At 40.9% G+C, this 57671-nt stretch carries 58 protein-coding genes, 5 pseudogenes and 1 riboswitch (1 of these 64 running past the window's edge); of the genes and pseudogenes, 22 read left to right on the top strand and 41 right to left on the bottom strand.

The features are described 5' to 3' along the window. Both prfA and IYQ92_RS00305 read right to left on the bottom strand, forming a co-directional pair. On the bottom strand, positions 1-360 hold the start of the coding sequence (gene prfA, locus IYQ92_RS00310) for a peptide chain release factor 1 (protein WP_195674782.1). The gene continues 720 nt to the left of window position 1, outside the view; the window shows 360 of its 1080 coding nt (coding positions 1-360); the start codon lies at positions 358-360; its stop codon lies off the left edge, out of view. Positions 361-396: 36 nt separating this feature from the next. After that, positions 397-966: a thymidine kinase gene (locus IYQ92_RS00305; protein WP_195674781.1), complete on the bottom strand. Its 570-nt coding sequence runs from the start codon at positions 964-966 to the stop codon at positions 397-399. 147 nt (positions 967-1113) lie between these two features. On the opposite strand from IYQ92_RS00305, the gene IYQ92_RS00300 reads away from it, so the two are divergent. The 5 genes from IYQ92_RS00300 to IYQ92_RS00280 all read left to right on the top strand — a co-directional run bounded on the left by IYQ92_RS00300 (position 1114) and on the right by IYQ92_RS00280 (position 5201). Continuing rightward, on the top strand, positions 1114-1299 hold the full coding sequence (locus tag IYQ92_RS00300) for a 4-oxalocrotonate tautomerase (protein WP_195674780.1): 186 nt from the start codon (positions 1114-1116) through the stop codon (positions 1297-1299). Positions 1300-1477: 178 nt separating this feature from the next. Continuing rightward, complete coding sequence (locus IYQ92_RS00295) at positions 1478-2416, top strand: FAD:protein FMN transferase (RefSeq protein WP_195674779.1); 939 nt, start codon at positions 1478-1480, stop codon at positions 2414-2416. Positions 2417-2433: 17 nt separating this feature from the next. Further along, positions 2434-3036: an NADPH-dependent FMN reductase gene (locus IYQ92_RS00290; protein WP_195674778.1), complete on the top strand. Its 603-nt coding sequence runs from the start codon at positions 2434-2436 to the stop codon at positions 3034-3036. 23 nt (positions 3037-3059) lie between these two features. Then, the gene (locus tag IYQ92_RS00285; protein WP_195674777.1) at positions 3060-4310 is read left to right on the top strand and encodes an NAD(P)H-dependent oxidoreductase; all 1251 of its coding nucleotides are present in this window, start codon (positions 3060-3062) and stop codon (positions 4308-4310) included. A gap of 99 nt (positions 4311-4409) precedes the next feature. Beyond that, on the top strand, positions 4410-5201 hold the full coding sequence (locus tag IYQ92_RS00280; RefSeq protein WP_195674776.1) for a formate/nitrite transporter family protein: 792 nt from the start codon (positions 4410-4412) through the stop codon (positions 5199-5201). A gap of 56 nt (positions 5202-5257) precedes the next feature. Here the strand turns inward: IYQ92_RS00280 and IYQ92_RS00275 are convergent, their stop codons facing one another. Both IYQ92_RS00275 and IYQ92_RS00270 read right to left on the bottom strand, forming a co-directional pair. Further along, complete coding sequence (locus IYQ92_RS00275; protein ID WP_195674775.1) at positions 5258-6535, bottom strand: nucleobase:cation symporter-2 family protein; 1278 nt, start codon at positions 6533-6535, stop codon at positions 5258-5260. Positions 6536-6537: 2 nt separating this feature from the next. After that, positions 6538-7119: a xanthine phosphoribosyltransferase gene (locus tag IYQ92_RS00270; RefSeq protein WP_195674774.1), complete on the bottom strand. Its 582-nt coding sequence runs from the start codon at positions 7117-7119 to the stop codon at positions 6538-6540. 100 nt (positions 7120-7219) lie between these two features. Beyond that, a riboswitch (purine riboswitch) is annotated at positions 7220-7315 on the bottom strand. Positions 7316-7459: 144 nt separating this feature from the next. Between IYQ92_RS00270 and IYQ92_RS00265 the strand changes: the two genes are divergently transcribed. Both IYQ92_RS00265 and IYQ92_RS00260 read left to right on the top strand, forming a co-directional pair. After that, positions 7460-8413, top strand: coding sequence for an iron-containing alcohol dehydrogenase (locus tag IYQ92_RS00265; RefSeq protein ID WP_195674773.1), 954 nt, complete (start codon positions 7460-7462; stop codon positions 8411-8413). Further along, on the top strand, positions 8352-8651 hold the full coding sequence (locus tag IYQ92_RS00260) for a hypothetical protein (RefSeq protein WP_195674772.1): 300 nt from the start codon (positions 8352-8354) through the stop codon (positions 8649-8651). The genes IYQ92_RS00265 and IYQ92_RS00260 overlap by 62 nt, the downstream gene beginning before the upstream one ends. A 45-nt stretch (positions 8652-8696) precedes the next feature. On the opposite strand, the pseudogene IYQ92_RS00255 reads toward IYQ92_RS00260, so the two are convergent. Beyond that, a pseudogene (locus tag IYQ92_RS00255) lies at positions 8697-9544 on the bottom strand (Cof-type HAD-IIB family hydrolase). A gap of 161 nt (positions 9545-9705) precedes the next feature. Between IYQ92_RS00255 and IYQ92_RS10125 the strand changes: the two are divergent. After that, positions 9706-10383 carry a hypothetical protein gene (locus tag IYQ92_RS10125; RefSeq protein ID WP_229311245.1) on the top strand — a complete coding sequence of 226 codons (678 nt, stop codon included), beginning with the start codon at positions 9706-9708 and terminating at the stop codon, positions 10381-10383. Between the two features lie 69 nt (positions 10384-10452). Then, the gene (locus IYQ92_RS00245) at positions 10453-11214 is read left to right on the top strand and encodes an AIM24 family protein (RefSeq protein ID WP_195674771.1); all 762 of its coding nucleotides are present in this window, start codon (positions 10453-10455) and stop codon (positions 11212-11214) included. A gap of 52 nt (positions 11215-11266) precedes the next feature. Here IYQ92_RS00245 and IYQ92_RS00240 read toward each other — a convergent pair whose 3' ends face one another. Genes IYQ92_RS00240 through IYQ92_RS00220 form a run of 5 tightly spaced genes read right to left on the bottom strand, consistent with a single transcriptional unit; the run spans position 11267 to position 15466 of the window. Then, positions 11267-12028 (bottom strand): SDR family oxidoreductase, encoded by a 762-nt coding sequence (locus tag IYQ92_RS00240; protein ID WP_195674770.1) that lies wholly within the window; start codon positions 12026-12028, stop codon positions 11267-11269. A 57-nt stretch (positions 12029-12085) separates the two neighbouring features. Further along, positions 12086-13078, bottom strand: coding sequence for a phosphate acetyltransferase (pta, locus tag IYQ92_RS00235; protein WP_195674769.1), 993 nt, complete (start codon positions 13076-13078; stop codon positions 12086-12088). A gap of 15 nt (positions 13079-13093) precedes the next feature. Further along, positions 13094-13987: an RluA family pseudouridine synthase gene (locus IYQ92_RS00230; protein WP_195674768.1), complete on the bottom strand. Its 894-nt coding sequence runs from the start codon at positions 13985-13987 to the stop codon at positions 13094-13096. After that, on the bottom strand, positions 13984-14820 hold the full coding sequence (locus IYQ92_RS00225; RefSeq protein WP_195674767.1) for an NAD kinase: 837 nt from the start codon (positions 14818-14820) through the stop codon (positions 13984-13986). Before IYQ92_RS00225 ends, IYQ92_RS00230 begins: the two co-directional genes overlap by 4 nt. Further along, positions 14795-15466 carry a GTP pyrophosphokinase gene (locus IYQ92_RS00220; protein ID WP_195674766.1) on the bottom strand — a complete coding sequence of 224 codons (672 nt, stop codon included), beginning with the start codon at positions 15464-15466 and terminating at the stop codon, positions 14795-14797. Before IYQ92_RS00220 ends, IYQ92_RS00225 begins: the two co-directional genes overlap by 26 nt. Positions 15467-15602: 136 nt before the next feature. Here IYQ92_RS00220 and IYQ92_RS00215 point away from each other — a divergent pair, with 136 nt between their 5' ends. Further along, positions 15603-16178: a CYTH domain-containing protein gene (locus IYQ92_RS00215; RefSeq protein ID WP_195674765.1), complete on the top strand. Its 576-nt coding sequence runs from the start codon at positions 15603-15605 to the stop codon at positions 16176-16178. 40 nt (positions 16179-16218) lie between these two features. On the opposite strand, the gene IYQ92_RS00210 is transcribed toward IYQ92_RS00215, so the two are convergent. Next, the gene (locus IYQ92_RS00210; protein WP_195675048.1) at positions 16219-18015 is read right to left on the bottom strand and encodes a heavy metal translocating P-type ATPase; all 1797 of its coding nucleotides are present in this window, start codon (positions 18013-18015) and stop codon (positions 16219-16221) included. A 158-nt stretch (positions 18016-18173) separates the two neighbouring features. On the opposite strand from IYQ92_RS00210, the gene IYQ92_RS00205 reads away from it, so the two are divergent. The 5 genes from IYQ92_RS00205 (at position 18174) to IYQ92_RS00185 (ending at position 22191) form a co-directional block, all read left to right on the top strand. Next, a complete protein-coding gene (locus IYQ92_RS00205; protein WP_195674764.1) occupies positions 18174-19148 on the top strand; it encodes a ribose-phosphate diphosphokinase in 975 nt (324 codons plus the stop codon). Positions 19149-19151: 3 nt separating this feature from the next. After that, the gene (locus IYQ92_RS00200; RefSeq protein ID WP_195674763.1) at positions 19152-20267 is read left to right on the top strand and encodes a cysteine desulfurase family protein; all 1116 of its coding nucleotides are present in this window, start codon (positions 19152-19154) and stop codon (positions 20265-20267) included. A gap of 1 nt (position 20268) precedes the next feature. Next, the gene (locus IYQ92_RS00195) at positions 20269-20616 is read left to right on the top strand and encodes a DUF1831 domain-containing protein (RefSeq protein ID WP_195674762.1); all 348 of its coding nucleotides are present in this window, start codon (positions 20269-20271) and stop codon (positions 20614-20616) included. A 237-nt stretch (positions 20617-20853) separates the two neighbouring features. Continuing rightward, positions 20854-21489 (top strand): redox-sensing transcriptional repressor Rex, encoded by a 636-nt coding sequence (locus IYQ92_RS00190; protein ID WP_195674761.1) that lies wholly within the window; start codon positions 20854-20856, stop codon positions 21487-21489. Between the two features lie 9 nt (positions 21490-21498). Beyond that, the gene (locus tag IYQ92_RS00185) at positions 21499-22191 is read left to right on the top strand and encodes a gamma-glutamyl-gamma-aminobutyrate hydrolase family protein (protein ID WP_195674760.1); all 693 of its coding nucleotides are present in this window, start codon (positions 21499-21501) and stop codon (positions 22189-22191) included. Here the strand turns inward: IYQ92_RS00185 and radC are convergent. Then, positions 22186-22866 carry a RadC family protein gene (radC, locus tag IYQ92_RS00180; protein ID WP_195674759.1) on the bottom strand — a complete coding sequence of 227 codons (681 nt, stop codon included), beginning with the start codon at positions 22864-22866 and terminating at the stop codon, positions 22186-22188. The genes IYQ92_RS00185 and radC overlap by 6 nt on opposite strands. A 171-nt stretch (positions 22867-23037) precedes the next feature. Here radC and IYQ92_RS00175 point away from each other — a divergent pair, with 171 nt between their 5' ends. Together IYQ92_RS00175 and IYQ92_RS00170 are read left to right on the top strand one after the other, a co-directional pair. After that, positions 23038-23739, top strand: a complete 702-nt coding sequence (locus IYQ92_RS00175) for a nicotinamide mononucleotide transporter family protein (RefSeq protein ID WP_195674758.1) — start codon at positions 23038-23040, stop codon at positions 23737-23739. A 196-nt stretch (positions 23740-23935) separates the two neighbouring features. Next, entirely contained in the window at positions 23936-25462 is a 1527-nt protein-coding gene (locus IYQ92_RS00170; RefSeq protein WP_195674757.1) for an IS1182 family transposase, read from the top strand. A gap of 78 nt (positions 25463-25540) precedes the next feature. Here IYQ92_RS00170 and IYQ92_RS00165 read toward each other — a convergent pair whose 3' ends face one another. The 11 genes and pseudogenes from IYQ92_RS00165 to IYQ92_RS00120 all read right to left on the bottom strand — a co-directional run bounded on the left by IYQ92_RS00165 (position 25541) and on the right by IYQ92_RS00120 (position 35602). Next, positions 25541-26362: a glycosyltransferase family 8 protein gene (locus tag IYQ92_RS00165; protein WP_195674756.1), complete on the bottom strand. Its 822-nt coding sequence runs from the start codon at positions 26360-26362 to the stop codon at positions 25541-25543. A gap of 54 nt (positions 26363-26416) precedes the next feature. Beyond that, positions 26417-27541, bottom strand: coding sequence for an AI-2E family transporter (locus IYQ92_RS00160; protein ID WP_195674755.1), 1125 nt, complete (start codon positions 27539-27541; stop codon positions 26417-26419). A 108-nt stretch (positions 27542-27649) separates the two neighbouring features. Further along, positions 27650-29086: a 6-phospho-beta-glucosidase gene (locus IYQ92_RS00155; protein ID WP_195674754.1), complete on the bottom strand. Its 1437-nt coding sequence runs from the start codon at positions 29084-29086 to the stop codon at positions 27650-27652. 103 nt (positions 29087-29189) lie between these two features. Next, the gene (locus IYQ92_RS00150) at positions 29190-30020 is read right to left on the bottom strand and encodes a Cof-type HAD-IIB family hydrolase (protein ID WP_195674753.1); all 831 of its coding nucleotides are present in this window, start codon (positions 30018-30020) and stop codon (positions 29190-29192) included. Between the two features lie 36 nt (positions 30021-30056). Next, positions 30057-30671: an SGNH/GDSL hydrolase family protein gene (locus IYQ92_RS00145; RefSeq protein WP_229311243.1), complete on the bottom strand. Its 615-nt coding sequence runs from the start codon at positions 30669-30671 to the stop codon at positions 30057-30059. 59 nt (positions 30672-30730) lie between these two features. After that, positions 30731-32215 carry a family 1 glycosylhydrolase gene (locus IYQ92_RS00140; protein ID WP_195674752.1) on the bottom strand — a complete coding sequence of 495 codons (1485 nt, stop codon included), beginning with the start codon at positions 32213-32215 and terminating at the stop codon, positions 30731-30733. Positions 32216-32318: 103 nt separating this feature from the next. Continuing rightward, positions 32319-32888, bottom strand: a complete 570-nt coding sequence (locus IYQ92_RS00135; RefSeq protein WP_195675046.1) for a sugar O-acetyltransferase — start codon at positions 32886-32888, stop codon at positions 32319-32321. Further along, on the bottom strand, positions 32884-33054 hold the full coding sequence (locus IYQ92_RS10120; RefSeq protein WP_229311241.1) for an HAD hydrolase family protein: 171 nt from the start codon (positions 33052-33054) through the stop codon (positions 32884-32886). Before IYQ92_RS10120 ends, IYQ92_RS00135 begins: the two co-directional genes overlap by 5 nt. Before the next feature lie 18 nt (positions 33055-33072). Then, positions 33073-33690, bottom strand: a pseudogene (locus IYQ92_RS00130) (HAD hydrolase family protein). A gap of 44 nt (positions 33691-33734) precedes the next feature. After that, positions 33735-35300 carry an ABC1 kinase family protein gene (locus IYQ92_RS00125; protein WP_195674751.1) on the bottom strand — a complete coding sequence of 522 codons (1566 nt, stop codon included), beginning with the start codon at positions 35298-35300 and terminating at the stop codon, positions 33735-33737. 8 nt (positions 35301-35308) lie between these two features. Then, positions 35309-35602: a phasin family protein gene (locus IYQ92_RS00120; RefSeq protein WP_195674750.1), complete on the bottom strand. Its 294-nt coding sequence runs from the start codon at positions 35600-35602 to the stop codon at positions 35309-35311. 330 nt (positions 35603-35932) lie between these two features. On the opposite strand from IYQ92_RS00120, the gene IYQ92_RS00115 reads away from it, so the two are divergent. Beyond that, positions 35933-36859, top strand: a complete 927-nt coding sequence (locus IYQ92_RS00115; RefSeq protein WP_195674749.1) for an AraC family transcriptional regulator — start codon at positions 35933-35935, stop codon at positions 36857-36859. Positions 36860-36881: 22 nt separating this feature from the next. On the opposite strand, the gene IYQ92_RS00110 is transcribed toward IYQ92_RS00115, so the two are convergent. Next, a complete protein-coding gene (locus IYQ92_RS00110) occupies positions 36882-38552 on the bottom strand; it encodes a carboxylesterase family protein (RefSeq protein WP_195674748.1) in 1671 nt (556 codons plus the stop codon). 13 nt (positions 38553-38565) lie between these two features. Further along, positions 38566-39375: pseudogene (locus IYQ92_RS00105) on the bottom strand (prolyl oligopeptidase family serine peptidase); the annotation flags it as partial. A gap of 124 nt (positions 39376-39499) precedes the next feature. On the opposite strand from IYQ92_RS00105, the pseudogene IYQ92_RS00100 reads away from it, so the two are divergent. Continuing rightward, positions 39500-40811: pseudogene (locus IYQ92_RS00100) on the top strand (transposase). A 40-nt stretch (positions 40812-40851) separates the two neighbouring features. Here the strand turns inward: IYQ92_RS00100 and IYQ92_RS00095 are convergent. From IYQ92_RS00095 to IYQ92_RS00030, 14 genes are all read right to left on the bottom strand, one after another. Then, positions 40852-42387, bottom strand: coding sequence for a ClC family H(+)/Cl(-) exchange transporter (locus tag IYQ92_RS00095; protein WP_195674746.1), 1536 nt, complete (start codon positions 42385-42387; stop codon positions 40852-40854). 96 nt (positions 42388-42483) lie between these two features. Beyond that, positions 42484-43557 (bottom strand): ABC transporter substrate-binding protein, encoded by a 1074-nt coding sequence (locus IYQ92_RS00090; RefSeq protein WP_195674745.1) that lies wholly within the window; start codon positions 43555-43557, stop codon positions 42484-42486. Next, positions 43550-44326, bottom strand: a complete 777-nt coding sequence (locus tag IYQ92_RS00085; RefSeq protein ID WP_195674744.1) for an ABC transporter permease — start codon at positions 44324-44326, stop codon at positions 43550-43552. Before IYQ92_RS00085 ends, IYQ92_RS00090 begins: the two co-directional genes overlap by 8 nt. Then, positions 44323-45117 (bottom strand): ABC transporter permease, encoded by a 795-nt coding sequence (locus IYQ92_RS00080; RefSeq protein WP_195674743.1) that lies wholly within the window; start codon positions 45115-45117, stop codon positions 44323-44325. The genes IYQ92_RS00085 and IYQ92_RS00080 overlap by 4 nt, the downstream gene beginning before the upstream one ends. Beyond that, positions 45101-46255: an ABC transporter ATP-binding protein gene (locus IYQ92_RS00075; RefSeq protein WP_195674742.1), complete on the bottom strand. Its 1155-nt coding sequence runs from the start codon at positions 46253-46255 to the stop codon at positions 45101-45103. The genes IYQ92_RS00080 and IYQ92_RS00075 overlap by 17 nt, the downstream gene beginning before the upstream one ends. A 79-nt stretch (positions 46256-46334) precedes the next feature. Then, complete coding sequence (murB, locus tag IYQ92_RS00070; RefSeq protein WP_195674741.1) at positions 46335-47240, bottom strand: UDP-N-acetylmuramate dehydrogenase; 906 nt, start codon at positions 47238-47240, stop codon at positions 46335-46337. Positions 47241-47363: 123 nt separating this feature from the next. Further along, complete coding sequence (folK, locus tag IYQ92_RS00065; protein ID WP_195674740.1) at positions 47364-47852, bottom strand: 2-amino-4-hydroxy-6-hydroxymethyldihydropteridine diphosphokinase; 489 nt, start codon at positions 47850-47852, stop codon at positions 47364-47366. Further along, positions 47849-48211, bottom strand: a complete 363-nt coding sequence (gene folB, locus IYQ92_RS00060) for a dihydroneopterin aldolase (RefSeq protein WP_195674739.1) — start codon at positions 48209-48211, stop codon at positions 47849-47851. Before folB ends, folK begins: the two co-directional genes overlap by 4 nt. Position 48212: 1 nt before the next feature. Further along, positions 48213-49016: a dihydropteroate synthase gene (gene folP, locus IYQ92_RS00055; protein WP_195674738.1), complete on the bottom strand. Its 804-nt coding sequence runs from the start codon at positions 49014-49016 to the stop codon at positions 48213-48215. Positions 49017-49024: 8 nt separating this feature from the next. Next, on the bottom strand, positions 49025-49588 hold the full coding sequence (gene folE / locus IYQ92_RS00050; RefSeq protein ID WP_195674737.1) for a GTP cyclohydrolase I FolE: 564 nt from the start codon (positions 49586-49588) through the stop codon (positions 49025-49027). A 76-nt stretch (positions 49589-49664) separates the two neighbouring features. Further along, positions 49665-50912 carry a bifunctional folylpolyglutamate synthase/dihydrofolate synthase gene (locus IYQ92_RS00045; RefSeq protein ID WP_195674736.1) on the bottom strand — a complete coding sequence of 416 codons (1248 nt, stop codon included), beginning with the start codon at positions 50910-50912 and terminating at the stop codon, positions 49665-49667. Beyond that, positions 50909-51799 (bottom strand): EamA family transporter RarD, encoded by an 891-nt coding sequence (rarD, locus tag IYQ92_RS00040; protein ID WP_195674735.1) that lies wholly within the window; start codon positions 51797-51799, stop codon positions 50909-50911. The genes IYQ92_RS00045 and rarD overlap by 4 nt, the downstream gene beginning before the upstream one ends. Continuing rightward, positions 51786-52652 (bottom strand): homoserine kinase, encoded by an 867-nt coding sequence (gene thrB / locus IYQ92_RS00035; RefSeq protein ID WP_195674734.1) that lies wholly within the window; start codon positions 52650-52652, stop codon positions 51786-51788. The genes rarD and thrB overlap by 14 nt, the downstream gene beginning before the upstream one ends. 1 nt (position 52653) lies before the next feature. After that, complete coding sequence (locus tag IYQ92_RS00030; protein WP_195674733.1) at positions 52654-53940, bottom strand: homoserine dehydrogenase; 1287 nt, start codon at positions 53938-53940, stop codon at positions 52654-52656. A gap of 192 nt (positions 53941-54132) precedes the next feature. Between IYQ92_RS00030 and IYQ92_RS00025 the strand changes: the two genes are divergently transcribed. Continuing rightward, positions 54133-55089: a polysaccharide deacetylase family protein gene (locus IYQ92_RS00025; protein WP_195674732.1), complete on the top strand. Its 957-nt coding sequence runs from the start codon at positions 54133-54135 to the stop codon at positions 55087-55089. Between the two features lie 354 nt (positions 55090-55443). Here IYQ92_RS00025 and IYQ92_RS00020 read toward each other — a convergent pair whose 3' ends face one another. Then, complete coding sequence (locus IYQ92_RS00020; protein WP_195674731.1) at positions 55444-55620, bottom strand: hypothetical protein; 177 nt, start codon at positions 55618-55620, stop codon at positions 55444-55446. A 58-nt stretch (positions 55621-55678) separates the two neighbouring features. Then, positions 55679-56704: a YeiH family protein gene (locus tag IYQ92_RS00015; protein WP_195674730.1), complete on the bottom strand. Its 1026-nt coding sequence runs from the start codon at positions 56702-56704 to the stop codon at positions 55679-55681. A gap of 142 nt (positions 56705-56846) precedes the next feature. Here IYQ92_RS00015 and IYQ92_RS00010 point away from each other — a divergent pair, with 142 nt between their 5' ends. Both IYQ92_RS00010 and IYQ92_RS00005 read left to right on the top strand, forming a co-directional pair. Then, positions 56847-57518, top strand: a complete 672-nt coding sequence (locus tag IYQ92_RS00010) for a Crp/Fnr family transcriptional regulator (protein WP_195674729.1) — start codon at positions 56847-56849, stop codon at positions 57516-57518. Positions 57519-57599: 81 nt separating this feature from the next. Beyond that, a pseudogene (locus IYQ92_RS00005) lies at positions 57600-57671 on the top strand (transposase); the annotation flags it as partial.

Here is a 57671-nt window from a genome sequence, read left to right as displayed (position 1 = left end):
AGCACCACGGATTTCTAGGATGATGTTTTTATCATCGTTAGGGTCTTTTGGTAAGAGCAAGATTTTGAGTTTTTCTTCGTACTCTTCCTTGGCTGCCTTTGATTCTTTGAGTTCTTCTTTCGCCATTTCTTCCAAATCAGCATCACCTGACGCGTCTTTAATCATCTCTTCGGCATCAGCAATGTTTTGGATGATTTGCTTGTATTCACGATAAGCTGTTACGGTGTCGCGGGTATTGGCTTCTTCGCGCGACAATTCCATAAAGCGTTTGGTATCAGATACCACATCTGGGTCACTGAGTAGCTCACCCAATTCTTCGTAGCGATCTTCAACAGCTTGTAGCTGATCATAGATATTCATTTTCTCGTTTTTCTCCTTTTGGGTTAATAGCAGAGCTTATAAGTCTGGATTGAAATAGTGCTTGCGGCAGACAGGAATGTAAGTTTCGTTCCCACCAATCTGAATTTGAGCGCCCTCGTAAACAGGTTTGCCATTTTCAGTACGAAGCACCATGGTCGCCTTTTTACTGCAGAATTGGCAGATTGTCTTGATTTCATCAATTTTATCGGCCAAGAGCAAGAGGTATTTAGACCCTTCAAATAATTCATTCTGAAAATCATTTTTCAAGCCGAATGCCATAACAGGAACATCCAATTCATCAACGACTTTAGCCAAGTCATAGACATTTTTCTTGCTTAAAAATTGACATTCATCAATCAAGACACAGTAAGGTTTTTCAGGCAATTCTTTAATGTAGGTCAAGATATCCATATCGTCAGTGATGGGAACCGCTTCGCGTCTCATCCCAATACGGCTAGACACCACACCAAATTCATCACGCGTATCCAGAGCACTCGTCATGATAACGACGGGCTTACCCTGCTCCTCATAATTGTGAGCCACCTTTAAAATTTCAATGGTCTTTCCAGAGTTCATAGTTCCATATTTGTAATACAATTGAGCCAAAATGGACTTTCCTACCTTCTACTAATGTCTTTCTATTTTATCATAAATTTTTGATATTTCCCAGCTCTCATGTCAGCTTAGAATTATTTCCTTGAGAATCTACCTTTTATGTTATAATAAAAATGAAAAAATTTAAGGAGGCTTACTATGCCATTTGTTAAAATTGATTTATTTGAAGGACGTACAGAAGAACAAAAAATCGAACTTGCTCGCGAAGTAACAGATGTTGTTTCTCGTATTGCTAAAGCACCTAAGGAAAATATTCACGTTTTCATTAACGATATGCCAGAAGGAACTTACTTCCCACACGGCGAAATGAAAAAGAAAAATTAGAAAACAACTATCCTGAAAGCATTGTTTTTTAGGATAGTTTTATTTTTGTTCAAAATTATCTGATCTTTTAAAAATGTAGTAAACACTTTTCTTGACTTTTCCAATTTTTGCAAATTTTCATTGATTTTTATGAAAGAAAACGTTATCATAGATATATAATCGATTTGGAGGTAAAACTTTGCAACTTTCTCATAGTATCAAGATGATGGGAACAACAATTGATATCATCATTGATTCTGATAAAGCGGACGAACATATCAAAACGGTTTGTCAACAATTGGAAGACTACAAGAATCGCTTTAGTGCAAACGATATGGATTCAGAGCTGATGGAGATCAATAACCAAGCGGGGATTGCACCTGTTAAGGTGGATCAAGAGTTGTTCTATTTGATTGCTTTGGGTAAGAAGCACAGTCTCTCTACTCCTTCCAATCTCAATATCGCGATTGGACCGCTGGTTCAAACTTGGCGAATTGGCTTTGCTGATGCTAACGTTCCCGAAGACAAACAGATTCAAGAAGTTTTGGCTGTCACCGATCCAAACCTCATCGAACTGGACGAGGGGAAATCAAGCGTTTTTCTAACTAAGAGAGGTATGAAACTAGATCTTGGTTCAATAGCTAAGGGCTACATCGCTGATAAGATTATCGATTATCTCAAAAAAGAGGCTGTCGCTTCTGCCTTGATTAATCTGGGAGGTAATGTTCTGGTTTACGGAGATAATCCTAAACGTGAAGATGGCTCTTGGTATATCGGCATACAGAACCCTCAAAAAAAACGTGGTGAAAATGTGGGAATTGTCAAAGTTCAAAATCAGTCCGTTGTAACATCTGGTATCTATGAACGCCATTTGACCTTTCAAGGTAAAGATTACCATCATATTTTTGACCGCTACACAGGTTACCCGATTGATACAGAGATGGCTAGTTTGACAATCGTTGCAGACCAGTCCGTTGACTGTGAGATTTGGACCACTAGATTATTTGGGCTTCCGATAATCGACGCTTATATGACAATCAATGAAACCCCTGGAATTGAAGGTATCATTATCACCCGAGATAATCGTATGCTTGTTTCAGATGGGCTTCAAAAAGATTTTCAACTACTTTATTCTTAAGAAAGAGGAATTGTTACATGAAACTTATTGGCATCGTTGGGACTAACTCAGCAAAATCAACCAATCGTCAATTATTGCAATACATTCAAAAGCATTATGCAGAAACAGTGGATATTGAACTAGTTGAAATAAAAGATTTGCCTGTCTTTAATAAACCGGCAGATAAAACTGTTCCAGATTCTGTTCTCGACATTGCTACTAAAATCGAAGCTGCTGACGGTGTCATCATTGGCACACCTGAATACGACCATTCTATCCCAGCAGCCTTGATGAATGCACTTGCTTGGTTATCCTACGGTATTTTCCCACTTCTCAACAAACCGGTCATGATTACTGGTGCTTCTTACGGCACACTTGGTTCTTCTCGTGCACAATTACAATTGCGTCAAATCCTCAATGCACCTGAATTGAAAGCTACTGTCTTGCCAGGTGAATTCTTGCTTTCACATTCACTACAAGCATTTGACCAAGAGGGCAATCTTCGTGACTTAGACACTGTTAAAAAATTGGATGCTATCTTTGATGATTTCCGCATTTTTGTTAAAATTGCTGGAAAATTGCAAAATGCTCAAGATTTACTACACAAAGAAGCTGAAAATTTTGACTGGGAAAGTTTATAAGAGTTTAGAAAGGGAATAATCACATGAAATTCGTAGGTATCGTTGGATCAAATGCAGAGCAGTCATATAATCGCATGCTCTTAGAGTTTATTCGTTGTCATTTTAAAACAAAATTTGAATTGGAACTTCTAGAAATTGACGAAGTTCCAATGTTCAACCAAGATCAAGATTGGAAAGAAAGTTTCCAACTTCGACTCATTTACAATAAAATCACTCGCGCAGACGGTGTCATCATCGCTACACCTGAACACAATCATACCATCACAGCTGCTTTGAAGAGTGTTCTAGAATGGATGTCATTTGAAGTTCATCCTTTTGAAAACAAACCTATCATGATCGTTGGTGCTTCTTACTATGACCAAGGAACATCACGTGCCCAAGTACACTTACGTAAAATTTTAGACGCTCCAGGTGTTAATGCTTACACACTTCCTGGAAATGAATTCTTGCTCGGCAAAGCTAAAGAAGCTTTCGACGATAAAGGTAATATCACAAATGAAGGAACCATTAAATTCCTTGAATCTTGTCTTGATAACTTCATCAAGTATGTAGAGGTCGTTTCTAAATTGAAAAAACCAAAGCCAATTGCTCCTGAAGACTTGGATTGTAACCATCCAATTTCAACAACTGTCACTGAAGTTGACCCTGATGATCCAGAATGGGTTGAAAAAGTCGCTGAAATCACAGGTGCTGTTTCAGGAGACACTTACGTTAAACTTGACCATGGTATCTTGACTGTTGACCAAATCAACATGTTTTTGAAATCAATGCCATTTGAATTGACTTATGCTGACGATAACAACCAATTCCTATACTACAACAACGCTCACCAAGATCCTGATACGATGTATGCTAAACGTGTTCCATCACAATCAGGAAGCCGTATGTCTACCGTTCACGCTTCATTACCAGCTAACCGCATGAAAAATGTTGAATGGGTAATTGGAACGCTCCGTAACGGTAATCAAGAGTACGTCCGTACCTTAATTCCGAATCCAAACCCAGCTGTCCTCAACACTCACAATTACCAAGCAATGTACTACGATGACGGTTCTTACGCAGGTATCAACGAAATCGTTTTCAACTTTAAACCTTGGTTAGACTGGTATCTTCAAACAACTGGTCAACGTTTGGTCGGAGGTTCAGGACCATTCGCACCTGCTGCTAGCGCTCCTAGTGCTGATGCTACTTCTGGTGCTTCTTCAAGCGACGGTGGTCATGCTAGTGCACCTGCTGCTGAAGCTGATGCCACTTCTGGTGCTTCTTCACACTAAACGATTGAACATTTGAAAAAGAGCTGAGACCTGCTACTAAGCCAGTCTCTCTCTTTTTTTGGGGAAATTTTAGGAAAATAATATTAAAGAGGTTGATTTATGACACCATTTCAAGAAAAAATTGCTGCCGCTTGTGCTAAAAAAGAAGCTCTTTTTGATGAGAGCTTGGGACGCTACGCGCTACGCTCAATGTTAGCTGGCGCTTATCTAACAATGAGTACAGCTGTTGGGATTATTGCTGCTGACGTAATTGGCACAGGCATCCCAGCCCTATCACGTTTTGCCTTTGCTTTCACTTTTGCCTTTGGACTGGCTTACGTGCTTATCTTCAACGGTGAATTAGCTACGTCGAATATGATGTATCTAACGTCTGGTGCCTACTACAAGTCTATTTCATGGAAGAAAGCTATTACAATCTTGCTCTACTGCACATTCTTTAATTTTGTTGGAGCTACTATTTTAGCTTGGCTATTTAACCAGTCCTTCTCATTTGACCACCTCAATCAAAATAGTTTTATGGTCAATGCTGTCCAAACAAAACTTGGTAAATCTAATTGGAATAATTTCTTCGAAGGAATCACAGCTAATATTTTTGTCAACGTTGCTATTCTTGGCTACATGCTTTTGAAAGAAGAATCTGCCAAAATCACCATTGCGGTATCTGCCATCTTTATGTTTGTCTTTTTAGTAAATGAACACTTGATTGCAAACTTTGCTTCATTCATGCTAGCTGCTTTCAGTGATATTCCAAATATCAAAGGGCTCAATGTTATGAATGTCCTCCGTCAATGGATTGTTGTCTTCTTTGGTAACTGGATTGGCGGTGGCGTCTTTATCGGACTAGCCTACGCTTGGCTCAATCAAACCAAAACTAATCATCGCGAAAATTAAGGCGACGGAACACATGAGAAAAGCACTTCAGATATCAAACTCTAAAGTGCTTTTTATTAGTTAGATTGTGAGTTATCAAGACCATTTAAAATAAGGTTTAGTACAACCGCGAAGACAGTTGCAATAACAATCCCGTTTGTCAAGAACATCTGAACTGTATTTGGCAAGCTAGTGAAAAGATTAGTATTATTAAACCCAACCCCTGCTGCAATCGAAACAGCTGCGATGATAAAGTTGTGTTCATTATTTTTAAAATCAACTGCACGTAGCATTTGCATTCCTTGAAGGGCCACCATTCCAAAGAGAACTAACATTGCACCACCTAGAACTGGGCTAGGAATCATTTGTGCCATGGCTCCAAATTTAGGAACCAAGCCAAGAACTACAAGGAAGCCAGCGGTGTAAGAGATTGGACGACGCGTTTTGATACCTGACAATTGAACCAAGCCAACGTTTTGTGAAAAACCTGTATAAGGGAAGGTATTAAAAATACCACCGAGTAAAACAGCAAGCCCTTCTGCACGATAACCATTACGAAGGCGGGTGCTGTCCAATTTATCATGAGTTAAATCAGACAAGGCAAGGTAAACACCAGTTGATTCAACCATTGATACTGTTGCGATGATACACATCATGACGATTGAAGTGATTTCAAATTTTGGGGCTCCAAAATAGAATGGTTGCGGAATGTGAACAAGCGGTGCTTGGGTAACAACAGAAGTGTCCACCAAGCCCATGAAGGCTGCAACAATGGTTCCACCAATCAAGCCGATTAAAATTGAAATGGACTTAATGAACCCCTTAGCGAAAATATTTACCGCTAAAACGATAGCAATTGTCAGCAAAGCTAGAATCATTGATTGAGCCGTTGGTTTATCAACATTATTCCCCATATTTCCCATGGCAACAGGAATCAGAGTCAACCCAATCGTTGTAATCACTGAACCTGTTACAATTGGTGGGAAGAAATTCGCAATTTTTGAAAAGATGCCTGAAATGAGAATAACGTAAATTCCTGATACAATCAAAGCTCCAAACATATAGCCTGAACCTTGTTTGGCACCAATGATTGATAACGGTGCTACCGATTGAAAGGCACAACCAAGAACGACTGGTAGACCAACTCCAAATTGTTTGCGGAGTTGTAATTGCAAGAAGGTGGCAACCCCACACATAAAAATGTCAGTTGAAATCAGATATGTCAGCTGAGCTGATGTGTAATTTAGAGCGCTAGCAATCATGATTGGTACTAGAATAGACCCTGCATACATGGCTAATAAATGTTGAAGTCCAAGAATGGCCGCCTGTGAATGTTTTTGTTCGTTAAATTCCATGATTATGCATCAGCCTCCGCAAAAATAATTGAGCCGTCTTTAAATTCTTGAATACGAGCGAGTGATGTCACAGGAACACCTTGTGCTTCAAGAAGAGCTCGACCGTCTTGGAAAGATTTTTCAATAACAATTCCGACACCAGCAACAGCAGCTCCCGCTTGACCAATAATCTCCATCAAGCCTTTGGCAGCTTGACCATTTGCCAAGAAATCATCCACGATAAGAACCGTATCATCTTCTGAAAGGAATTTTGATGCAATGGAAACTTGACTCATCACTTGTTTTGTAAATGAGTAAACTTCAGCAGTCAAGATGCCCTCGTTCATGGTAATATTTTTTGCTTTTTTGGCAAAAATCATTGGAACATTGAGCGCTTGTGCTGTATAGACAGCTGGCGCGATGCCGGATGCTTCAATAGTTACCACTTTTGTGATGCCTGCATCCTTGTATTTGTCCGCAAAGACTTTACCAATTTCTTGCATCAATTCAAAATCGACTTGGTGTGTCAAAAATGAATCGACTTTAAGAATGTTTTCACCGATAATATCGCCATCTTTCAAGATACGATCTTCTAGCAGTTTCATAAATAACCTCTTTTTCTAAAAATCAAAATAGCCTACCTTATCGCGAAGCAGAGAAAATAATGATTCTCTGCTTGCTATTTCATCAAATGAAAGCAATAAGGCAAGCTATGAGCTTACTTATTGTTAGACATTACGGTGTCTTGTAGAGACGCTGAACCAATTTTCAGCATAAATAAGTAATAGATATTAAATTTTTATTTGGGTATTTATTATAACATTTTGGCTTGATATTTCAAGCCATTTTTAAATGGAATTACCTTCACAAGACTCGTTTTTTGATGTTGTTTTACCCCCGTGATATAATAACATCAATTAGATTTATCCAAGAAAGAGGATGGCAATGGCATTTTTAACACGTAGCAGGCAATTTATTTTTGCTAAAGTCATGGGGCAACTCCCCTACAGACAAGAACTCCTTGTGGGGGAAGAAAAATTACTCGACTTGCCCAAGATACTAGTGCGAGATCAGATTTTACACGTTTTTGTGATGACCACGCCTGGCATGATCAAACGAGGTAGCTTGTCAGATTTCTTTGAGGGGCTTAATCGCAATGGCATTTCTTATACGACATTCACGTCTATTCAGCCTGACCCAACGACCGATAATGTTTTGGAAGCGAAAGAAGCTTGCCGCAAGCGTGGTACTCAAGCTATTGTTGCTATCGGTGGTGGTTCTGTACTAGATTGTGCTAAAATTGCTGGCGCTTGCATTGCCAACCTCAACTTTAATCCGAATTCACCTAGTTTTCTATCTAAGCCACTTCCGCCTTTTTATGCTGTGCCGACTACAGCGGGTTCTGGTTCAGAAATAACTGCTGGCGCTGTCATCACAAAACACATTGACGGCAAGCATATTAAAACTCCAATCAATGACCTTCGTCTAGTCCCTAAAACAGTTATTCTCGACCCCGTTCTCACGACAAGTTTACCAAGTTCACTAACTATTTCATCGGGCATGGATGCCGTCAGTCACGTTATCGAAGCCTACACTAATAAATTCGCTTCACGTAAAACACGAATAGCATCCGAAACCGCCTTCCCCTTACTTATCAATAATATTGAACTAGCCGTGAAGGAGCCACAAAATATGCAAGCCAGAGAAAACCTACTTGTCGGCTCTTACCAGGCAGGACTAGCCATCACAACTAATTTCGTTGGCTATATCCATGCCATTTCCCACGCTATCGGAGGACGATATGGCTTGACGCATGGTGTTATCAATAGTCAAGTTAATGCCTTTAGTCTTGAGACATTATGGCGATGCTATCACGGGGCCACTAGCCAAGCTGGCTGATACCATTCAAGTAGGACGTGATTTAGAACCTAGGGAAAAAGCAAAGCTGGTTATTGAGCGTTTAGAGAACTTACGGGAGCGATTTGGTATTTCTGGAAAAATAGCAGAGCTGTCATGCGAAGACTTCCCTGACCTTATTAAACAAGCAATGTCAGAAGCTAATCCTGCTTACCCTGTCCCAGTTATTTGGGACTATGAAGATTTTGAAGATATATTAACAGCTCTCTTGCTGGCATAACATGAAAAAGCACCTTAGAACAATTTTAGTTCTAAGGTACTTTTCTTATTTGTTAAGTAAACCTAATTTTTCGAAGGCATTATAGAGACCGTTATGTTCGACATCGTCTGTCACCATGTCAGCCATAGCTAAGATTTCAGGGCCACCATTCCCCATAGAAACACCGATATTACAGTATTCAAGCATAGGAATATCAACCTTGGCATCACCGAATGCGATGGTGTCAGCCTTATCAGCACTTAGATACTCCAAGAGAACATCGATAGCGTGCGCTTTGGTAATATCTTTGACCCCTAAATCACCGAAAAGGGCCAACTCACCACGACCACCCCAAGTACCAGCCTTCAAGTTTGGAAAGGCTTGAATGGAATCTAGATGGTCTTGATAAGATGATAAAATGAAACTAACTTTATTGAGGTCATCGCGATAGAGCTCACCGCCAAAGACCATGCCGTGCATGATGTCTTCAGCCTGCAAATCTTCTACTCTTCTGCTGTCTTGCCTTTTCCCATCATGTACTTTTGGAGTACAGGTCGAGAAGCTTCACGGAAATGCTCGCTGGCAAAAAGACCGTTGTTGCTTTCAAGATAAAATTCCAAGCCACGTTCATGCAACCAATCAACAATAGCATGAGCATCTTCTTTTGAAATCAGCTGATGCATCAAAACTTGGTTATGGTATTCGACATAGGAACCATTCCCACCAATCAAGCCGTCCAAGCCCATGTCCCAAAGTTCTGGTTGCATTTCGGCACGACTACGACCTGTACAAGCAAAAATAAGGTGTCCATTAGCTCGAGCGGTTTGAACAGCTTTAATAGCAGATTCAGGAAGACGATTATGATAATCAACCAAAGTCCCATCTACGTCTAAAAATACAATTTTTCTTGTCATTTTACTTACCTCGTTGAATTTTCTCATCTCTATTGTAGGCGTTTTCTAGTTATATTTATAGTAATTTACTCGGTAAAACTGATACTATCATCCGATGGTGAAAAGTAATTTTAGTTGCATTTTTCCATCAAAATCGTTATCATGACACTATGATGAAACCGATGACAATTCTTGCACTGGCAAAAACAGACCAACAGAAAGTATTTTTTCAAGAAATTAAAGAGCATTTTGCTTATCTGCTGACTCTGACCATTCGTTGCGAACTTCCTCAGGTGTTAGACTCGTTTGACGGTCTTTTTACATTTGAGGAAGTTCGTACTGATTTACCAGCTCAGCATTTTAGTTTTGAGAAATCCATTGACGGCTACCAAGTGACTCTACCTGCTCTGAGAAATATTGAGAGCACGCTGGCTCTCAGTCAGCTACTAAATCAATTCCAGCAAAAAGCACAGTTCTTCCTCTTAGATGCGCTGCCATTTCGCTTGCGCCTTCATGACCGCACAGGAAAAACCCTCTACTCCAATCATCGTCCCGAAGATCCCTTTGATTTCTTTGAGGATGATGAGCTGCCGCTGGATTCTTGGGTTATGTCTAGCCTGAAAGATAAGGACCAGCACCAGCTGGATATGCTGATACCAAGTGCTTCTTTTGATCACATTTTGATACAGCATTACCAAGAACTGTTTGATAAACAAGGCAAGTCTCTGGGCTACTTTGAATACATTCAGGACTTAAAACCGATTTTAGAGGCCTACTTAAAAGAATCTGGTCAGGCTCTAGTAGGCTGGTCTGATGTGACCTCGGGTGCGTCGATTTCTAATGATGATTTCGACTTTTAGTTGCAGTTTGATTGGGACTGATGAGGTTAAAAATGGTATAATGAAAGCACATTCAAGGAGAAATTGCCCATGTCTTTTAATATCACCAATTTCCTAAATAACGATGATATCATTGTCAAACAAACGAAAGGCTGTTTTTCAATTGTTGAGTATAAGCGTGATTTATCTGTTACACCGCTCAATGCGATGGCGGAATATTTCAACGGTCAAATGAATGTCCGCAAACGTCAGTTAGTAGCTCAATTGGACCGTTCTGCCATTACTCTACAACAAGGAGCCATGCAATGGGTTGTGGGAGATATCAATGCAACCACGGGACTAAAAGGTGCTGGGGATTTCTTTAAAAAAGCCTTGCGAGGCTCTGTGACTGGAGAATCCGCTATCAAACCAGAATATAAAGGGACTGGGATGATTGTCTCTGAACCGACGTACCGCCATCTGATTATTATTGACCTTGATGATTGGAATCGTGGCATTTTAGTTGAAGACGGTATGTATCTTGCATCTGACGCTGAGGTTGAACACAAGACCGTTATGCGCTCTACCGTCTCTTCTGCTACTTTAGGAAATGAAAGCCTGTTCAATTTGGGGCTGTTTGGGACAGGCTTTGTCGTCCTTGAGTCCGATGTCCCCGAAGAGGAACTGGTAGAAGTTGAGCTTCATAATGATACTCTTAAAATTGACGGCTCTCTAGCTATTGCGTGGTCAGAGTCATTAACTTTCACTGTGGAACGCAGTGGAAAATCATCGATTGGTTCAGCAGCTTCTGGTGAAGGATTAGTCAATGTTTATCGCAGAACAGGACGTGTTTTAATGAAACCAGTCAGTTGATATATGGATTACTAAAAATGAGGTTAGGCACTTATTGTCCTAACCTCATTTTTTAGTTTTCATCCCGATAGATGGGCTGTGGTCCAAAAGTTTGCGAAACCGGCATGATTTCAATTCTGTTAATGTTGACGTGAGCTGGTTGTGAGGCAATCCAAGCAACTGTTTCAGCGATATCTTTCGGTTGAATAGCGCGAGCCCCTTGATACAATTTATCTACTCGGTCATCGTCGCCTTTGAAACGAACATTTGAAAACTCGGTCCCTTCACAGAGTCCTGGTTCGATATTTGAAACTCGAATGTGCTTGCCAGCAAGATCTGCTCGCAAATTGAGCGAAAATTGTTTAACGAAAGCCTTCGAGGCACCGTAAACATTGGCCCCCGGATAAGGAACCGTACCAGCTGTTGAGCCAAGATTGATAATCAAACCAGTATCGCGTTTGACCATATCAGGCAAAATCTGACAGGTCAGATAAACAAGCCCGACAATGTTGGTGTTGATCATTGTCATCCAGTCTGTAAAATCAGCTTCATAAGCAGGTTCAAGTCCCAAAGCGAGCCCTGCATTATTTACTAGGATATCAATAGTCTGCCAAGGTTTTGGCAAACTGGCTAAAGCCTGATCGACGGATGCAGTGTCAGTAATATCCATCTGAAGTGGGAAAAATAAGTCCTCCCCGACTTCTTCTTGAAGCGCCTGCAATTTTTCCATCCGACGAGCAGCACCGATCACTTGATAACCTTCGCTGACAAGTCGTTTAACGATGGCTTGGCCAAAACCGGCTGATGCACCTGTCACTAAAGCAGTTTTTGTCATTTGATTCTCCTCAAAAGAAAATGAGACAGAAGTGACTTCTTTCTCGTTTTGCAATTTTTATTTTGCTTTGGCATCAATAGCTTGCGCAGCTGTGATGATGGCTAGTTTGTAAATATCTTCGGCACTTGAACCACGTGAAAGGTCGTTAACTGGTGCATTCAATCCTTGAAGGATTGGACCGATAGCTTCGAACATTCCGAGACGTTGAGCAATCTTGTATCCGATGTTACCTGACTGTAGATCTGGGAAGATAAAGACATTGGCTTGACCAGCAACTGGGCTATTTGGCGCTTTGATTGAAGCTGTTTCTGGAACAAAGGCTGCATCGAATTGGAGTTCACCATCAAGTGATAATTCTGGCGCTAATTCTTTAGCAAAGCGAGTGGCTTCTTGCACTTTTTCGGCTTGTGGAGCTTTAGCACTCCCCATAGTTGAGAAGCTTAGCAAAGCGATTTTAGGATCAATGTCAAAGATTTTTGCTGTATCTGCTGTATTTACAGCAATTTCAGCAAGCTCTTGTGCGTTTGGGTCGATGTTGATGGCGCAATCGGCAAAAATATAACGTTCATTTGTATTTTCACGGTTCATCAAGAAAACACCTGAAGTACGTGAAATGCCTGGTTTTGTTTTGATAATTTGAAGAGCTGGGCGAACGGTGTCAGCTGTTGAATGAATGGCACCTGATACCATACCATCGGCAAGCCCCATTTTAACCAACATGACACCAAAATAGTTAACATCACATAACAAGCGGTCGGCATCTTCTGGTGTTGCTTTTCCCTTACGGATGTCAAGGAATGCCGCTTTCATTTCCTTAAATTGGTCAAAATTATTGGGGTCAATTACCTTATAATCTTGGTCCATAAATCCAAGATGAGCTAAGGCGTCATGAACCTCATCCTTTACTCCCAAGATAATAGGATCAACAAGCCCTTCAAATTTCAAACGAGCAGCTGCACGCAATACACGATCGTCGTTTCCTTCTGGGAAAACGATTTTTACATAATTACTAGCAACTTTTTCACGCAAACTACCGAATAATGAACGCATAAATAAACCTTCTATCTAACTTTTTTGTAAATCTATGATAACGCTATCAAAGTCATCTGTCAAGTTAATCTCAAATTTGTTTTCATTTTTTGTAAACGGATCCGTGAATGTCAATGAATGACAATGCAAGGCTTGTCTTGTGATACCAAGATCCATCCGACCGCCATATAAATCATCACCCAGCAAAGGAAAACCAATGTGGGAAAAATGAACGCGGATTTGATGGGTACGTCCGGTATGGAGACGAATATCAACCAAATAAACGTCGTCTCCAAATTTTTGAACCACCTCATAGGACGTATGAGCGTATTTACCAGAAGGATGCACACAACGTGTGATGATGCTATCCTCAGGGCGCGCAATAGGCGCAATGATTTCTCCCTTTTCTTCTAGCACACCTTTTCCAGAAACCAAAGCATAGTAACGTTTCTCAATGGTTTTCTGTTGTAATTGTTTGTCAAGTCGCGCATGGGCGTAGCCGTGTTTGGCAAAAAGCATCAGACCACTGGTGTCCTTATCAAGTCGGGTAACAATGTGAACCTGCTTGTTAGGATAGTCTTGCTCAACATAGTAATTTTTGACGAAATTAGCAATAGTATTGGAGTGTAGGGCGCTGGGAATACTGGCATAGCCGTGAGGTTTGTTTAAGATCAAGAAGTTATCATCTTCGTTGACAATGTTGAGGTCGTGCTTGATTGGAATCAAGGTTTCATGAGGTTCTTCGTTAGGAATTTCGATGGTCACTACATCACCCACATCTAAAAGGTAAATGGCATTTTGCTCAATACCATTTACCCAAATATTACCACCTTTAAATTTCACCTTAGCCAGCAAGGCTTTAGAAACATCGTACCCTTTCAAGAAAGTCTTAACCTTACAGCGTCTGTCTGCTATAAACTCAAATTTCATGAATCTAATTCTCCAATAAAGGCATCCTTAACACGTTCCCAAAAGCTTGTGTGACTTGGCGTTGATACAAAACTAATTTTTTTACTATCTAGGCAGTATTCAATTTTAGAAACATTTTTAAAGTGCATGGTTTTATTATCAATAGCAATGGTGTAGAGTCCTTGACGTTTGGGCACTACTTCAATTCTTTCATCCTTTGGAATGATAACCGAAGAACCTAATGTTCGATAAATACGATTATTGAGACTAGCAATTTCGGTCAATTGTAGAGCTTCGATGGTTGGGTGAAGCACGGCTCCGCCAAGAGACTTGTTGTAGGCAGTGCTGCCTGTTGGTGTTGAAACTGAAATACCATCTCCACGAAAGCGTTCCAATTTGACCTGATTGATAAAGATATCCGTTACCATTGTCTTTTCAATACGTTTAACCGTTGATTCATTGAGGGCACGTCCTTTAATGATTCGCCCATCCTCTAAAGTGATTTTAACTTTCAAAATGGGATAGGAAACCTTTTCCCCCTTATCGTTTTTGAGATTTTCAATCAATTTGTCCACTTCAAAATCGCGGTAGTCCGTATAAAAGCCCAAGTGCCCTGTATGAACCCCCACAAAGCGCACACGGTCAAGGTACTTTTCATACATGTGAAAAGCCGAAAGGAGCATGCCATCTCCTCCAATTGAAATCACAATATCAGGATCCTTTTTTGACAGATAAAAATCCCTGTCGTCCTTAAAGGCAGCAAATAACTTTGAAGCCACGCGCTTACTCTGATACTTGCCATTAGCAATGATAGCCACACGTTGAGGTCTATCGGTAAAATTCGTCTGTGTCATCACTGTTTCCTACACCATCACTTAACTTACGACTCGCTGGGTCAAATAAAAGCTGCGCCTCGCGAATATCTTCACGGATTTTCCGCATCTCCTCATCCAGCTCTAAGGCAATCTTAGCTGTCGTTTCCAAACGTTTTTTAATCTCCTCAGGAAATTCTCCCTGATATTTATAATTGAGCGAATGTTCAATGGTTGCCCAAAAATTCATAGCCAGCGTTCTAATCTGAATCTCTGCTAACACTGTTTGCTGCCCATCAATTGTATCAACGGGGTATTCAACAACAACGTGGTAAGAACGGTAACCACTCTCTTTCATGTTGTTAATATAATCACGTTCCTGAACGATGGTCATATCTTTGCGTTTTCTCAGTAGCGCTAGCACTTCATCCACGTCATCGACAAATTGGACCATGATACGAAGACCGGCAATGTCTTGTAAATCCTGTGCTAGATTTTCTTCACGAATGCCACGTAAAACCATTTTTTCCTTGATACTCTCAACTGATTTCACGCGCCCCGTGACGAATTCAATCGGTGAGTGCCGGTTTTGCTTGCGAAATTGTTTGCGAATCCCGCGCAGCTTGATTTTCAACTCTCCAACCGTTTGTATATAAGGATCCAAAAATGGCTCCCAATCTATTGACATCTTTATTCAGTCCTCCTCAGATAATTTGATAAAAGGCCGGATACTTGTGCCCCATTCTTGTCAAATGTTCTATTTTCTTATAGAATTAACATAACAATTATTATACCAAAAATAACATACAAAAGGAATCTTTCATATGACTCACCTTGAAATTGAGTACAAAACACTCTTAACCAAAGACGAATTTAACCGCCTGGAAGCCCAATTTAAGCATGTGCAGCCAATTACACAGACCAACTACTATTTTGATACCAAGGATTTCGCTATGAAAGCTAATCGCATGTCACTACGCATCCGCACCTTGGCTGACCGCGCCGAACTAACGCTTAAAATTCCGGAAGCTGTTGGAAATCTTGAGCATAATCTTGATTTGACAATCGCTGACGCTAAAGACATGATAAAATCTGAACACCTGCCTCAAAATCATATCACGGACTTAATCAAGGCTGAAGGCGTTAACCCAGAGGAATTAGGTGTATTTGGGCACTTGACAACAACACGCCGTGAAACCATGACTCCGATTGGTCTAATGGCTCTGGATAGCAACCAGTATGCTAATATTAAAGACTACGAGTTGGAGCTTGAGGTTGAAGATGCTGAGAAAGGCAAGAATGATTTTGACGATTTTCTAAAAGCACATGATATCAGCTTTAAATATGCCAAAAGCAAGGTTGCTCGCTTCAGCGCCACTTTGAAAAATAGCTCGCGCTAGCAAAAATCAGGAATCCTGACTGAACGGATTCCTGATTTTTTTATTTGACATCCCGACGAGCACGAAGAGCAGATAAGATAGACACGGTATCAATAACCTCTTGAAAAATAGCCCCAAGCAAGGTCGGAATAATACCCGTGCTAGCAATTAACATCAAAATCATACAGATGAATAAGCCAAGTAAAACAGACTGTTTAGCAACTTTGATAGTATCTTGTGAAATGTCAACAACCGTTGAAAGGCGACTCAAGTCATCTTTCAGAATGACCGCATCTGCACTTTCGCTAGCAGTAGTTGAGCCGTGCGCTCCCATAGCAATCCCAACATCTGCTACTACTAGGGCAGGTGCATCATTGACACCGTCGCCAACCATGACTACTGGTCGGTCATCTTTACGAACTTCCTTCAAGTGCATGATTTTATCCTGTGGCAGACAATCAGCATGGATGGTTGTAATTCCCACTTCCTTTGCGACTTGCTTAGCGATAACGGCTTTATCTCCCGTCAGCATGAGCAAATTCTTGACACCGAGGGCTTTTAATTTAGCCATGGTATCTCTAGCTTCTGGGCGGATAGTGTCTTTGAAGGTGATGTAACCAAGGAAAATGTCATTTTCAGAGACGTAGATTGTTGTTTGACTTGTCTTGATGTCTTTGGGGACATCTGGGATTAGAGCTGCTTTACCGACGTAAACCTTATTTTGTCCGATTTTAGCTAAAATTCCCTTGGCTGTGATTTCAGTCGCGTTACTGACTGATTCCAAAGGAAGCCCACGGTTAGTGACGAAATTAACCAAAGACCGAGCAAGAATATGAGATGACTCTTGTTCGACACTAGCTGCTAAGCTCAGCAATTTTTCTTCAGAAATGCCATAAGGGAAAATACCGTCGACCTCTAGCACACCACTTGTAATCGTACCTGTCTTATCAAAAGCGACCGTCTTTGCCTTAGCCAACAATTCAAATGTAGTACCAGACTTAACAACTACCCCTTCTCGGCTAGATCGACTCATCCCTGCCACTAGCGCAATCGGAGCAGCTAAAATTAATGGGCAAGGTGATGCTACAACCAAAACTTGGGCAAATCGCATCGGGTCCTTATTGACAAACCAAGCAAAACCACCAATCACATAGGCCGCAATGGTAAATGGCACAGCGTAGCGATCTGCTAAACGCACAAAATGCGCAGGCTCTTCTTCCGATTGTCGTACTAAATTAACCAAGAGTTGGTATTGACTATCTTTGGCAAGTTTTGTGACTTTAAATTGAATGGCTTGGTCACCATTGATAGAACCAGAAAGCAACTCGTCTCCAATTGTCTTATCTACTGGAACAGATTCACCTGTCAAGGATGCTTCGTTAAGACTAGAGTTTCCTTTGATAAGAACACCATCAACTGGCACAATTTCATTGGGTTTAACCAAAACAATATCATCAATTTGAACTTGGTCAACTGGCACATCTACCACATTAGCATCGCGTAAGCAATGAGCTTGACGAGGAGAATTATCAAGTAAGGCTTGTAATTCACGACTAGCTTGCTTACTGGCATACTCTTCTAAGCTTTCGCCTCCTGTGAGCATAATAAGAATCATCAAACTGGCCCAGTAGTCACCAACAGCCAAGGTTGAAATGATTGCCGTAATAGCAAGAATGTCAACACCATATTTTCCTTCTCTAAGCGTTTTAATCATATCGATTAACATGATAAGAGCAAGAAAACCACCAGCAACTGCAACAATAAGATAAGCTATACCAGATTGATGAAAAATAAATTCAGATATTAAGGCAAAAGCCCCAACCATCAAAGTTAACATAAATTTTCTTAATCGCATGATAAAGCACCTTTATTTAGTATCATTCTAAATAACCTTCTTAATTAGAATGATACTAAATAACCTACAAAAATGCAAGGCTTTTTATTATTTTCCAAAGTGAAATTTTTCTTATTTTTTGGTAGAATAAGGGTATCAATTAAAAGGAGCTCACTTTTACCATGGCAGAATTATACGCCGACAAACAAATCAAACTCTTCTCGCTAACCTCAAATCGAGATATTGCTGAAAAAATCGCCCAAGTTGCTGGTATCCCACTTGGTAAAGTTTCTTCTCGTCAATTCTCTGATGGTGAAATCATGATTAACATTGAAGAAACTGTTCGTGGGGACGATATTTACATTATTCAATCAACAAGTTTCCCAGTAAATGATAACCTTTGGGAATTATTGATTATGATTGATGCTTGTAAACGTGCCAGTGCTAACACCGTTAACGTTGTTATTCCTTACTTCGGTTACTCACGTCAAGACCGTATTGCGGCTTCTCGTGAACCAATTACTGCTAAATTAGTCGCTAATATGCTTGTAAAAGCTGGTGTTGATCGTGTCCTAACACTTGATTTACACGCGGTCCAAGTTCAAGGTTTCTTTGACATTCCAGTTGATAACCTCTTCACTGTTCCTCTTTTTGCAGAATATTACATTGATCTTGGCTTGGTTGGTGAAGACGTCGTTGTCGTTAGTCCAAAAAATTCTGGTATCAAACGTGCTCGTAGCCTAGCTGAACATCTCAATGCACCAATCGCTATCATTGATTATGCACAAGATGACTCACATCGCGAAGAAGGCTATATTATTGGTGAGGTAAAAGGTAAAAAAGCAATTATCATTGATGATATCTTAAATACAGGTAGAACATTTGCTGAAGCTGCTAAAATCTTGGAACGCGGTGGTGCTACTGATATCTTTGCTGTTGCCAGCCATGGACTTTTTGCTGGTAGCGCAGCTGACATTCTTGAAGCCTCTCCTATCCAAGAAATTATCGTAACGGATTCAGTACTTTCTAAAGAGCGCGTGCCTGAAAATGTGAAATACCTTTCAGCAAGTCAATTGATTGCTGACGCTATTATCCGTATTCACGAACGCAAACCACTTAGCCCACTCTTTTCATACCATTCAGACCAAGAAGGATAAGTCATGATTTATCTTGATAATGCTGCCACTACTCCTCTGACGCCTTCTGTTATAAATAGCATAGCAGAAGTAATGACGGAGGATTTTGGAAACCCATCTAGCATCCACGCATTTGGTCGAAAAGCCAATCACCGTTTGCGACAAAACCGACAAATTATTGCTGATTACCTTTCAACAAATCCTCGTCAAATTATCTTTACATCTGGCGGGACTGAAAGTAATAACACCGCTATCAAAGGCTACGCCCTCGCTAATCAAGCTAAGGGTAAACATTTAATCACGACGGAGATTGAACATCACTCTGTACTGCATACCATGCAATACTTGGAAGAACGATTTGGTTTTGAAGTCACTTATTTGAAACCTGAAAATGGACGTATTACAGCTGACAGCCTCAAAAAAGCGCTTCGCGATGATACGATTTTGGTTTCAATGATGTTTGCAAACAATGAAACTGGCGACCTTCTTCCGATTGCTGAGGTTGGTCAGATTTTGAAAGACCATCAGGCAGTTTTCCATGTTGATGCTGTCCAAGCTTTTGGGAAAGTGTCTATCAATCCTGAAGAACTTGGCATCGATTTCTTATCTGCTTCTGCTCATAAGTTCCATGGACCAAAGGGTGTTGGTATTCTCTACACTACACCACTTCATTTTGACAACTTGCTTCATGGTGGCGAACAGGAAGAAAAACGTCGCGCTAGTACCGAAAATATGATTGGTATTGCTGGGATGGCACAAGCATTGTCGGATAGCCAGGCTCATCAAGCTGATAACTGGAAGCATATTTCACAGTTGAAAGAAACTTTCTTGAGTGAGCTTGAAGGATTAGATTTTTATGTTAATGCCACCGATAAGGTTATGCCATACGTTGTAAATATCGGGTTTCCAGGACAGAATAATGGCTTACTCTTAACTCAGCTTGATTTATCTGGTTTTGCTATTTCAACTGGCTCTGCTTGTACTGCTGGTACAGTTGACCCAAGTCATGTTTTGATGAGTATGTATGGCAAGGATTCTGCACGACTTCAAGAGTCTATTCGTGTTAGCTTCTCAGATGTGAATACCATCGAAGAAGTCACCCAATTAGCACAAAAACTAAAAGAAATTGTAGGAAAATAATATGGCATTTGAAAAAGAAATTGTATTACCTGACTGCCGTTTTAGCTATGCTATTAACCCTAACGTCAAAAAATTCACACTTCGTGACACCACTTTTACGCAAACGCATATCGGCAATTATGAATTGACACGACTTTTGGAAGAAGTTCCAAACTCAGGTGATGGATTCCCATTGAAAATCACTATCAATAAAGACCTCAATGGCTTTAAATTAGCGATTACTGATAAATCTGGTCTTCGTCTGGTTAATATTTTCAAATCAGAAAAACACAAGATTTTACAAGATAAATTCTATTTTCTTATGGATAGCCTTGTAGAACGTGATATCTTTACAAAAAAGGAACGTTAAGCTAAGTTCCATCATACAAAAAGACATGTCAAACTAGCATTAGTCTGGCATGTCTTTTGCGCTATTCATTAGAAATGAAAACAGGGTTTTCAGAAATATTTTTATGGATTTCCTATTCCTTTTGTTTTAAATTTCACAAACATTTTGATACAATAGTGATGCTTAGGAATTTTCCCTCACAGTTAGACTGCTAGTATCGCAGTCTCATATAAAGTAATTCTCAAAGGAGATGATATTGTGGCTATTGATAAATCTATTCCGAAGGCAACTGCTAAGCGGCTATCTATTTATTATCGTATTTTTAAACGGTTTAATACCGATAATATTGAAAAGGCTAGTTCTAAACAAATTGCAGATGCTATGGGGATTGATTCTGCAACCGTTCGTCGCGACTTTTCCTATTTTGGTGAACTTGGTCGCCGTGGATTCGGATATGATGTCAAAAAATTGATGAACTTTTTTGCAGATATTCTAAATGACCATTCAACGACCAATGTTATGCTTGTTGGTTGCGGAAATATTGGTCGTGCCCTACTTCACTACCGTTTCCACGATCGCAATAAAATGCAGATTGCAATGGCTTTTGACCGTGATGATAACGAATTAGTTGGCACAAAAACTGAGGATGACATTCCGATTTATGGCATTTCGACACTTGAGGAGCATTTGAATCAGACACATATTGAAACAGCTATCCTCACCGTGCCAAGTGCCCAGGCTCAGGAAGTTGCGGAGGCTTTAACAGCGGCTGGTATTAAAGGTATTTTAAGCTTCTCACCTGTTCACCTCACCGTGCCAAAAGATGTCATCGTCCAATATGTTGACCTTACTAGCGAATTGCAAACGCTACTTTATTTCATGAATCAAAAATAAGGAGACCTTATGTCCAAACCAGTCATTGGTATCACAGCTAATCAACGCATCAATAATTCTCAAGATAACACACTCTGGTCTTACGTACCAACTGATGTTATCAATAGTGTCGCAGAGGCTGGCGGTCTCCCTCTCATGCTTCCGATTGGGGATGTGACGTCTGCTATAGCTTACGTATCGATGGTTGATAAAATCATTGTCATTGGAGGGCAAAATGTTGACCCTTATATCTATGGTGAAGAAAATCACGCCCTTGATGATGATTTCTTAGAGGAACGTGACAACTTTGAACTAGCTATCATCAATGAATCTTTGGCAAGGAAAAAACCTCTTTTCACCATCTGTCGTGGGACACAGTTGATGAATGTTGCCTTAGGTGGCAATCTCTATCAGGACATCAAGGGGCACTGGCAACCTGAGGTGGCTCAAGCACCGTCGCATGAGGTCGTGTTTGAAGAAGGGTCTGTGTTACGTGATATTTATGGACAGTATTCAACTATCAATTCTATTCACCGCCAGAGTATTAAAAAATTAGCTACGCCACTGGAAGCGATTGCTTATGCCCCAGACCATACAATTGAGGCAGTCACATTCAAGAATCAGGCTTTCCCATTTCTTGGTGTGCAGTGGCACCCTGAATTGTTGGCGGCTAGTCGTCCTCAAGACCAAGCCCTCTTCAATTATGTTGTCAACAAGCTATAAAATATCCGTTTCTTCACGGAAACTATAATATTCAGACTTTCCAACGATGATGTGATCCAGGCAAACCAAGCCCAAGTGGTCGCATGATCGTTTTATTTTTTCTGTAAAGCGCAGGTCATTTTCGCTAGGGTAGGCTTTACCTGACGGGTGATTATGGATGATAATGACTGACGTGGCCATGTTTTTACAGGCATAGTAGAGAATTTCTCGTGGTTCTGCCACTGACCGACGGACTGTCCCGATGAAAATTGTTTTTTGCTCGATAATCCGATTTTGGGTGTCTAAATAAACAGCTACTAGATGCTCCTGCTTCTTATCCCCTAATTCTAACATCATTTTGCGAGCTAGCTGTTCGCTGCTTAGAATCTGCTCTTTTCGGTCGTATTCTGCCTTCTGAATGCGCTTGGCTAGTTCTAACATGGCTTTGATTTCAATCGATTTAACTTGCCCGATACCCTGAATGCTTTGTAATTCTTGTAAGGATAATTGTTGAAAATCTGCTAGGCTGGTTAAATTCTCCAAAATTTGTGTCGATATTTCTAAAACAGGCTTTTGCTTGGTTCCTGTTCGTAATAAGATGGCCAACAATTCTTGATTACTTAGCTGTTCTGCTCCCAAATCTAACAAACGTTCACGAGGCAACAGAGCCTCTTTTTTTAGTGCAATTGAATACATGTGATTACCTCCACTTTTATTATTCGCAGAAAAAAGGCAAAATAAAAGAGCCTGGGACAATAGTCCCTTTTTATGACTGAGAACTTTTTGTCCCAGACTCTTTGCTATATGACTTGACTTTTCTTTTTTTTAGGTGTAGAATGACCGCAACTAAGAGGAGGGAGACCATCTATGAAAAAATCACTAAAAGTTTTTGCCACTTCAAAATGGTTTGACCTTTTTGGTGTAGCTCTAGTTGTCGGCATTGCGATTACATCCGGCTATCTTAATTCAAGATTAGACAAGTTTGTTGATTGGGGACAATGGACTGCATTGGTTCCGTTTGGACTCATTTCCGTTACTAATGTTGGGATTTCAATGTTGTCCACTCGTTTTACTGGTAAATTGAGTAAATGGGGTAATTATTTCGGAATCGTCAATACAATCTTATCTGGTACCATTGATTATATCCTCGGAAATAAGGCTGCGATTATCACCTATCCCGTCACCTTTCTTATTTATACCTTTGCCATTAAGAAATGGGAAGCTTCACAAGAAGGTAGACCAAACAAAATGAACCAAAAACAATTGAAGTGGGCAGCCGTTATTATTTCAGTCCTAGCTTTCCTATTTGCCTTTGCAACAAACTATATTGGCTATGGGGGCAAGATGAATCTCCTTGCTTACGTCACAACGATTGCATTTGGGCTTTCATTGATTGCTAATGCCTTAAATGCTCTTAAATTAACAACCCAATGGGAATTTTGGTTGGTTTACAATTTCGTACAATTATCAAAAGCTAGTATCCAAGGTAATTTTGCCAATATTGGTAAATACATTTTTTACATCATTAATGCTGTAGGTGCTCTATTCGTATGGAATGATAAAGAGTAAACTAAAGAATCATTAATCTGTACCTTACTCAACCAACATACTGAGTTGTCAGGTCTAGCTTTGACAAACAAGAGCTTGGGACAATAGTGTCTCGATTTTATCAAAAAAGCAACGGATTTGCCGTTGCTTTTTTGCATGGTTACGATAGTCTTGGTAAAATAGAATTGCTCAATAAACCATTTAGAAAGGCTATCCCATGCACATTCACTATAACACAAATCAAACGACTTTACCACTAGAACTTGCTTGCATTTTACCACAAGACCATCTTGTCTTTACCATTGAAAAAGTGGTGAATACCTTGGAGGATTGTCACTTCCACGCCTTCTATCATGCCTTTGGTCGCCCGTCTTATCACCCTAAAATGCTTGTATCTACTCTTCTATTTGCCTATTCACAAGGGATTTTCTCTGGTCGAAAAATCGAAAAAATGATGATTGAAAATCTGGCTATGCAGTACCTAACAGGACAGTTGATTGTCAGCTATCGCACCATCAATCGTTTTCGTGTCGCTGAAGGGATGGAAGACCTCATTCGTGATCTTTTCATCGACCTCAATCTTCGTTTAAAAATGGAAGAGTTAGTGACCTTAGATTGTCTGTTTATTGATGGGACTAAGATTGAAGCCAACGCTAACAAGTATAGTTTCGTGTGGAAAAAGGCCACAGACAAGTTTTCCGTCAAACTTCAAGAACAGATACAGGTCTATTTCCAAGAAGAAATCACACCCCTTATCCATCAGGCGATTGCGCTGGATGAAAAAGAATCGATTACCTCAGAACAGTTGCTTGAATTCGCTCAAGTCCTTGAAGAAGAATTGGAAAAACTGAGCCAAGACATTGAGGAGACTCCCGTTAAAGGGAAGGACAAACGTAAACCTCAACGTCGGAAACTCAAGAAAGTCCTGCGTAAAGTCAAGGATGATTTTTCAGTACGCGCTAAAAAATATGAGAGCTATCAAGAGACATTTGACGGGCGTAACAGATTTTCTAAAACCGATCCAGATGCCACTTTTATGCGGATGAAAGAAGACCACATGAAGAATGGTCAGCTCAAAGCTGGTTATAATCTTCAAATCGCTACTGAAAACCAATTTGTTCTTCACTATGATGTCTTCTCAAATCCGACAGATACCAAGACTCTCCTGCCCTTACTTGAAACCTATCCACATGACGTAAAGACAGTTGTCGCAGATGCCGGATATGGAAGTGAAGAGAACCTCCTTCGTTTAGATGAAAATGAGGTGAACCATCTGATTAAATATGCCATGTTTGATCAAGAACAGAAGAAAGGGTATAAACAGTCAGCTAGAAACTTAGCAAATTGGCACTATGATGACAAGGAGGATAGCTACACACATCCTGACGGCTGGTGCTATCGTTTTCACCATACCAAACATCAAAAAACACAGACGGACTTTCAACAGGAAATCAAGGTTTACTACGCTGATGAACCTGAATCAGCCCCTCAAAAGGGACTATATATCAACGAACGCTATCAACACTTAAAAGCTAAAGAATGTCAGGCGCTTTTATCTCCCGAAGGTAGACAGATTTTCGCTCAACGTAAGATTGATGTGGAACCTGTCTTTGGGCAGATAAAGGCTTGTTTGGGTTACAAGAGATGTAATCTGAGAGGCAAACGACAGGTTAAGATTGACATGGGATTAGTTCTCATGGCCAATAACCTCATAAAATACAATAAGAGAACAATTCAAAATTAAAAAGCTAGAGTTCCACAATTGGAAATCTCTAGCCTTTTTTGTGGCTGAAAACTATCTTTGTCTCAGACTCTTTTGCACCTAGATAAGTTGAGCAAGATGCTGATAATGTTTGTAAAGCGCAGCATAGCGACTGCGATATTCTTTTTTCCAAGGTTTGTCTCGACCGCAGAAATGAAGAAAGACAGTATGTCCGATTACCCAGTCTAAATCCCAAATACCACCACTTCTCGCTTGATAGAGAATGCTGTAGCGAGCATCAAAATTGTAAATTTGGTCTGGGATTAACATAGTTTTGTGACCATAGAGTGCATTCAAAACATCCTGATCGGGCAGGACTAAGAGGTGGCCTTTATTGGCGATGTAGTTCAAAATATCTTGTCGCTTGACTTCCTTGCGGACGGCAGTGAGGTTGAGCATGAGAACACCAGAATTAAAATAGCTCCCCGCTTCATAATTTCCTAGGCGCAGCTTATTGACTAAGTCAGGAATATTAGAGTCTGAGATATGGCTGGCCGCCGCATAGAGCTTGTCCCCAAGATCGGTCTCATAGAGGGGAAGGATGTCATTCAGGCACAGGATGTCAGCGTCCATGTAGAGAATCTTGTCTAAATCCTGTGGCAGATATTCATGGGCCAGCAGGCGATAATAGATGGTCTCTGGATAGCGGTCCGTGGTCGGTGCATCTGAAAATGCCTCTTCCCCGATGACAACGGGATGGTAATGAATACCCAATGTCTGACAAAATCGCAATATTTCCTCATGCTTTGACAGAAGTGTTTTTTGCAAAACGTAGACGTGCAGTTGCTTCTGCGATGACATCTGATAAACCGAGTAGACGGTCACTTTAAACTGGTCAACGTAGGCATCATCGATGGAATAGAGTAGGTTTAGTTTAGTCATAAGATTATTTTAACATTTTAGGAATGAGAACAGCGAAAAAAAACTAGGAAAATCCTAGTTTTGATCCAATTTTTTCAATTGTCTTTTGGCAACATGATCTTTGAGCATTTGATAGAGACTGGCTGATAGGGGGACTGATATCATCATGCCAAGGATTCCTCCAAGCGAAGCCCCAATTGTGATGGATAAAAGCACCCACATTCCAGGCAAACCGATTGAGCCACCGACAACACGCGGATAAATCAGATTGCCTTCAAATTGCTGAAGGATGACCAAGAAAATCACGAAGAAAATAGCTTTTGAAACGGATACCGTAGCAATCAAGATAAAACCTATGGTCACCCCAATATAAGCGCCCACCACTGGAATTAAGGCTGTGAAGGCAATCAGAACGCCCACCGTTGCAGCGTAGGGAAGATTAAAGATGGTCATACCGATAAAGCTCAGTGTCCCTAAAATCATAGCTTCTAGCGTCTGTCCAACAAAGAAACCATGAAAACGGCGGTGAAGAATTTGTCTCACGTAATGAAACTTAGAACTGTGTTTGCCAAGATAAGTATCAATGACTAGATTAAATTGACGTCCCAACTGCTCCTTACTTGCCAGCACATAAACTGAGAAAATAAGGCTGATAAATAAATTCATCAGAGTTGAAGCGACTGTCGTCACGGATGTTAGTAGATTAGTCAAGACAGAGAGAACCTGCTTGAGGACTTGTTGGCTGTATCCTGTCAGGGTTGAGACCAAATCTTTGTCTGAACCGAGGTACTGCATGGCATTAGCAACTTGTTTATTATCGTTGACTTGATTGATGAATTTGGTGATGGCGCTAGCATCGATGGTCAATAGGCGACTGATACTTGATATCAAGTCTGGGATGACGATTGAAAACAGCCAGATGATTAAGCCAATAAAGGTTGCGTAAGCCAAAAGCATTGAGACGGCTCTTTTGAAAGCCATCACGATTTTAAATTGTCCAAATAATCTGGTGTAGAGTGACTCGTAGGCAGACATGACAATATTGACAATATAGGCCAAGCCTGCGCCCATCAAGAATGGAAAACCTGCTTTATAGATGGTTGAAATCAGGCTAGCGCCAGCATTCCAATAAGAAATAATAGCAAAACAAATGATAAAAGCAAGCACTAAGGAATAGACTTGTTTTTTCTCGAATTTCATAGGAACTCCTTCATAGTAACTACGGTCTATTATACACTATATTGGGTGGATTAAACAATCTTTAACAGTCCAAAAAAGCCAGGACTAGCCCAGCTTTTTATCACCCACTTAATCAAGTTCAGTACCGTTACTTGCAATGACCTGTTTGTACCAATCAAATGATTTCTTCTTAGAACGTTTGAGCGTTCCCTTGCCTTCATTGTCACGGTCGACATAGATGAAACCGTAACGTTTTTTCATTTCACCCGTACCAGCTGATACAAGGTCGATACAACCCCAAGTGGTGTAGCCCAAGAGTTCTACACCATCGACATTGATAGCATCATTCATAGCTTTCACGTGTTCGCGAAGATAGTCGATGCGGTAATCGTCTTCGACATAGCCATTTTCATCAGGCGTGTCCACTGCACCAAGTCCATTTTCAACGATGAACATTGGTTTTTGATAACGGTCCCAGATGGTATTCAAAGTGATGCGGAGCCCAAGTGGATCAATTTGCCAACCCCATTCAGAAGCCTCAAGATATGGGTTTTTGAGCGAATCAAAGATATTTCCAGCTGTCTTATCCGTCAAACTTGGGTCTGCTGAAGCCACGCGACTTGAGTAGTAAGAGAATGAAATGAAATCAACGGTATTTTCTTTGAGCAATTGCAAATCTTCATCCGTAATTTCGAAGGAAATACCATCGCGTTCCCACTGCTTCTTAGCATAATTTGGATACTCACCGCGCGCTTGTACGTCAATGAAGAAATAGTTAGAGCGGTCTTCATTCATGGCTTGCCAATAATCCTTTGGATTACATGTATTTGGGTAATATTGCCCTGCTGCTAACATACAACCGACCTTGTTTTCAGGGTCAACTTCGTGGGCAATCTTAGTCGCCAAGGCTGACGCTACCAATTCATGATGGGCTGCGAGGTATTTGGTTTCTTCAACATTTTCACCTTCTTCAAAGTAAAGCCCGGCCCCCATAAAAGGTGCATGAAGAATCATATTGATTTCATTGAAAGTCAACCAGTATTTAACAAGTCCTTTGTAACGAGTAAAGAGAGTACGTACCAAGCGTTCATAAAACTCAATCATTTTACGATTGCGCCAGCCACCATAATGCTCAATCAAATACATTGGACAGTCAAAGTGGGTGATGGTAACAAGCGGTTCAATACCGTATTTATGGCATTCCTTGAAGACATCTTCGTAAAATTCAAGCCCTTTTTCATTTGGTTCAAGCTCATCCCCTTTAGGGAAAATACGTGACCAAGCGATTGACATACGGTAAGTCTTGAAGCCCATTTCGCCAAATAAAGCAATGTCTTCTTTATAGTGGTGGTAAAAATCAATAGATTCTTTAGCTGGGTAGAAATACCCAGCTTCAAAGTCAAACATTTTCTTTTGACCGGAAATGATTGGAAAACGGTCTTCACCGATTGGAACCACGTCCACATTAGCTAGCCCACGTCCGTCAACATTATAGGCCCCTTCACATTGATTGGCTGCTGTTGCACCCCCCCATAAAAAGCCTTTTGGAAATACTGAGTTTGTCATAATCATTCTCCTTGTGATATCTTAGTGATACCTACAGTATAGCAAGAAAAAAAACCAGTTGCTGGCACTATTCTGTCAAAAACTGGTACTATCCTTTTAAAACTCAGTTCTCAATTTCTTGTAAATAGACTTCAATAGTGCGAAATACACCATTCTGAGAGTTACTTGGAGCAATAGCTCGAGCGACTTGTTTGACATTGGCCGTCGCATTAGCCATGGCAAATGAATGACCCGCTAATTTCAGCATTTCAATGTCATTGCCACCATCGCCAAAGGCCATGAGCTGACGCGAATCAATACCTTCTTTAACCATCAACTGCTCTAGTCCCCAACCTTTATCAATTCCCTTTTGAATAAAGTCAACAGTATCAAAGCCGCTTGTGATGGCTCTCAAATTTCCAGTAAATTGTCGGTTAAACTGTTCTTCAACTCTTTGACAACTCTCTAAATCTGCCATCATGAAAATTTTCATAATATCATCATTCATCAAAATATCACTTAAATACTCAACTTCTTGAACAGAATGGATAAAAATCTCAGCTTCTTCTGGTGTGATTTTACTGGTATCAACCTTAAAGCTTGTCCCTTTTACCATATAAGTTCCATTGATACCCGTCAAGGTAATTTTCAACTCTTGATACTGCCCCTCAAAATAATCTAGAAAAGCTGTCACATCACTTTTTGACATCTGATGACGCGCAACGGTTTTTCCATTTACGAGAAGGTGAGCACCATTTTCAGCTACAAAATCAAGCTGGTTTACTAAATCACCAAACATCATTCGTAGTCTTGGTATACTATTTCCGCTTGCTACTACAAACGAAATATCTTGAGCCCTCAGACGTTTTATTAACCGATGGAACTCTTCGTGGTCATAACTTCCTGAGGCATCTAGAAATGTTCCATCCATATCACTTGCAATCATTTTTATCATATCAATCACCGTTTGAGTTTCTTTGGTATCGAAATACTAAATATATAATTTTAAGACTTCCGAGATCAGTTCATACCCCCTCTGGTTCAAGTGCAGACCGTCTGTCGTTATTGCTGGAGCTAGCTGACCAGTGTCGTCTAATAAGATTGGATACAAGTCAATAAAGTCTATGCCTGGTAATTGAGATAACTGAATATTAAGAAACTGAATTGTTATATTTCTTCTAATTTTGACCCGTTCTGCATAGTCAGGTGATTCATTGACCGGAAGCACGGATAATAAATGAATGTGTGTATAAATCGATTCACTACGGATAGTCTCAATTATTTGTGAGATATTCGCTAGAATTATTGATTCATCATATCCCAATCCGATGTCATTGGTGCCAATCAATATAAAGACTTTTGCCGGCTCTAATTCCCAGACCTGTTCTTTAAGATGGTCTAACAGCCACTGGCTGTCAGCGCCAGCAATACCACGATTAACCAAAGGGAGGTCGTGACCGAGATGCTTTTTCAAGGGAAAAAATTCAATGATGGAGTCTCCAACGAAGATAATACTATCTTTAGGAATTTTAAGATTTTCTCTTTGAAATCGTAACAAGCGCTGATTTTGATAATCCATGAGTGTCTGGTCCATAACTTCTAACAATGCTTTTCTCCTGCTAGTATTTAAATACCAATAGATTGAGATTAGCTCAACCTATTATTTTAGTCTAAATCTCCGCCATTTGATGCGATAACCTTCTTGTACCAGTAGAATGAATCTTTGCGTGAGCGCTCAAGACTACCCTGTCCTTTATCGTCTACATCGACATAGATAAATCCATAGCGTTTACGAATTTCTCCCGTACCAGCTGATACAAGGCCGATACAACCCCAGGTTGTATAACCTCGGAGATCGACACCATTTTCAATAGCAGCTTCCATCGCTTGAATATGTGGACTATAATAATCGATACGGTAATCATCATGAATGCTACCATCTTCTTCTACTGTATCAAATGCACCAAGTCCATTTTCAACCACCATAATCGGCAATTCGTAGCGGTCATACACTTTTTCGAGATAGTATTGTAATCCTAGTGGATCAAGTCCCCATCCCCAATCTGAATAGGTGAGGTAGGGATTCTTAGCACCTGTTGAGAAGTTCCCAGCAACTTGCTCTTGATCCGCATGAGTTGTGACATTATTTGACATGTAGTACGAGAAAGTATACATATCAACAGTACCTTCTTTGAGGTCTTCTAGGTCTTGCTCTGTAATATCCAAAGCAACATTATGTTCCTTCCAAAGCCGTTTAGCAAAAGTTGGGTATTTTCCTTTTGTTTGAACATCACCACAATAATAAATCCCCTGCTCCCATTTATGACGATTTGCCAGGACATCCTTAGGATCACAGGTCGCTGGATAGAACGTGATGCCGCAAATCATATTACCGATTTGAAAATCTGAATTGATGGCATGACCTGATTTCACCGCGCGGGCACTTGCTACAAATTGGTAGTGTAACTGTTGGTAGCCATCTTGGAAGGCTTCATCGCTAGCGCTAGCACCAAACATATCCAAGAACATGACCGTGTTATTGATTTCATTGAAAGTCAACCAATATTTCACCAAATCTTTGTATTCCGTAAAAATAGTCTCTGCATAATGAACGTAGAAATCAATCAACTTACGGTTGCCCCAACCACCGTAGTTTTCTTCTAAATATAGCGGTGTGTCAAAGTGCCACATGGAAACGAGCGGCTCAATACCGTGTTTATGACATTCTTCAAAGACTTTTCGGTAGAAGTCAAGTCCTGCTTGGTTCGGTTCTGTTTCGTCCCCATTTGGGAAGATACGAGACCAAGAAATTGACAAACGGAAAACCTTGAAGCCCATCTCAGCCAATAATGCGATATCTTCCTTGTAACGATGATAGAAATCTACTCCCAAGTGGTTTGGATAATACTCATTATCTAGCACAGCATATTTAGCACCTTCAGGAATAATCCCGTTGTGTCCCATTGCTGGCGCTTTTCCTGGATTGCCATCTTTATCAATGTAAGTTACAAATCGTGGTGCGTCAACGCTACCACCTGTGGTAACATCTGTTTTTGCAGGACCACGTCCATCGACATTCCAAGCACCTTCTGCTTGATTAGCAGCGATTGCGCCACCCCATAAAAAATCTTTTGGAAATGAACTTGTCATCCTATTTACCTTGCTTTCTTTGCGTTATGGTTATAGTATAACCGTTTTTGAAAACCTTTTCTTACACTATCTTGCTAAAAACTAATACTATCCACCGATATGTCTACAAATCATTTTCAATCGTCTTTATGAATCTAGCTGGTATGCCACCGACGACACAGTTATTAGGGACATCTTTAGTTACTACCACACCAGCAGCAACGACAACATTATTACCAATGATCACTCCCGAAAGGATGGTAACATTGCCACCAATCCACACATCATCTCCAACGATAACGGGCTCTGCCATTCTCAAATGTTCCCTACGACCTCGAGGAGATAAGGGGTGCCCAACTGTTGTAATCAAGGTGTTGGGACCAATCATGACATGATTACCAATGGTCACTGGTCGAATATCCAAAATCGTCCCGTTATAGTTCATCAAAAAATCGTCTCCGACATGAATATTTTTACCATTATTACAATTAAAAACCAGCAAAACATTGGGATTTTCTCCCACGCTACCAAATAGCTCTCGAATTGCTGCTTGGCGCTCTGCTATTTCTAAAACGCTAATCTGATTCAGACGTTGACAGCCTAAGACAGCGTTCAGTTTACGTCCGTTCACTTCGGAATCCGTAAAATCATAAGGCAGACCTACCTCCAATTTTTCAAGCTCTGTCATCCTAATCCTCCTCAGTCAAAAATGCTTCCAAGACCGACAAAACACCATCATCATTTGAAGGAGCCAGATATTTTGCTTCATTTTGCACCAATAGCGGAGCGTTTGCCATAGCATAGGACTGACCAGCAAGTCTCAGCATTTCAATATCATTACCGCCATCGCCAAAGGCCATCAATTGATTGGAGCCACACTACCAATAATCCAGTAAGACTTGCAATCCGACAGACTTGTCCATATGAGTTGGAATGATATCCAAACAGCCAAAGCCACTCGTCGTTGCGGACAAGCCATAAACTATGAACTGTTCATTTATTTCAGCTTGAATGTGTTCTGTCAATTCATCAGGAACCAGCAAAGTCATTTTGAAGAAATCATCATCTGGAATTGGATGTAGATTATTTACATAAATTAATTTAGGTAAATAATATTCTAATTCTTTCCGTGCAATACTGTTAGTTGATTGAGGAAGATACGATGACTACTTTCCAGCCAAGTTGATAACCGCCTCTGGGTAGTTGAACTCCATATAAGTGACCAACTTTGAAATGGCTTCCTTGCTGATAAATTCTTCTAACAGGGTTTTTCCTTTGACGATAACGTGACCTCCATTTTCAGAAACGAAGCTGATACGGTCTTGATAGTCAGCAAAATGCTGCAAAAGATGGCAGTGCTGATTGCCACTAGCCACCACAAACTCTATCTGATGCTCTGCCATTTTTCCTAAAAGTCCTTCAAAACGGGGTCTATCAAAGGTTTTGTCGCTTCTCAAAAATGTGCCATCGATATCTGTTGCAATAATTTTAACCATAAATCGCCCCTAAAGCTTTATATAATCAATAAATGTCACTAAAATCATAGTGACATCTTAAATAGAATGGTGACGAATATGAGAGCCGATAAAGCAAATAAGCTCCGCGACATCACAACCATCTCGGGGACAGTCGCTAAAATACTGGCCGCTAAAATGAGTCCCAGAAACAGGACGGTCAGCACAAAACGGTTAACCATTTTGTTGAGGGTTTTCATGCGATTGTTGTAATCGTAAATGTCATGATTGACCAAAATCCGACCGTTTAGAATTTGTTCCAAGAGTTGGCTGAGTCGTCGGGGGACATTTTTCCCGTTTTTCAAGAGGTAAAACAGCTCAATCAAGATGGTCTCTTTATTGAGAGCTTGTTTAAGCATGTCTGGTCCCATATTTTCTAGGAAATAATTCTTGGCTAGGGTCATCAAGTCAATTTTTGGCGCTAGCTCCCTGAAAATCCCCTCAACTTGTAGCCCTGCTTTTTCCAAAATTGTAATTTGAGCAGAGGCTTTGAGGTGGTTGTTGACAAAAACTCTGAGCAAATCTTCCAGCAGATCCGTGATGGACAAGACGCCTAAGTCAAGGCTAGCATACTTGTTCATCATGCGCTCCACATCTTGCGTCAGCTCAGCCTTATTCATGCTCGTCTCAAAACTGGTCATTGCCAAAATTGCTTGTGTCATGCCATCGACATCTTGAGCAGTAAAACTGTATAGAATGTCATTTAGAGCCGCCCGCATGCCAGTTTCCAATCGTCCCATAATCCCAAAGTCGATAAAATAAATCTTATTATCCGCAATCAAGAGATTACCTGGGTGGGGGTCACCGTGAAAATAACCGTCTTTAAAGACCTGCTTGATGAAGCTCAGCATCAATTTTTTACCGATATCTTCCAAGTTATAGCCCGCTTCAACCAGATCTTGATAATGATTGATGGGAATCCCCTCGATATATTCCTCGACAATCATGTGAGGCGTGGTGAATTGGTCATAAATTTTTGGAACAGCGATACAGCGGATAGCTTTGTTTTTTTCTTCAAAGAGATGCATTGCTTCCGCTTCATTGCGAAAATCAATCTCAACCAAGAGAGACTCTTTCAGCTGCATCAAGACATCTGGCAAATCCACCATGGGAAATAGGTGACGGGGAACATGCCGCGCTAGTCGAATCAAGAGACTGATGTCCTCCTCAACAATTTCCGCCAACCTTGGTCGCTGAATTTTAACAATCACTTCTTCACCAGAAAAAAGTTGAGCCCGGTGCGTTTGGGCAACCGAGCCACTAGCCAGAGGCTTTTCTGAAATCGATTGGAATGCTGATGAAAGCGGTGCTCCAATTTCTACCTTAATGGCTGACATGACCACTTCTTTTTCCAGGGGTAAAACGTCATCTTGGAGCTTACTCAACTCTTTAATATAGGCTTCTGGTAATAAATCGCTACGGGTCGATAAAATTTGACCGATTTTGATAAAGCTAGGTCCCAATTGCTCGAATGCAGATTTTAATTTCTGGGGTCCCAGGCGATCCTCCATCGGTTTACGATTTTCTTTTAGGGTCGTTAAGCCGACTGAGCTGAAAACTGCTAGAATTTCTCGTAAGCGCTTATTTGCCATAAACTTCCCTATTCATCTTTATCCTGTGTTAGGCTACTAAGCACTTTGTTCAATTTTTCTTCGAGACGAGTGACATCTTCCTTGGTTGCGTATTGGACAGCCTGTGTTTTTTGATTAAGGTTATTTAGAATCTCTTGAGCTTCCGCTTCACCCTTGCGCTTCAATTCGCTCTGCAATTCCTTACCTTCATCAACAGTCAAACGTCCTTTTTCAACCAAGTCTTTGACAAAAGCATCCGCCTTTTCCATGGTCATTGAAGTCAATCCAATGCCTGCAAGTAATACTTTTTTCAATTCATTCATGATGTCTTCCTCCTTTTTTCATACCTTTATTGTAGCACTTTCATTGGAAAATAAGTGAAAAATACTGGATTTCTCTGAAAATAAAAAGCCATGCAGGAACAAGGAGATTAGGAGTTCCCATAAGGCTCTAAGCTTTTTCAAAAACGTTTTAATTGTCTTGTTTGAAGGGAAATCGTGTTTGCAAACGTTTTCTTTACATCCTTATTATATTCCCAGATAAGCTTTTTTACTTGTATTATCCTGTCAAAAAATAATACTATCCTACGATAGATGACCTTTTTAGAAGTTTTTGATATAATAATACTATCCTATGTTTTAGAGAGGCTAATCATGACTTTATTGGAAGATGCGATGACGCATGATATTAAGGACAACAGGCACCTATTCCCTTACGAATTTTCTCATTCTGAAGTGAAAAATGGGCACCCAGACGTTCTCTTTCATTGGCATCCGGAGCTTGAAATTAACTATATTTATGAGGGAAGTGCACGCTATCATATTGATTATGATTTTTTTGATAGTCAGGCAGGTGATATTATCCTTATTCGTCCCAATGGTATGCACTCTGTCCACCCCTTGGAAAATCAGCCTCATGTGACTGATACTTTTAAATTTCATTTAGATATGATTGGTTATTCCATTATTGACCAAGTGAGCTTGCGCTATTTGCAACCATTGCAGACCAGCACCTATAAATTTGTGCCACGTATTCAGCCAGATATGGCAGGGTATGATGACATCAAGCAATGTTTGATGACTATTTTTGAGATTAGTCGTGAGGAAAATCGACACTTTGAGCTTCTTCTAAAATCTAAATTGAACGAACTGGTCTATCTCCTCTACTACCACCGCTATGTTCTCCGCAAAAATACCGACGATACTTACCGTAAAAATGAAAAAATTCGCGAGCTGATTGATTATATCAACAACCACTATCAGGAAGATTTATCCATCGAATTTCTTGCCAATTACATCGGCTATAGCAAAACGCACTTCATGACTGTTTTCAAGCAACATACCGGTACTTCCTGCACCGAATTTGTCATCCAAGTCCGACTCAGCAAAGCCAGCGAGCACTTGATGAACACCACCATGCCAGTTATCGATATCGCTAACGCTGTTGGTTTTAATAACCTATCAAATTTCAACCGACAATTTAAACGCTATTTTAAAACTACACCGAGCCAATACCGCAAACAATTTACTAATAAAAAAGATGGTCGTACTCTGATTCATCGCAATATTAAAACCAGCTGAGATTTTCAGCTGGTTTTTTTGACTACTGACGAGCATCAATCGGTTTGCTGAACCAACGACCGTTCAAGACAGTTTGGTTAAGGTCTGATTTCACTTCATCAGATAAGGTTTTGTCAGCGTTCATTTTAGCTAAAATATCAGCTGCTGTTTCTGTATCCGTTGTCGCTGTAATATTAGCTTTTTTCTTGCTAGCCGTAATTGATAAGACTGGTGATTGGTCTGACCATTTTTGCCATTTAGTCAAGTCTCTTCCGTTGGGATTCCCTTTAGCTAAAAAGTTTTTTAGGTAGGTTTTGACTTCCGCAGACATTTCTTTGGCACCAGATGTTTCAAAATCTTTACCAATAAATGCCTTGTAATTTGAAGGTTTTTGAAGCATTGGTTCAAAAATACCATGGAATGCCCCTAAAGTTTTACCTAAAGAGCTTGTCTTATCACCGTATGATATTTCTCCAATATAAATCGGTGATTGGTAGCTGTCAGCCATCTGACGGGCACTATCAACTGTGTTTGATAGACGATATAGTTGGCTACCATAGGTTTTTGCATAGGTAAACTGAGCAAGCTTGTCTTTGTCTTTAAAAAGATTACCACTTGAAAAGTCTGCAATGAAGCGATTATCATAAGCTGCAAACATTGAAAATTCACTAGTACCAGTCATTAGCATCAGAGGAACATCATTGTATGTTGCTCCTTCAAAGCCATCTTTAGGAATCACTGTTCCATCCTTGTAAAGGTGAGGGAAAACACTCATACGTATACCTGCATTTCCCATAAGTGCTGCTAAACGTTCAGCCGATAAACCGTAAAGATAATCGTGAACATCACTACCATCGGTCAATAACCAAGATTTCGCTTCTTCTTCAGTTGTTTTTACACCATCTTCGACAACCAGTGGCGCGATAGCTGAAGCAAAAATATCCTGACTTTCCGTTTCATCCGCTAAAGTCATTCCCTCACTAAAAGAAATAGCTTTCTCATATTTACCTTTAAAAATTGGAGAAATTAGACTAGCCATCACATCACGCCCGCCAGCTGAAAATCCCGCTAGGGTTACGTTATCTTTGTCTCCACCAAAGGTTTCAATATTTGCCTTAACCCAATCTAGTGCCGCAGCAATGTCTAACAAAGAATAATCTCCTGAATTTTCTTCTGTACTTCCTGTCTTAAGAGCCGTAAGTGGATTAAATCCTAGAGCCCCAAGTCGATAATTAACTGATACGTAAACTGTATTTAAATCATTAGCAAAGGTATTTCCCTTAATTTCTTGTGCTGTTCCTGTCTGGTTATTCCCACCATGAATGTAAACCATTACAGGTAAATCTTTTTTGGTATTATCAGGACGAACAATATCCAAATTTAGTGCATCTTCTGAACCTGTTACTTTCCCATTCGATAACTGAATGAAGCTAGCTCCTGCTTTGGTTGCATCTAGTGTTTTATCCCAATCAGTCATTTCTTTCGGAGCTTTCCAACGTAGGTTACCTTTTGGTGCTTGGGCGTAAGGAATTCCTAACCACTGGATGACTTTATTTTTGGTGTCTTTGACACCTTTAATCCTTCCATGAACTGTTTTTTGAGTAACTTTGGCATTAAATTGTGCAGCGGATACGTGACTGCTTGTCAGCAAACCTCCTCCTAAAACGATGGCGATAGTTGTAGCGATTGCAGTCGATTTTAATACTTTTTGCATGATTTCACCCCATCTATTTCTTCACTTGTGCATTCATCCAATCGTAGACGTTATGGTAAGTCTCACCGTCAACTTTGGCGCTAGCTGAGCCACCGTGTGTTTTGTTGCTGGCTTCAAAGCCTTTTAGTCCTTTAGCTTTTTTGATGGCGCTAGCATTTTGGACGCCAGTCACTTTATCGTTGAAGAAATAAGTCCATGACCAGTGACCGAGATAATTGGTATTCTTCATGTCAGAACCCTTGACAGATTCGAAATATGAGAACCACTTGTTTTTTGCACCATTGTCAACGAGAGCTTTGTAGACTGGAAGGGCATAATTTTTAGGGTTAACAACTGTGTCATTTTTGGCATGGATAAACCACATTGGTTGATTTTTGAGAGCATTAATCTGGTCTGTCCCAAAATAAACATCATCCTTGCGAATCGCTGATACTCCTGATAAACTCTTTTCGTCTGGCTGAGTCTTGTAAGTACCGTCGTCGTTGCGTTCATATTGGTAGTAAGAATAGGCTGCCGCTTGAGGGACAAGGGCTGCAAAATAATCAGGATAATGGACACCCATATTGATGGTCATGTAACCACCATTAGAGCCACCGGTAAGGTAAATTCGGCTAGTATCAACATCTGTATGCTGGTCGACATAGTCCTTGATAGTATCCATCAAAGCCTGTGTATAACGTGAATCTCCTGCACCTGAATTCGTACCATCGCCCTCATCCATCCAATAAGTTGGCGTTTGAACCGCAAGCACGTAGGCACCCGATTGATTGCCAGCGAGGAAATGCTTTTGAACAGATTTTTGAGCCAAGGCAACCACTTCATTTCGGCTCTATAATTTCTGTAGTGGGTAAATCTACTACGGAGATTATGGAGCTTTTTCAGTGTATCAAAAAAGCTCCATAAGACTTATAATGAAAAGCGACTAAACAACTCATTAGAAAGACCTTATGGAACAACTTAAGAATTCCACAGAACTCATCGGATTAAAAGACAAAAATATCAAAATCAAGACGGTTTTTAAGGCTGATACTCATATCTTGATTGAGGCTAGCCTAGACTATCAGCCTCCACTCTGCCCTCACTGCAAAAGTCAGATGAGCAAGTACGACTTTCAACGAGCCTCTACCATCCCAATCCTTGATGTCCAAGGCATGCCAACGGTCCTCAAACTCAAGAAGCGACGCTTTCAATGTAATGGCTGTCGTCGTGTGACGGTTTCTGAGACTAGCTTAGTCAAGAAGCATTGCCAAATCTCGAAGCCTGTCCGCCAGAAAATCACACAATACCATACCGAAAAGTTAACTAATACTGCCATCGCTAAGAGACTCCACCTTTCAGTATCTCTCGTCCAACGTCAGCTGGAAGCTTTCACCTTCAAGGAAGATTTTACTCGTCTTCCTGAGGTTCTATCAGTAGATGAATTTTCTCGGAACAGGGGACAACTGGCTTTCATCGCTCAAGATTTTGAGACCAGAAAGATTGTCACTCTCCTTGAAAACAACCGACAAACCACCATCAAAAACTACTTTTATCGCTATCCTAGAACTATTCGTGAGGCGGTTAAAGCCGTTACTGTGGACATGTCTGGGTCTTACATTCCAATCCTAAGACCACCCTTCGCTTTCCTATTTTTAGGCTCAGGCTGAAACAGTCTCTCCCCAGACTGTTTCACTCCCCAAAGCTAAAATTGTGCTCGACCGCTTCCATATCGTCCAACACCTTGGCAGAGCTATGATGAGAACTCGAATTGCCATCATGAAGAGCTTTGATAAAAAGTCTCTCCCTTATCGAGCCATGAAGAATCACTGGAGAATTCTGCAAAAGGACAGTCGCAAACTCTCTGACAAACGCTTTTATTCACGAACCTTTAGGCAAACCTTGACTCCGAAAGAAATTGTCAAGAAAATTCTAGATTTATCGGACGAATTCCGCTATTATTATGAGCTGTATCAACTCTTATTATTCCATTTTCAAGCGAAGAATACCGACCATTTTATGGCACTGATTGACGACAACCTTCCCTTTGTCAATCCTATATTTACCGCTGTCTTTAAGACCTTCAAGAAATACAAATCCTACATCGCAAACGCCCTGGAGCTCCCTTATTCTAACGCCAAGCTAGAAGCTACTAACAAACTCATCAAGGACATTAAGCGTCAAGCTTTCGGCTTTCGAAACTTCAAGAACTTTAAAACAAAAATTCTCATCGCTTTGAACATCAAAATAGAGAGAACCAATCTGATTCTCTCTAGATGTTAGTGATAAGTCCCACTACAGTTGACAATGAGCCGATTTTTATCTATGTCATTAGTAATTCACGAATCTTGCTAATTTCTGGTTCATTGACTACCAGATAAATCGTGTCCCCCGAATGAAGAAGGGTTGAGCCAGAAACAACTTCTGCTTGTCCCTGATGGATTTGCGTTGTAATCAAAACGTTTTTAGGTAAAACCAAATCACGGACACGTTTTCCAGCAATTTTATCGGAAACTGTGAGTTCAATCAAGGTAGGTTCAACGACTGTATGTTCGACTGTTGGCTCCATATTAGCCAGCATGGCTTCATAGACAGGTTGCCCCTTGAGAATGTCCATAACAATGTAGGCAACCAAAGTAACTACACCGATTGCCATCAGTTGCTTCAAATTTCCCACCATTTCCGTCACCAAAATCATAGCAGTCAACGGTGCTTTTGAGACTGCCCCGAAATAACCTGCCATCCCAAGCACGACAAATAATGGAAGAGCTGCATGCGAGACCAGCTGGAGATTAACCATTCCTAGTCCAAAAACCATGCCAGCTAGAGACCCTAACGCTAAGATTGGCAGGAAAATTCCTCCAGGAACACCACTACCATAACTCAACATACTCCAGATAAAACGGATGACCAAATAGCTAAGCGCTGTCCAAAATGTCAGATTACTAGTTGGCAAACTAACAATCATACCGTTCCCTCCACCCAATAATTGTGGGTAGAAATAGCCGATTGGCAAGATGAAAATCATAGCTAAAATAACATAAAGCGGTGCTGAGAGGTGTGTCAATCGACCGAGAAAATGATACAATCGACCAATATTTAAAATGATTTTTTCATAGAAAAAGCCTAGGAGCCCTAGAAAAATACCCATTAAGACCAAAATCCAATATTGACTGAGATTTAAAAATGGAAGGTCTTTGGGCATAGCCAGTACTGGGGTTCGTCCAAAAATGTTTAGAGAAACAAAATTTGCAACTAGACTAGCCACCAAGGCCGTAACCCAGACCATACGTGAAAAATGGTGATAGACTTCCTCAACAACAAAAAGTAAGCCTGCGATGGGAGCATTGAAAGCTGCTGACAAACCAGCTGCCGCCCCACTAGCGATTAACACCCGTTTCTCTGTACGACCAGCACCAAATGCTTTAGCAAGTCCCTTACCTGTCATCGCACCGAGTTGGATACTTGGACCTTCACGTCCTAGCATCAACCCTGATGAAATGGCAAGGACACCACTAATCCATTTTTTCCAAAGGACAGACCACCAATTCGGATGCATGAGCCCTTTTAACTCGCCTTCGACATGAGGGATACCAGAGCCTTTAATATCACTGTCTGAACGAATCATGAATCCAATAATAATTGCTACAAGCAAACTAACTACAGCAATAGGAACTAACAGAATAGGCTTATCATGCGCTTGAATATAGACTCCTTGAACCTGTTCAAAAAGTTTTTCAATCGAAAGACGGAAAAATCCGACAACGATACCCGCTACCAAACCAACAACAATCCCTCGATAAACAGGCTTCCAAAGAGATTCATTGGGTAGTTTGTAATCAGCTTTATGACTATTCATAACCTTCTCCTTTGTCCACTATTTTATCAAATTTTAAGTGAATTTTCGAGATGATTTCCACTATTTGCCAAAGAAAAATGATTGAGACTAGCCCAATCATTTTCGATACATTTTGAATTGTAGGTACATATCATTGTAGATTCCCAACCATTCTTGTCCCAGATTGTTGTAAACTTCAAGGTTTTTGATTGTTTCTTCTGAAGGATAGAAGGCTTTATTAGCTTTGACAGATTTTGGAAGCAGAGCTTTGGCTGCTTTATTTGGGGTCGCGTAGCCGATGTACTCTGCATTCTGCGCTGCATTTTCAGGTTTTAACATGAAGTTGATAAAAGCATAGGCTTTTTTCTCATGTTTAGCCGTCTTGGGAATAACGATATTGTCAAACCATAGGTTAGAGCCCTCGCTTGGAACAACATAGCGGAGGTCAGGATTGCTACTGAGCATCTCACTGGCTTCACCAGAGAAGGTCACACCAATAGCTGCGTCGCCATTAATCATGTAGCCCTTCATCTCATCCCCAACAATTGCCTTAATATTAGGTGTCAATTGATTCAATTTAGCTGCCGCTTGGTTCAACTCTTTACGTTTCTTGGTATTAACACTGTAGCCCAGCGAATTAAGTCCAAATCCCATAACCTCACGAGCACCATCTACCAGCATAATCTGATTTTTGTACTCTGAATTCCAAAGGTCATTCCAGTGTTGAGGGGCAGTTTTGACTAATTTAGTATTATAAATAATCCCAACGGTGCCCCAAAAATAAGGTATCGAGTAGGTATTTTTTGAATCAAAACTAAGTCCCATAAACTGCGGGTCGATGTTATTCAAACCTTTGATTTTATATTTATCTAGTTTAACGAGAAGATTTTCCCTCTTCATCTTATCAATCATGTAATCACTCGGAATAGCGATATCGTAAGTCGTTCCGCCTTGTTTAATCTTGGTGTACATGGCTTCGTTGGAATCAAAGGTTTCGTACTGCACTTCGATACCAGTTTCCTTAGTGAATTTTGTCAGCAGAGCTGGGTCAATGTAATCTCCCCAGTTGTAAATGACCAACTTATCCGACTGAACAGATGAGCTGCTCTGCCTTTTCATAATAGTCACGCCTGCAAACAAGATAAGAATAATCGCAAGCACTCCAGCAATAAATGAATAGAGTTTACGCATGTTTTTCCTCCTTGTCTGTTGAAATGTAGTAATATCCAATCACAAGTAGGATGCTAAACAGGAAGACAACTGTCGATAAGGCATTGATTTCAAGAGAAATTCCTCGACGCGCCCGCGAATAAATCTCGACAGACAAAGTTGAAAAGCCATTTCCTGTGACAAAGAAAGTCACGGCGAAATCATCCAAAGAATAGGTGAAGGCCATAAAAAACCCTGAAATAATCCCCGGTGTCAGATAAGGAAGCATGACTTCTCGCAACATTTGCCACGGCGTAGCACCTAAGTCATAAGCTGCATTAATCATATCATCGTTCATTTCTTTCAAACGGGGCAAAACCATCAGGATCACAATTGGAATCGAAAAGGCAATATGGCTAAGAAGCACTGATACAAAATTCAGCTGGAAACCGAGCGCTGTAAAGAGCAAGAGGAAACTAGCACCAATCATGACATCTGGCGCAACCATGAGGATATTATTCAGCGACAAAAGCGTGTTTTGATATTTCTTGCGCGTTTGGTAAATCCAAATGGTACCAAAGGTCCCAATAGCTGTCGCTAGCAGGGCGCTTAGGAATGCCAAGAAGAAAGTCTGCACCAAGATAAGCATTAAACGACTATCTTGAAACATAGTAACATAGTGGTCTAAAGTAAACCCTGTAAAACCATTCATATCACCACCACTATTGAAAGAATAGAAAATTAAATAGGCGATAGGAATATAGAGCAAGACAAAAACTAATCCTAAATAAGTATTGGCAAATTTCTTCATCGTGTTCTCTCCTTCGTCAACCACATGATGGCAACCATGGCAAGAATCAAAATGACACCAATGGTTGAACCCATCCCCGTATTTTGCGTTGTAAGGAAATGCTGCTCAATAGCTGTTCCCAGCGTAATGACACGATTCCCCCCTATCAAGCGGGTCAACATAAAGAGACTCAAACTTGGAATGAAGACTGATTGAACACCTGAGCGTACGCCATTTAAAGAAAGAGGAAAAATAACCTTGCTGAAAGTCTGCCAACCACTTGCCCCTAAATCATAACTAGCGTTGATGAGGTTATGATCAATATCATCAAGGGCATTGAAAATCGGCAATATCATAAAGGGCAGTTCGATGTAAGCTGCTACAAAAATGAATGAAAAGTCTGTGAACAAGATCTGCTTAGGACCCAAGCCCATAAACATCAAAAATTGATTAACTCCGCCATGCTGACCAAAAATTCCCATAAAAGCGTAAGCCTTTAACAAAAGATTAATCCAAGTCGGCAAAATAATGAGCATCAACCATAACTGCTTGTGCTTTAATTTCGTTAAAAAATAGGCAGCAGGATAGGAAATAACCAGCGTCACCAAGCTAATAATGCCCGCGTATAAAACTGAATTGACGGACATTTTCAAGTAAGTCCACGAACTAAAAAAGGTCTGGTAATTGGCCAGTGTCATCTGACCGTGGATATCAAACAGTGATTTCCACAGCAAGAGAAAGACTGGTGCGATGACAAAGAAAAACATCCATAGAAGATAGGGAAGAGAAAAGAGATTAGAGGTTTTCTTCATTTCTCTCCTCCTCAATGGCGTTAATCAAGCCGTCTTCGTGCTCTTCAACTTCTACATATTCTTCGATACGAGCATCGAATTCTTCTTCTGTCTCGTTGAGACGCATGATGTGAATATCCTCTGGAGCAAAATCAAGTCCGATAACTTCTCCTTCAATGGCTTTGCGGGTTGAATGAATCATCCACTCATTTCCAAGCTCATCGTAGGCGATAATTTCGTAGTGAACCCCACGGAAAAGTTGCGTATCAACCTTAACTTGAAGTTTACCTTCTTCTGGCAAGGTGATTTGTAAATCTTCTGGGCGAATAACCACTTCGACAGCCTCGTTGGGTCTCATCCCACCATCGACAGCCTCAAATCGTTTGCCGTTGAATTCTACCAAATAGTCCTCAATCATCTTACCTGGTAGGATATTAGATTCCCCAATGAAGGTCGCGACAAAGTGATTGATAGGCTCATCGTAAATATCGACTGGTGTTCCAGATTGCACGATTTCACCGTCATTCATGACAAAAATCCAATCACTCATGGCTAGGGCTTCTTCCTGGTCATGGGTTACAAAAACAAAGGTAATTCCCAAGCGTTGCTGCAATTCACGTAACTCATATTGCATTTCCGTGCGTAATTTCAAATCCAAGGCCGACAGCGGTTCGTCAAGCAAGACAACTTTTGGCTGATTGATAATAGCTCGCGCGATAGCCACACGTTGGCGTTGTCCGCCAGAAAGCTTTTGAATAGGGCGTTTTTCAAATCCTTCCAAACGAACCATTTTCAAGGCTTCTGTGACGCGTTTTTCGATTTCTTTTTTGTCCACCTTTTTTAATTTCAAGGGAAAGGCAACATTTTCAAAAACATTCATATGCGGGAAGAGGGCATAGTTTTGGAAAACGGTATGGACATCGCGTTTATTAGTTGGTACATCGTTGATACGTTTACCATCAAGAATAACATCGCCTGACGTAGCATCAAGCAAACCTGCAATGATGTTTAGGATAGTAGATTTTCCGCTACCAGATGCTCCCAAAAGGGTGTAAAATTTACCTTCTTCAAGCTCAAAATTGATATCCTTTAGGACTACAGTTCCACTGTCTTCAAATACCTTTGACACATTTTTAAATGTAATGATTGGGTCAGTCAATTCTCATAAATCCTCCATGATTTCTAGTCCTTTGATAAATGGCTAGCGCTAGCCCAAAGGAAAATAAATCCTAGCTCTGCTATTTTTCTAGAGCATCACCGATAATACGAACCTCTGGTTCCAAACGCACGCCTGAATTTTCCTCAACCTTAGCAATGACATCAGCAATCAAATCTTCATAATCTTTGGCTGTCCCCTTGTCAATATTGACCATGAAACCAGCGTGTTTTTTACTGACTTCAACGCCACCGATACGGTGCCCTTTCAAGTTAGCCTCACTGATGAGAGCTCCGGCAAAATAACCTTGAGGGCGCTTGAAAACTGACCCACAAGATGGATACTCAAGTGGCTGTTTCAATTGGCGTAAATGCGTCAAACGAGCCATTTCTTGGCTGATGACAGTATGGTCGCCTGGTTTAAGACCAAACTTGGCAGAAATAACAACATCACCACTGTCTTGGACCACCGAGTGACGGTAACCAAAGAGCATATCACGCGCTTCGATAACCTTTACATCCCCCTCTTTGGTCAAAACCTGAGCAGAAATTAAAACGTGAGCGATTTCACCACCGTAGGCGCCAGCATTCATGAAAACAGCACCTCCGATACTACCAGGAATACCGCAGGCAAATTCAAAACCAGTTAGGCTATGGAATTTAGCCACTTTTGTCGTTTCAATCAGGTTAGCACCCGCTTCCGCTTCGATGACATAACCGTCAACAGTAATCGAGTTTAGCTTGTCGAACATAATCACAAATCCGCGAATGCCACCATCACGAACGATGATATTACTAGCATTACCCAGCACCATCCAATCAATCCCTTGACGGTTAGCGAATTTCACGATGCGTGACAATTCATATCGGTTACGCGGGAAAGCTAAGTAGTCAACCGGTCCACCAACCTCGGTATAGGTATACTTACTTAGGGGTTCGTTAAATCGGATATCAATTCCGTTCAATTCTTCTTTTAAAAGTTCTAACATTTTTTCTCTATTCTAATCATTTTGTGTCCAAACCATAAGCTAATCAGACACTAAAAAATCGGCATAAAACCGATTCTTATTATATCAAAATTCAGCTAAGTTGACGATAGAAAAATCATTTTCTTAGTCAAAGGGCTTGGTAACTTTAATATCTGCAACATCTAGCTGGTTAAGATAATCGATCACAGCCCTGCCATTAGGCAAGGTTAGTTGCGGACTAATTTCCTGCAAAGGCACCAAGACAAAGCCACGCTCCGTCATGTAAGGATGAGGCACCTTGAGATTCTCCGTCGCAATGACCTCCTGACCATAAAGCAAGATGTCAATGTCGATAGTCCTCGGACCCCAGTGCTCATGACGAACACGATTGAGGTCGATTTCAATCTTTTGACAATAGCTGAGCAGAGCCTGAGCATCCAGCTCTGTTTCAAGTTGACAGGCTAGATTAAGAAAATCGTCTTGATCCGTTTTTCCCCAGGCAGCCGTCTCATAAAAAGACGACACCTGAGTGACCTGCGTCTGCGGTAGAGTCTTGAGAGCAGAGATTGCCTTTCGTAAATAAGCCTCGCGGTCGCCAATATTAGACCCTAAACTCAAATAAACAACTGTCATGGGCGGACACGCTCCAATTCGATACCAACCGATTCATAATGACCATTGATTGGGGGATTATCCTTAGTAATTTTTAAAGTGATAGCCTGCACTGACGGAAATTGTTGAAAAAGGTCATCGACAATCACTCCAGCCAATTTTTCAATCAACTGATAGCGCTCATTTTCAACATGGTCTTTGATACAGTCGAAAACCATACCATAATGAACAGTATCTTCTAGCTGGTCTGATTGTGAAGCAGCGGTCAGGTTAACAGAAAGAACTGCATCTACTTGAAAGATTTGACCCAGTACATTTTCTTCTGGAAAGGCACCATGATAGCCATAAAAACGACATTTATTCAAATAAATCTTATCCATCTTACACCAACTGACTAATAACAGTGACCACATCGGTATTCAGGTCAACATTATGAACGCGAACAACTTGACACCCCTTTGCTACCGCCCAAGCTGACAAAGCAGCTGTTCCCAAATCACGCTCTGCCATGCTACGATTGCCACCAAGGAGATAATTGACCGTGCGTTTGCGAGAAATCCCGAAAAGAACGGGATAACCAAGCTGACAAACCTTATCCAAGCCCTTGAGGAGCTCAATATTTTGGTCTTCGGTCTTAGCAAACCCGTAACCAGGGTCAATCCAGATATTTTCTTTAGGCACACCAGCGTTAAGAGCAGCTTGTGCGCGCTCTGTCAAGAATTGGCAGACATCTGTTGTGATGTCCGCATAGACTTCGTCTTTTTGATTGTGCATGAGAATGATTGGTGCTTTTTTTTCAGCAGCTAGCGCCAGCATTTGGTCATCGTAAAGTCCTGCCCAGACATCATTCAAAATGTGGGCGCCAGCGTCAAGTGCGACACGGGCTACTTCTGTCTTGTAGGTGTCAATAGATAGCAGAGCTTGTGGATAGGTCTCGCGGATAGCCTTGATAACAGGTACCACTCGTGCAATCTCATCCTCTGCAGTGACAAACTCAGCTCCAGGTCGAGTTGATTCGCCACCGATGTCAATGATTTTAGCCCCTTGTGTCAACATTGTCCCAACTTGCTTGAGGGCAAGGTCAACTGTGGTATAACTGCCACCGTCTGAAAAAGAATCGGGGGTGACATTTAAAATCCCCATGACACAAGCCTTTCCTTCAATATCGTATTGTCCAATTTTCATAATCTACCTCAGCTATGTTGAATGAGTGAAAGAATTTCTTGTCGTTCAGCACGATTTTCTTTATAAAGACCACGCGCAACAGTTGTGATGGTCTTGCTGCCTGGTTTTTTAATGCCACGCATGGTCATGCACATGTGCTCTGCTTCAATCATGACAAAAATCCCCTTTGGAGCAAGCGCTGATTCTAAAGCGTCAGCCACTTGAGCTGTCAAACGTTCCTGCAATTGTGGACGCTTGCTAGCTACTTCGACCGCGCGAGCCAATTTACTCAAACCAGTCACACGACCATCGCTAGGCAAATAAGCAACGTGAGCCTTGCCGTAAAATGGCACCAAGTGGTGCTCGCACATGGAGTAAAAAGGAATATCCTTGACGATAATCACCTCGTCGTGATTTTCAGTGAAAACAGCTGTGAACTGGTCAGCAGGGTCTTCGTTGAGACCTGAGAACATTTCCAGATACATTTTTGCCACACGTTTTGGTGTGTCTAGAAGACCCTCACGCTCAGGATTTTCCCCCAAGGCTTCTAGAAATTGATAAATGGCAGCTTCCATTTTGTCTTGATTTGGCATGGTTTCATCCTTACTTTCTTTGATTACTCTATTATATCATAAAACTGACCTAGCAAAATGCTAAATCAGTTGTCAATTATCTTTTTAAAAACGCTTTGCGGACCTGTGAGATGAAGTAGAGTGAGCCTGTGATGAGGTAGAAATCATCTTCGCTGTCAAGGTTCATCTGCTCCAACCAATCTTGCCAGTTTTCGACACGAACATAACCTTTAGGATAGTCTTCTAAAGCTAAGGCACGATAATCTTCAAAAGTTGTCACTGACACTTGCCCAACTGCTTCAAGTTGTTTTAACATGGCATCGGCCGGCTTGGTGTTGATTGCTGCAAAAAGCACATGAACCTTCTTATCTGCGTAGGCTTTCATGACCTCAACCAAGGCGTTGATGCTTTCATTATTGTGGGCGCCGTCAATCATGAGATTATTTTCCAAAAGTTCAGTTCTACCGGCCCACGCTGTTGCTTCTAAGCCTGCTTTGATAGTAGCTGGCGTTACTTTTGGAAATTGCTGCGCTAACAGGAGACTTGTTGTGATAGCGAGACTAGCGTTAGACACCTGGTGTTGACCTGGCATGCGCAAATGAATATCCTCAATCTCACCAAGTTGACTTTGATAATCAAAAGTATCGCCATGAAGAGCTGTACTGAAATCGCGTCCTAATTTGTAAGTTGAGCTCTTGGTTTCTTGGACTTTTGCTTGAAAAACAGCCTCAACGTCTGCTTGATTATTGGCGTAAATAAATGGAACAGCTTCTTTGAGTACTCCCACTTTCTGCTCTGCTATTTGACTGTAGGTCTGACCTAAAACCGCCTGATGATCCAAACCAATAGACGGACAGACGACCGCTAGCGCTTTGAACTGGTTGGTGGAATCGTAGAGACCGCCCATGCCAGCCTCAACGATGGCAATATCAACGGGATGCATGTGTCCAAAATATTCAAACATAAGGACGGTGATGACTTCAAACTCTGTTGCGGGTTCGAGGTCGGTTTCATGGTGCAGACGCTCAACCACAGACTGAACACGCTCAACCAAGGCAACAAAATCACTTTCGGTAATCATTTGACCGTTGAGACTGATGCGTTCACGAAAATCAACAATGTAAGGAGATGTAAAAGTCCCGACCTCATAGCCAGACTGGCTAAAAATATGCTGTAAATAGCTAGTTGTAGAACCTTTTCCGTTGGTTCCGACCACATGTACCGCCTTCAGATTTTCTTGAGGATTACCTAACTCAGCCAACATCCAGGCCATGCGTTCTAATCCTGGTTTGATTCCAAAGGTTAATTTACTGTGAATCCATTCTAGTGCTTCTTGATAAGTCATTTGGACGCCTTCTTTCTAAGTGAATTAACTTGTCCTAAACTAAAAATAATGATGGCTAGCCAGATAAAAGCAAAGCCTGACAGCTCGCCCTGCGTGATTCCTTCGCCAAACAGGAAGATGGCTAGGAGCAACTGAATCGTTGGGTTGATGTATTGGATAAATCCAATGATGTTCAGCGGTGCCCGCTTCACTGCTTCCGCAAATAGCAAGAGTGGAATAGCTGTGACCACACCTGAGATGATTAAGAGGGTATTTTCCATCGCTGAATAATCAACCATAGATTCTTTAGCAAAAAAGATAAGGTAAATTAAGGCAAATGGTGTAATAACCGCCGATTCAACCAACATGGCAACATCACTTGACAGGGTCACCCCTTTTTTCAAAAGCCCATAAATCCCAAATGACAGCGCCAAAGTTACCGAAATCAAAGGAAGATGACCTGTGTTGTAAATGAGTACCCCAACCCCGACAAGCGCAACGAGAACAGCTATGACCATGCTGCGACTCAAATGCTCATGCAAAACCGCCAAGGACAAAACAATTGAAACTAAGGGCATGATGTAATAGCCTAGGCTAGCTTCCGTCGCTTGACCATGCGACACCGCAAAAATATAAGTCAACCAATTGATAGCAATCATAATACTAGCAAAAAGTATGGCACCCAAGGCTTTTTTATTATGAAAAAGTTGCCTAAGCTCAGTCTGATATCGCTTGGTATTGCCCGATAAAACCATATAAATCAGCATGGTAATAACAGTAAAGACGATGCGATAAGAAAAGGTGTTATACGAATTAACACCTGATAATAATTTCCAAAAGAGGGAAAGAAATCCCCACATGAGGTAGGTAATCAGACCGATCAAGAGACCAAGATTAGTCTTTTTCAACCTGAACACCCTTTCTATCAACCGCAAGGGCAACAACTTGACCATCCAGCTTCAAGGACTCCAATTGTGCCATCATATCTGCTACTTTATCTTCTGAAAGCAAGGTCATAACTGTCGGACCTGCTCCTGAAAGGTAGGTCGCATAAGCTCCTAACTTATGACTAAGTTCTTTAATTTGTGCAAATTCCTTAACCAATTTTTGGCGGTATCGTTCGTGGAAGAAATCTGATTCGATGGCTTGACCCGCTTTAACCATGTCACCAGCTAGCAAAGCAGCGATAGCAACATTGGCAATAGAACTGGCAGCGACGGCTTCTTTATAATCAAAAGTTGATGGTAGAACCCCACGGCTGTCACTTGTTTTCAATTCGTAGTTAGGAATGAAAGCGACAAAGGCAGTTTCAGGAAAATCTGCAACAATGCTATTGACTTTTTGGTCCACATAGCTTGCCACAACAAGATTTCCGAAGATTGCTGGCGCCACATTGTCAGGATGCCCTTCAATCTTGGTCGCCAAGTCCAATTTTTGGTCGTCAGTCAAATTCAAATCTGCCAACTGATTAGCTAGCTCAATTCCCGCTACAATGACAGACGAAGATGACCCCAAACCACGTGCTAGAGGAATATCCGACGTCATTTTCAAGCGATGAGGTTTCAAATCTGGTGCAACTTGCAAAGCAGTTGTGAGCAAAAGATTGTTTCCATCACTAGGAATATCACCTAAATCATGCTCGATAAACCAAGCATCCGCTTCTTTCAAAACATCAATGACAAGGTATTTTGACACGGCTACACCGACCGAGTCAAAACCCGGTCCGATGTTAGCACTGGTCGCTGGAACAGTAATTTTCATCTTATTCCCCCAAAACTTTGAAGTTGTTGAGGAGTTCAAACTCTTCAATCGCTGTCAATTTTGCTATTACATTAGCCAATTGTGTCTTACTCATTTGGTGAGTGATGATGACAACACGCGCCTGTTGACCATTTGCTTTTTGTTGCAAGACCTGCTCAAATGAAATGTCTTCTGAGTTGAATAATTCAGCCAAGCGAAGCAATTGACCTTTTTTATCTGGCGTATTGATGGCAAAATAGTAGTTGCTCTTAACATCATCAGCGCTAGCCAATTTTGTTTGACGTTTAAATTCGTTAAATGGTTTACCAACATTGCCGTCTTTTATGCGACGAGCGATACGAACAATATCTGCCGTTACAGATGTCGCTGTTGGTTTTTGACCAGCACCTGGTCCGTAGTACATTGACTCACCGATACCGATTGACTCAACAAAAACAGCATTCATAACACCATTGACACTTGCAAGTGGGTGTGCTTTTGGCAAGAAAGTTGGTGAAACTTCAGCAGAAATACCTGAAGCTGTTTCTTGAACATCACCGACCAGCTTGATGACATATCCCAATTCTTGAGCGACAGCAACATCGTCTGGCGTGATGCCTGAAATACCTTTGTGAGCCACGTCGTCAAAATCAACGGTCATTCCAAAACCAAATTGACTTAAAATGACAGCTTTATAGGCTGCATCAATACCTTCGACATCGTTAGTTGGGTCTGATTCGGCATAGCCAAGGGCTTGCGCTTCCGCAAGTGCCGCTTCGTAAGTCCAACCTTCATCAACCATTTTAGTCATCATGAAGTTTGAAGTACCGTTAAGGACACCAAGGATGCGCGTCACCTTATCAGAGGTCAAAGAGTTAGCAAGGGTACGCAAGATAGGGATTCCTCCAGCTACCGCAGCTTCATAATAGAAGGCCACTCCCTTTTCTTGTGCCAAGGCAATCAAGTCTTTACCATGAGTTGCAATCAAGTCCTTGTTAGCTGATACCACATTTTTACCAGCTTCTAAAGCTTTTGTGATAAAAGTACGCGCTGGTTCAATTCGTCCTATCAATTCAACAACAATATCGATATCTGCATCAGATAAAATCTCATCAACATTTGTGACAAAGTTATAATCGTTTCCTGCAGCGACTAGACGGCCTTTTTCAGCATCATCTTTTACCAATACTTTAGCAATTTCAAGCTGAGCACCTGATGCTGCAACAATCTTGTTTCCATTTTCTTTCAAAAGAAAAGGAATACCACTTGCAACTGTACCGAAACCAAGTAAACCGATTTTAATAGACATAGACAACTCCTTTGATTGTATTTCAAGGATTTTTCCTTAAAAGCATATAATATGCTATATTATATCAAATTTTATTCAGAATTTACAGAAAAATGTTATTATTTTCAAAAAATTTAGGGTAATTTTTAGGAATTTTCTTCCCATTCGTCCTAAAATGATGGTAAAATAGAGTAAAAAGCATTGGAGGTTCTTATGGAAAAGAGACGTCAAGATAAAAAACACCGTCATCCCCTAGTAATTGTGAACATTATGCTACTGTTTGCCTGTATTTTAGCAGTGATTTTCTTGGTTGTTACGGCTAAGCAGAAGCATTTTGATTTGTCTATTAAAGGTATTCAGTCTGCACTGCAACAAACTAGTTCTGAGCAGGCAAAAACTAAGAAAAGTACCACAAGTACATCTAAGGAGTCACAACAGACAAGCAGCGCTAGCCATGCTTCTAAAACCAAGACAACTTGGACCAAGCAGACCGACCCAGTCAAGGTGCCAATCTTGATGTACCACGCTATCCATGTTATGGATGCTTCAGAATCAGCCAGCGCCAACCTCATCGTGGACCCTACCACTTTTGAGAGCCATATCAAGCGCCTCGTAGATGAAGGCTACTACTTCCTATCTCCAGAAGAAGCCTATCGTGCCCTCACCAAAAATGAACTACCTGCAAAAAAAGTCGTTTGGCTAACCTTCGATGATGGTAATGAAGATTTCTACACGATTGCCTATCCTATCATGAAGAAATATGGCGTCAAGGCAACTAATAATGTCATAACCGGTTTTGTGCAAGAGGGACGAAACTCTAATCTGACCATTGACCAAATGCTAGAAATGAAAGCTAACGGCATGTCCTTCCAATCGCACACAGTTAACCACCCAGACCTTTCAACCAAATCTGCTGACAGTCAAGCTAGCGAAATGTCCGAGGCTAAAAGTTTCCTTGACGAAAAACTATCACAAGATACTATTGCTATTGCTTATCCATCAGGTCGTTATAACAGCGATACCCTTACTCAAGCTGCTTCCTCTTACAAATTAGCGGTCACAACAAACGAAGGGATTGGCGAAGCCAGTGATGGACTCTTGTCACTAGACCGCATCCGAATCCTGCCAACCACAACCGCTGATGATCTTATTTCAACGATTTCAAACTAAGATTTAAAGCGAGTGCTGACAAGTCTGAATTTATTCTTGGCAGACTTAGACTAGCTTGAAACTAGCAGATACTATTCGATAAGAAGAGTCCTATCGGTTCATTCTGATGGGATTTTTCTTATCGAATATTGTCCATTGTAGCCCTACAAATACTTAAAACAAACTTGCAAAATACTTCTCCCCTTAACACACCTGCAAAAGGGTGTTGTATACCTACAAATGCCAAAATCAAGCCTGCAAATCATTCTTGTAAGGCTACAAAGCTCTTAACTGAGTATGAAAAAGAAAATGTCGCTTTTATCAAGGCTAAGATATAGTAACTGAATTATTAAAAATAGGAGCTAAGCTCATCGCCTAGTTCCTATTTTTATGATGATGTTGATAAATCAAGAAAGCAATATTGACCAGCAAAAGGCAAGACCAAATCAAGCTAATCCCCCAGTTTCCTTTAAGGAGATTATAAACGACACCTAAGGCGTATAGGGTCATGTAAAAAATTGACATGGCTAATTTCGATTTCTCTGGTGACATGATTTCCTCCTCTTCATCAGATGTCATCTTATCATACACAAGTAAAATTGTCTACAGACTACCAAGTCCCTAAAAGTGACTGCATCAGCAAACTCATGATAGCAATAGCAATCCAACAAGTTGCACCGAGACCGATAGCTTGACCGCCACTTTTAACTAATTTGACAACATTAGTATTCAAACCGATAGCTGTCATCGCCATGACAATAAAGAATTTTGACAAGGTTTTTAAGGGTTCAAAAATTGCTGTATTGACTCCAAGTAGGCTAAGCAAGGTTGTTAGGACAGAAGCTAGGAAAAAATACAGAACAAACATAGGAAAGGCGCGTTTGAAACTGAACTGAGAGGATCCTTGTCCGCCAGCACGTTTGACTTGATACATGCGGTAAAATGATAAGCCTAAAGTGATTGGGATAATGGCAAGCGTGCGCGTCAATTTGACAATCGTTGCTCCTTCAAGTGTACGACTGTGGTGAATGGCGTCCCAAGCTGCCGCAGTTGCAGTTACAGACGATGTATCATTGACAGCTGTTCCTGCAAATAAAGCGAAGCCATGGTCTGAAAGACCCAAAAGTCCGCCCAAAGTTGGAAAAATAAGAGCTGCTAAGATGTTGAATAAGAAAATGACAGAAATCGACTGTGCCACTTCATCATCTTTGGCATCAATAACAGGTGCTGTCGCTGCAATCGCAGACCCACCACAAATAGATGACCCAACTCCAATCAAAGTTGCAATGTTAACATCCAGCTTAAAGGTCTTCTGTAAACCGTAAGCCACTAGCAAAGATGTCGTAATGGTTGTCAAAATAATCGGCAAAGATGTCACACCGACAGACATGACTTGCGACAAATTCAGACCAAATCCTAGCAAAACAACCGCCCATTGTAAGATATATTTAGATGTGTAAGCAATACCCGCTTGCGTTGACTGGCGCTGCTGGTAAAAACTTCCCACTAACATACCGATAAAAATAGCAAAGACTGGCGCACCAATCAGCGGCAGCCATTGCCCTAAAAACCAAGCTGGAATAGCTAAGCCTAAACAGAGCACAATCCCAGGCAACTTTTTCTTCAAGTCTTTCATGAGACCTCCTTTTCTACAAACATTATAGACCTTTAACAAAAGTTTGTAAAACTCCGTTTTTATGGAAGTTAGACTTGCTAAAAATCAGCTTTTAGAGTAAACTAGAGAGAACTACGTTTCCAAAATAGAAAGGTTGAGACACATGCCTAACCCTTCGTTGAAAGTTTCCGATTTATTTCAGTATGGCACCGAAGTCCACTTCGATAAGGGCGATGTCATCGTTCAATCCCTAGCTCAAGGGGACATGGACCTCTACATTTTAGCTTCGGGCGTCTGTTCCCTATCATCCATTTCTAGTGACGGGCAGGAGACTGTTTACCGCTACTACCAGCATCACAATATGCTCAATTTTCGCCCACTCATGACCGATATGCACCTGCATTCTTACGGCAAAAAATCCTTCAGCGTCATTGCCAAAACACCTTGCCTGACCTATCACATCAACGCACGCCAATTTGAAGAACTCTTGACTTTTCCTTCAGTTATCTCGCTTATGTTTGAAATGCTGGCGCGAAATAATCTCTACCTCCTAGAGCATTTTCATAGCAGCAAAAATGAACCAGCTTTAGTCCAGCTCTGCCGCTTTTTACTAGACCAAGCAACCGAAAATGAGCAGGGAGAATTAGTCCTCGATACCTTCTTCACCTATCAAGAAATGGCTAATTATCTCGGAATGCACGCCGTAACCGTTGCTCGTATGATAAAAAGCCTCAAGTGCCATCAAATGATTGACAAAGACGGGCATCAGATTCATATCATCGACCCAGATAAAATGGCTAAACTGATTGTCAGCGAAGAAAAGATTGATTACTAAAAACGCTTATCTCGAAATAACTGAGATGAACTGCACCCCAAAAGTTAGACAGAAAAAATCTAACTTTTGGGGTGTTTTATAATGAAATTAACTTATGAAGATAAAGTTCAAATATATGAATTGAGAAAGCAAGGAGAGAGCTTTAGACAGCTT

This window comes from Streptococcus sp. HF-1907 (genome assembly GCF_015594605.1).
In the GTDB taxonomy this organism is placed as follows: domain Bacteria; phylum Bacillota; class Bacilli; order Lactobacillales; family Streptococcaceae; genus Streptococcus.
The sequence above is the reverse complement of the archived record's forward strand: the minus strand, read 5'-3'. Positions and strand labels throughout refer to the sequence as shown.

Bases quoted from the DNA above. Each gene is read 5' to 3' on its own strand.
- murB (WP_195674741.1), bottom strand. From the start codon at position 47,240: ATGTTAGAACTTTTAAAAGAAGAATTGAACGGAATTGATATCCGATTT.
- IYQ92_RS00030 (WP_195674733.1), bottom strand. From the start codon at position 53,940: ATGTCTATTAAAATCGGTTTACTTGGTTTCGGTACAGTTGCAAGTGGT.
- IYQ92_RS00165 (WP_195674756.1), bottom strand. From the start codon at position 26,362: ATGACTAAACTAAACCTACTCTATTCCATCGATGATGCCTACGTTGAC.
- IYQ92_RS00195 (WP_195674762.1), top strand. From the start codon at position 20,269: ATGGCATTTGAAAAAGAAATTGTATTACCTGACTGCCGTTTTAGCTAT.
- IYQ92_RS00225 (WP_195674767.1), bottom strand. From the start codon at position 14,820: ATGACACAGACGAATTTTACCGATAGACCTCAACGTGTGGCTATCATT.
- IYQ92_RS00155 (WP_195674754.1), bottom strand. From the start codon at position 29,086: ATGACAAACTCAGTATTTCCAAAAGGCTTTTTATGGGGGGGTGCAACA.
- IYQ92_RS00230 (WP_195674768.1), bottom strand. From the start codon at position 13,987: ATGAAATTTGAGTTTATAGCAGACAGACGCTGTAAGGTTAAGACTTTC.
- IYQ92_RS00120 (WP_195674750.1), bottom strand. From the start codon at position 35,602: ATGAATGAATTGAAAAAAGTATTACTTGCAGGCATTGGATTGACTTCA.
- IYQ92_RS00200 (WP_195674763.1), top strand. From the start codon at position 19,152: ATGATTTATCTTGATAATGCTGCCACTACTCCTCTGACGCCTTCTGTT.
- IYQ92_RS00045 (WP_195674736.1), bottom strand. From the start codon at position 50,912: ATGACTTATCAAGAAGCACTAGAATGGATTCACAGTAAATTAACCTTT.
- IYQ92_RS00270 (WP_195674774.1), bottom strand. From the start codon at position 7,119: ATGAAACTGCTAGAAGATCGTATCTTGAAAGATGGCGATATTATCGGT.
- IYQ92_RS00265 (WP_195674773.1), top strand. From the start codon at position 7,460: ATGGCATTTTTAACACGTAGCAGGCAATTTATTTTTGCTAAAGTCATG.
- folK (WP_195674740.1), bottom strand. From the start codon at position 47,852: ATGACAGTTGTTTATTTGAGTTTAGGGTCTAATATTGGCGACCGCGAG.
- IYQ92_RS00160 (WP_195674755.1), bottom strand. From the start codon at position 27,541: ATGAAATTCGAGAAAAAACAAGTCTATTCCTTAGTGCTTGCTTTTATC.
- IYQ92_RS00095 (WP_195674746.1), bottom strand. From the start codon at position 42,387: ATGAATAGTCATAAAGCTGATTACAAACTACCCAATGAATCTCTTTGG.
- IYQ92_RS00245 (WP_195674771.1), top strand. From the start codon at position 10,453: ATGTCTTTTAATATCACCAATTTCCTAAATAACGATGATATCATTGTC.
- folP (WP_195674738.1), bottom strand. From the start codon at position 49,016: ATGAAAATTGGACAATACGATATTGAAGGAAAGGCTTGTGTCATGGGG.
- IYQ92_RS00175 (WP_195674758.1), top strand. From the start codon at position 23,038: ATGAAAAAATCACTAAAAGTTTTTGCCACTTCAAAATGGTTTGACCTT.
- IYQ92_RS00150 (WP_195674753.1), bottom strand. From the start codon at position 30,020: ATGATAAAAATGATTGCAAGTGATATGGATGGAACATTTCTAGATGCC.
- IYQ92_RS00285 (WP_195674777.1), top strand. From the start codon at position 3,060: ATGAAATTCGTAGGTATCGTTGGATCAAATGCAGAGCAGTCATATAAT.
- IYQ92_RS00275 (WP_195674775.1), bottom strand. From the start codon at position 6,535: ATGGAATTTAACGAACAAAAACATTCACAGGCGGCCATTCTTGGACTT.
- folE (WP_195674737.1), bottom strand. From the start codon at position 49,588: ATGCCAAATCAAGACAAAATGGAAGCTGCCATTTATCAATTTCTAGAA.
- IYQ92_RS00220 (WP_195674766.1), bottom strand. From the start codon at position 15,466: ATGTCAATAGATTGGGAGCCATTTTTGGATCCTTATATACAAACGGTT.
- radC (WP_195674759.1), bottom strand. From the start codon at position 22,866: ATGTATTCAATTGCACTAAAAAAAGAGGCTCTGTTGCCTCGTGAACGT.
- IYQ92_RS00080 (WP_195674743.1), bottom strand. From the start codon at position 45,117: ATGAAGAAAACCTCTAATCTCTTTTCTCTTCCCTATCTTCTATGGATG.
- IYQ92_RS00280 (WP_195674776.1), top strand. From the start codon at position 4,410: ATGACACCATTTCAAGAAAAAATTGCTGCCGCTTGTGCTAAAAAAGAA.
- IYQ92_RS00010 (WP_195674729.1), top strand. From the start codon at position 56,847: ATGCCTAACCCTTCGTTGAAAGTTTCCGATTTATTTCAGTATGGCACC.
- IYQ92_RS00170 (WP_195674757.1), top strand. From the start codon at position 23,936: ATGCACATTCACTATAACACAAATCAAACGACTTTACCACTAGAACTT.
- IYQ92_RS00300 (WP_195674780.1), top strand. From the start codon at position 1,114: ATGCCATTTGTTAAAATTGATTTATTTGAAGGACGTACAGAAGAACAA.
- IYQ92_RS00020 (WP_195674731.1), bottom strand. From the start codon at position 55,620: ATGTCACCAGAGAAATCGAAATTAGCCATGTCAATTTTTTACATGACC.
- pta (WP_195674769.1), bottom strand. From the start codon at position 13,078: ATGCGTTCATTATTCGGTAGTTTGCGTGAAAAAGTTGCTAGTAATTAT.
- IYQ92_RS00085 (WP_195674744.1), bottom strand. From the start codon at position 44,326: ATGAAGAAATTTGCCAATACTTATTTAGGATTAGTTTTTGTCTTGCTC.
- IYQ92_RS10120 (WP_229311241.1), bottom strand. From the start codon at position 33,054: ATGGCCTTTGGCGATGGCGGTAATGATATTGAAATGCTGAGACTTGCT.
- IYQ92_RS00140 (WP_195674752.1), bottom strand. From the start codon at position 32,215: ATGACAAGTTCATTTCCAAAAGATTTTTTATGGGGTGGCGCAATCGCT.
- IYQ92_RS00240 (WP_195674770.1), bottom strand. From the start codon at position 12,028: ATGACAAAAACTGCTTTAGTGACAGGTGCATCAGCCGGTTTTGGCCAA.
- IYQ92_RS00215 (WP_195674765.1), top strand. From the start codon at position 15,603: ATGACTCACCTTGAAATTGAGTACAAAACACTCTTAACCAAAGACGAA.
- IYQ92_RS00125 (WP_195674751.1), bottom strand. From the start codon at position 35,300: ATGGCAAATAAGCGCTTACGAGAAATTCTAGCAGTTTTCAGCTCAGTC.
- IYQ92_RS10125 (WP_229311245.1), top strand. From the start codon at position 9,706: ATGACAATTCTTGCACTGGCAAAAACAGACCAACAGAAAGTATTTTTT.
- IYQ92_RS00025 (WP_195674732.1), top strand. From the start codon at position 54,133: ATGGAAAAGAGACGTCAAGATAAAAAACACCGTCATCCCCTAGTAATT.
- IYQ92_RS00015 (WP_195674730.1), bottom strand. From the start codon at position 56,704: ATGAAAGACTTGAAGAAAAAGTTGCCTGGGATTGTGCTCTGTTTAGGC.
- IYQ92_RS00290 (WP_195674778.1), top strand. From the start codon at position 2,434: ATGAAACTTATTGGCATCGTTGGGACTAACTCAGCAAAATCAACCAAT.
- IYQ92_RS00115 (WP_195674749.1), top strand. From the start codon at position 35,933: ATGACTTTATTGGAAGATGCGATGACGCATGATATTAAGGACAACAGG.
- IYQ92_RS00090 (WP_195674745.1), bottom strand. From the start codon at position 43,557: ATGCGTAAACTCTATTCATTTATTGCTGGAGTGCTTGCGATTATTCTT.
- IYQ92_RS00260 (WP_195674772.1), top strand. From the start codon at position 8,352: ATGCCTTTAGTCTTGAGACATTATGGCGATGCTATCACGGGGCCACTA.
- thrB (WP_195674734.1), bottom strand. From the start codon at position 52,652: ATGAAAATTACTGTTCCAGCGACCAGTGCTAACATCGGACCGGGTTTT.
- IYQ92_RS00110 (WP_195674748.1), bottom strand. From the start codon at position 38,552: ATGCAAAAAGTATTAAAATCGACTGCAATCGCTACAACTATCGCCATC.
- IYQ92_RS00185 (WP_195674760.1), top strand. From the start codon at position 21,499: ATGTCCAAACCAGTCATTGGTATCACAGCTAATCAACGCATCAATAAT.
- folB (WP_195674739.1), bottom strand. From the start codon at position 48,211: ATGGATAAGATTTATTTGAATAAATGTCGTTTTTATGGCTATCATGGT.
- IYQ92_RS00205 (WP_195674764.1), top strand. From the start codon at position 18,174: ATGGCAGAATTATACGCCGACAAACAAATCAAACTCTTCTCGCTAACC.